General features: G+C 69.1%; 44 protein-coding genes and 1 pseudogene (1 of these 45 running past the window's edge). 29 read left to right on the top strand and 16 right to left on the bottom strand.

Annotated features, from left to right (window positions below; all coding sequences use genetic code 11):
• From AC3WRN_RS14945 to AC3WRN_RS14935, 3 genes are all read left to right on the top strand, one after another.
• On the top strand, nucleotides 1-366 hold the 3' portion of the coding sequence (locus tag AC3WRN_RS14945) for a nucleotide-binding protein (protein WP_068096337.1). 270 nt of this gene lie to the left of the window's left edge; the window shows 366 of its 636 coding nt (coding positions 271-636); the start codon falls outside the window, past its left edge; its stop codon occupies nucleotides 364-366.
• 53 nt (nucleotides 367-419) lie between these two features.
• A complete protein-coding gene (locus AC3WRN_RS14940; protein WP_492623560.1) occupies nucleotides 420-893 on the top strand; it encodes a SixA phosphatase family protein in 474 nt (157 codons plus the stop codon).
• A 68-nt stretch (nucleotides 894-961) separates the two neighbouring features.
• A complete protein-coding gene (locus tag AC3WRN_RS14935) occupies nucleotides 962-2,836 on the top strand; it encodes a phospholipase D-like domain-containing protein (RefSeq protein WP_492623559.1) in 1,875 nt (624 codons plus the stop codon).
• Nucleotides 2,837-2,980: 144 nt separating this feature from the next.
• On the opposite strand, the gene AC3WRN_RS14930 is transcribed toward AC3WRN_RS14935, so the two are convergent.
• Nucleotides 2,981-3,535, bottom strand: a complete 555-nt coding sequence (locus AC3WRN_RS14930; protein ID WP_492623558.1) for an energy transducer TonB family protein — start codon at nucleotides 3,533-3,535, stop codon at nucleotides 2,981-2,983.
• Nucleotides 3,536-3,551: 16 nt separating this feature from the next.
• Entirely contained in the window at nucleotides 3,552-4,838 is a 1,287-nt protein-coding gene (locus tag AC3WRN_RS14925) for an acetyl-CoA C-acetyltransferase (RefSeq protein WP_492623557.1), read from the bottom strand.
• Nucleotides 4,839-4,954: 116 nt separating this feature from the next.
• Between AC3WRN_RS14925 and AC3WRN_RS14920 the strand changes: the two genes are divergently transcribed.
• Nucleotides 4,955-6,112, top strand: coding sequence for a hypothetical protein (locus AC3WRN_RS14920; RefSeq protein ID WP_492623556.1), 1,158 nt, complete (start codon nucleotides 4,955-4,957; stop codon nucleotides 6,110-6,112).
• A 152-nt stretch (nucleotides 6,113-6,264) separates the two neighbouring features.
• Nucleotides 6,265-8,682, top strand: coding sequence for a sensor domain-containing protein (locus AC3WRN_RS14915; RefSeq protein ID WP_235604457.1), 2,418 nt, complete (start codon nucleotides 6,265-6,267; stop codon nucleotides 8,680-8,682).
• A 75-nt stretch (nucleotides 8,683-8,757) separates the two neighbouring features.
• On the opposite strand, the gene AC3WRN_RS14910 is transcribed toward AC3WRN_RS14915, so the two are convergent.
• Nucleotides 8,758-9,222 (bottom strand): GNAT family N-acetyltransferase, encoded by a 465-nt coding sequence (locus AC3WRN_RS14910; protein ID WP_068096346.1) that lies wholly within the window; start codon nucleotides 9,220-9,222, stop codon nucleotides 8,758-8,760.
• Between the two features lie 170 nt (nucleotides 9,223-9,392).
• Between AC3WRN_RS14910 and AC3WRN_RS14905 the strand changes: the two genes are divergently transcribed.
• The gene (locus tag AC3WRN_RS14905; RefSeq protein WP_492623555.1) at nucleotides 9,393-18,029 is read left to right on the top strand and encodes a glycoside hydrolase family 94 protein; all 8,637 of its coding nucleotides are present in this window, start codon (nucleotides 9,393-9,395) and stop codon (nucleotides 18,027-18,029) included.
• 27 nt (nucleotides 18,030-18,056) lie between these two features.
• Here the strand turns inward: AC3WRN_RS14905 and AC3WRN_RS14900 are convergent, their stop codons facing one another.
• Nucleotides 18,057-19,064 (bottom strand): integron integrase, encoded by a 1,008-nt coding sequence (locus AC3WRN_RS14900; protein ID WP_082823598.1) that lies wholly within the window; start codon nucleotides 19,062-19,064, stop codon nucleotides 18,057-18,059.
• Between the two features lie 142 nt (nucleotides 19,065-19,206).
• Here AC3WRN_RS14900 and AC3WRN_RS14895 point away from each other — a divergent pair, with 142 nt between their 5' ends.
• Nucleotides 19,207-19,560: a zinc-ribbon domain-containing protein gene (locus AC3WRN_RS14895; RefSeq protein ID WP_492623554.1), complete on the top strand. Its 354-nt coding sequence runs from the start codon at nucleotides 19,207-19,209 to the stop codon at nucleotides 19,558-19,560.
• A 946-nt stretch (nucleotides 19,561-20,506) separates the two neighbouring features.
• Here AC3WRN_RS14895 and AC3WRN_RS14890 read toward each other — a convergent pair.
• Nucleotides 20,507-22,021, bottom strand: a complete 1,515-nt coding sequence (locus tag AC3WRN_RS14890; protein WP_068094664.1) for an IS1182 family transposase — start codon at nucleotides 22,019-22,021, stop codon at nucleotides 20,507-20,509.
• An 86-nt stretch (nucleotides 22,022-22,107) separates the two neighbouring features.
• Between AC3WRN_RS14890 and AC3WRN_RS14885 the strand changes: the two genes are divergently transcribed.
• The 11 genes and pseudogenes from AC3WRN_RS14885 (at nucleotide 22,108) to tkt (ending at nucleotide 33,447) form a co-directional block, all read left to right on the top strand.
• Nucleotides 22,108-22,422, top strand: coding sequence for a Rap1a/Tai family immunity protein (locus AC3WRN_RS14885; RefSeq protein WP_492623553.1), 315 nt, complete (start codon nucleotides 22,108-22,110; stop codon nucleotides 22,420-22,422).
• Nucleotides 22,423-22,494: 72 nt separating this feature from the next.
• Entirely contained in the window at nucleotides 22,495-22,881 is a 387-nt protein-coding gene (locus AC3WRN_RS14880; RefSeq protein ID WP_492623552.1) for a hypothetical protein, read from the top strand.
• A 439-nt stretch (nucleotides 22,882-23,320) separates the two neighbouring features.
• Nucleotides 23,321-23,442 (top strand): annotated as a pseudogene (locus AC3WRN_RS14875) (transposase); the annotation flags it as partial.
• 15 nt (nucleotides 23,443-23,457) lie between these two features.
• Nucleotides 23,458-23,949, top strand: a complete 492-nt coding sequence (locus tag AC3WRN_RS14870) for an iron chaperone (protein WP_082823659.1) — start codon at nucleotides 23,458-23,460, stop codon at nucleotides 23,947-23,949.
• Nucleotides 23,950-24,051: 102 nt separating this feature from the next.
• Nucleotides 24,052-24,465, top strand: a complete 414-nt coding sequence (locus AC3WRN_RS14865) for an MAPEG family protein (RefSeq protein WP_068094967.1) — start codon at nucleotides 24,052-24,054, stop codon at nucleotides 24,463-24,465.
• 259 nt (nucleotides 24,466-24,724) lie between these two features.
• A complete protein-coding gene (zwf, locus tag AC3WRN_RS14860) occupies nucleotides 24,725-26,131 on the top strand; it encodes a glucose-6-phosphate dehydrogenase (protein ID WP_068094971.1) in 1,407 nt (468 codons plus the stop codon).
• Complete coding sequence (locus AC3WRN_RS14855; protein ID WP_068094965.1) at nucleotides 26,125-26,841, top strand: HAD family hydrolase; 717 nt, start codon at nucleotides 26,125-26,127, stop codon at nucleotides 26,839-26,841. The genes zwf and AC3WRN_RS14855 overlap by 7 nt, the downstream gene beginning before the upstream one ends.
• A 37-nt stretch (nucleotides 26,842-26,878) precedes the next feature.
• Nucleotides 26,879-27,973 carry a transaldolase gene (tal, locus tag AC3WRN_RS14850; protein ID WP_068094961.1) on the top strand — a complete coding sequence of 365 codons (1,095 nt, stop codon included), beginning with the start codon at nucleotides 26,879-26,881 and terminating at the stop codon, nucleotides 27,971-27,973.
• On the top strand, nucleotides 27,970-29,619 hold the full coding sequence (gene pgi / locus AC3WRN_RS14845; protein ID WP_068094958.1) for a glucose-6-phosphate isomerase: 1,650 nt from the start codon (nucleotides 27,970-27,972) through the stop codon (nucleotides 29,617-29,619). Before tal ends, pgi begins: the two co-directional genes overlap by 4 nt.
• Entirely contained in the window at nucleotides 29,616-31,262 is a 1,647-nt protein-coding gene (gene pgm, locus AC3WRN_RS14840) for a phosphoglucomutase (alpha-D-glucose-1,6-bisphosphate-dependent) (RefSeq protein ID WP_068094955.1), read from the top strand. Before pgi ends, pgm begins: the two co-directional genes overlap by 4 nt.
• Before the next feature lie 136 nt (nucleotides 31,263-31,398).
• Nucleotides 31,399-33,447 carry a transketolase gene (gene tkt, locus AC3WRN_RS14835; protein WP_492623551.1) on the top strand — a complete coding sequence of 683 codons (2,049 nt, stop codon included), beginning with the start codon at nucleotides 31,399-31,401 and terminating at the stop codon, nucleotides 33,445-33,447.
• A 5-nt stretch (nucleotides 33,448-33,452) separates the two neighbouring features.
• Here tkt and AC3WRN_RS14830 read toward each other — a convergent pair whose 3' ends face one another.
• Complete coding sequence (locus AC3WRN_RS14830) at nucleotides 33,453-34,208, bottom strand: Bax inhibitor-1/YccA family protein (protein WP_068094944.1); 756 nt, start codon at nucleotides 34,206-34,208, stop codon at nucleotides 33,453-33,455.
• A 123-nt stretch (nucleotides 34,209-34,331) separates the two neighbouring features.
• Here AC3WRN_RS14830 and hemC point away from each other — a divergent pair, with 123 nt between their 5' ends.
• Nucleotides 34,332-35,249, top strand: a complete 918-nt coding sequence (hemC, locus tag AC3WRN_RS14825) for a hydroxymethylbilane synthase (RefSeq protein WP_492623550.1) — start codon at nucleotides 34,332-34,334, stop codon at nucleotides 35,247-35,249.
• A 165-nt stretch (nucleotides 35,250-35,414) separates the two neighbouring features.
• Here the strand turns inward: hemC and AC3WRN_RS14820 are convergent, their stop codons facing one another.
• Nucleotides 35,415-36,230 (bottom strand): DUF481 domain-containing protein, encoded by an 816-nt coding sequence (locus AC3WRN_RS14820; RefSeq protein WP_068093530.1) that lies wholly within the window; start codon nucleotides 36,228-36,230, stop codon nucleotides 35,415-35,417.
• 280 nt (nucleotides 36,231-36,510) lie between these two features.
• Here AC3WRN_RS14820 and AC3WRN_RS14815 point away from each other — a divergent pair, with 280 nt between their 5' ends.
• Both AC3WRN_RS14815 and AC3WRN_RS14810 read left to right on the top strand, forming a co-directional pair.
• Entirely contained in the window at nucleotides 36,511-37,494 is a 984-nt protein-coding gene (locus tag AC3WRN_RS14815; protein ID WP_068093534.1) for a helix-turn-helix transcriptional regulator, read from the top strand.
• 11 nt (nucleotides 37,495-37,505) lie between these two features.
• The gene (locus tag AC3WRN_RS14810; RefSeq protein ID WP_492623549.1) at nucleotides 37,506-38,444 is read left to right on the top strand and encodes a patatin-like phospholipase family protein; all 939 of its coding nucleotides are present in this window, start codon (nucleotides 37,506-37,508) and stop codon (nucleotides 38,442-38,444) included.
• Nucleotides 38,445-38,460: 16 nt separating this feature from the next.
• Here the strand turns inward: AC3WRN_RS14810 and AC3WRN_RS14805 are convergent, their stop codons facing one another.
• From AC3WRN_RS14805 to AC3WRN_RS14775, 7 genes are all read right to left on the bottom strand, one after another.
• The gene (locus AC3WRN_RS14805; protein WP_068093539.1) at nucleotides 38,461-38,829 is read right to left on the bottom strand and encodes a DUF488 domain-containing protein; all 369 of its coding nucleotides are present in this window, start codon (nucleotides 38,827-38,829) and stop codon (nucleotides 38,461-38,463) included.
• Between the two features lie 66 nt (nucleotides 38,830-38,895).
• Nucleotides 38,896-39,612, bottom strand: coding sequence for a glycosyltransferase (locus AC3WRN_RS14800; protein WP_492623548.1), 717 nt, complete (start codon nucleotides 39,610-39,612; stop codon nucleotides 38,896-38,898).
• Nucleotides 39,613-39,764: 152 nt separating this feature from the next.
• Nucleotides 39,765-40,514, bottom strand: a complete 750-nt coding sequence (locus AC3WRN_RS14795) for a glucose 1-dehydrogenase (RefSeq protein WP_492623547.1) — start codon at nucleotides 40,512-40,514, stop codon at nucleotides 39,765-39,767.
• A 93-nt stretch (nucleotides 40,515-40,607) separates the two neighbouring features.
• Nucleotides 40,608-40,901: an ArsR/SmtB family transcription factor gene (locus AC3WRN_RS14790; RefSeq protein ID WP_492623546.1), complete on the bottom strand. Its 294-nt coding sequence runs from the start codon at nucleotides 40,899-40,901 to the stop codon at nucleotides 40,608-40,610.
• A gap of 10 nt (nucleotides 40,902-40,911) precedes the next feature.
• Nucleotides 40,912-41,781: a ParB/RepB/Spo0J family partition protein gene (locus tag AC3WRN_RS14785; protein WP_492623545.1), complete on the bottom strand. Its 870-nt coding sequence runs from the start codon at nucleotides 41,779-41,781 to the stop codon at nucleotides 40,912-40,914.
• Nucleotides 41,782-42,048: 267 nt separating this feature from the next.
• The gene (locus tag AC3WRN_RS14780; RefSeq protein WP_492623544.1) at nucleotides 42,049-42,918 is read right to left on the bottom strand and encodes a ParA family protein; all 870 of its coding nucleotides are present in this window, start codon (nucleotides 42,916-42,918) and stop codon (nucleotides 42,049-42,051) included.
• A 68-nt stretch (nucleotides 42,919-42,986) separates the two neighbouring features.
• Nucleotides 42,987-44,078, bottom strand: coding sequence for an ABC transporter ATP-binding protein (locus AC3WRN_RS14775; protein WP_492623543.1), 1,092 nt, complete (start codon nucleotides 44,076-44,078; stop codon nucleotides 42,987-42,989).
• A 128-nt stretch (nucleotides 44,079-44,206) separates the two neighbouring features.
• On the opposite strand from AC3WRN_RS14775, the gene AC3WRN_RS14770 reads away from it, so the two are divergent.
• On the top strand, nucleotides 44,207-45,562 hold the full coding sequence (locus AC3WRN_RS14770; RefSeq protein ID WP_492623542.1) for a GH1 family beta-glucosidase: 1,356 nt from the start codon (nucleotides 44,207-44,209) through the stop codon (nucleotides 45,560-45,562).
• 67 nt (nucleotides 45,563-45,629) lie between these two features.
• On the opposite strand, the gene rsmG is transcribed toward AC3WRN_RS14770, so the two are convergent.
• On the bottom strand, nucleotides 45,630-46,265 hold the full coding sequence (rsmG, locus tag AC3WRN_RS14765; protein WP_492623541.1) for a 16S rRNA (guanine(527)-N(7))-methyltransferase RsmG: 636 nt from the start codon (nucleotides 46,263-46,265) through the stop codon (nucleotides 45,630-45,632).
• A gap of 149 nt (nucleotides 46,266-46,414) precedes the next feature.
• The gene (locus AC3WRN_RS14760) at nucleotides 46,415-46,870 is read right to left on the bottom strand and encodes an SPFH domain-containing protein (RefSeq protein ID WP_068093565.1); all 456 of its coding nucleotides are present in this window, start codon (nucleotides 46,868-46,870) and stop codon (nucleotides 46,415-46,417) included.
• A gap of 400 nt (nucleotides 46,871-47,270) precedes the next feature.
• Here AC3WRN_RS14760 and AC3WRN_RS14755 point away from each other — a divergent pair, with 400 nt between their 5' ends.
• The 7 genes from AC3WRN_RS14755 to AC3WRN_RS14725 all read left to right on the top strand — a co-directional run bounded on the left by AC3WRN_RS14755 (nucleotide 47,271) and on the right by AC3WRN_RS14725 (nucleotide 57,567).
• On the top strand, nucleotides 47,271-48,356 hold the full coding sequence (locus AC3WRN_RS14755; RefSeq protein ID WP_492623540.1) for a LacI family DNA-binding transcriptional regulator: 1,086 nt from the start codon (nucleotides 47,271-47,273) through the stop codon (nucleotides 48,354-48,356).
• Nucleotides 48,353-51,364 carry a TonB-dependent receptor gene (locus AC3WRN_RS14750; RefSeq protein WP_492623539.1) on the top strand — a complete coding sequence of 1,004 codons (3,012 nt, stop codon included), beginning with the start codon at nucleotides 48,353-48,355 and terminating at the stop codon, nucleotides 51,362-51,364. The genes AC3WRN_RS14755 and AC3WRN_RS14750 overlap by 4 nt, the downstream gene beginning before the upstream one ends.
• A gap of 101 nt (nucleotides 51,365-51,465) precedes the next feature.
• Nucleotides 51,466-52,986 carry a tryptophan halogenase family protein gene (locus tag AC3WRN_RS14745; protein ID WP_492623538.1) on the top strand — a complete coding sequence of 507 codons (1,521 nt, stop codon included), beginning with the start codon at nucleotides 51,466-51,468 and terminating at the stop codon, nucleotides 52,984-52,986.
• A 75-nt stretch (nucleotides 52,987-53,061) separates the two neighbouring features.
• Nucleotides 53,062-54,525, top strand: coding sequence for a glucoamylase family protein (locus AC3WRN_RS14740; RefSeq protein WP_492623537.1), 1,464 nt, complete (start codon nucleotides 53,062-53,064; stop codon nucleotides 54,523-54,525).
• A complete protein-coding gene (locus tag AC3WRN_RS14735) occupies nucleotides 54,522-55,859 on the top strand; it encodes a sugar ABC transporter substrate-binding protein (protein WP_492623536.1) in 1,338 nt (445 codons plus the stop codon). The genes AC3WRN_RS14740 and AC3WRN_RS14735 overlap by 4 nt, the downstream gene beginning before the upstream one ends.
• The gene (locus AC3WRN_RS14730) at nucleotides 55,856-56,749 is read left to right on the top strand and encodes a carbohydrate ABC transporter permease (RefSeq protein ID WP_492623535.1); all 894 of its coding nucleotides are present in this window, start codon (nucleotides 55,856-55,858) and stop codon (nucleotides 56,747-56,749) included. The genes AC3WRN_RS14735 and AC3WRN_RS14730 overlap by 4 nt, the downstream gene beginning before the upstream one ends.
• Nucleotides 56,746-57,567: a carbohydrate ABC transporter permease gene (locus AC3WRN_RS14725; protein WP_492623534.1), complete on the top strand. Its 822-nt coding sequence runs from the start codon at nucleotides 56,746-56,748 to the stop codon at nucleotides 57,565-57,567. The genes AC3WRN_RS14730 and AC3WRN_RS14725 overlap by 4 nt, the downstream gene beginning before the upstream one ends.
• The last annotated feature ends 104 nt before the right edge of the window (nucleotides 57,568-57,671 follow it).

Raw genomic sequence — 57,671 nt, 5'->3', positions numbered from 1 at the left:
CTGGAGCCGTACCTCGACGCGGCGGACGTGCTGCTGGTGCCGGTGCTGCCCTCCTCGTTCGACCTCGATGCCACGCTGCGCTTCCTCGGCGAGCTGCAGTCGATCCGCCGCATCCACCGCGGCAAGCTGCCGGTGGCGCTGGTCGCCAACCGGCTCAAGCTGTGGACCCACGCCAGCCAGGACGCGCTGGCCCGGCTCGCCGAGCAGTCGCCGTTCCCGATCGCCGCGCAGCTGCGCGACAGCCAGGCCTACGTGCTGCTCGCCAGCCTCGGCAAAGGCATCTTCGACTACCAGTCCGAACAGGTCCGCAGCCACCAGCAGGATTGGAAGGCCCTGCTGCGCTGGATCAAGCGCCAGCAATCGTGAGGCGCGCCATGCCGCCGGCCGCGCGCCCCGCCAACCCATCCCCGGAGTCCTCCATGCACGAACTGATCCTGTTGCGACACGCCGAAGCCGTGCCGATGGAAACCGCCGGTGACGACCGCCAGCGACCGCTCAGCGCACGCGGCGAGCAGGAGGCGCAGGCCGCCGGGCTGTGGCTGGCCAACCACGGCTTGCGGCCGGACCGCGTGCTTTGCTCGCCGGCCCGGCGTGCCGGCGAGACCACCCGGCTGGCGCTGGCCGCGATCGACGGCGCGCCGGTGCCGCAGATGGCCGACGAAATCTACGACGCCTCGCCCGGCGAACTGCTGGCGCTGCTCGACCAGCAGGCCGGTGCCGGCACGGTGCTGCTGGTCGGCCACAATCCCGGCATCGAGCGGCTGGTTGCCCTGCTGGTGGAAGGTCGCTCCGACGAATTCCGCGGCATGCCGCCCGGCGCGCTGGCGGTGCTGCACCTCGGCGGCACGCTGGAACCGGGCAACGCCCGGCTGGACGCGTTCTGGTCGCCCTGACCGGCGCGCACCCACGGTCAACGCACCAGGGACACGGACGCAACACGCGCGCCCCGTATCATCCCCGCATGCCCGTCCTGCGCCCATTCGCCCTGCCGCTCCTGTTCGCGCTGCTGCTGTTGCAGGGCTGCACGGTGTCGCGCGCACAGATCCGCCGCGCCGATGCCGTGGTCGCCGCCACCGCCGACCTCCGCAGCGACTGCGACCGGGCCGACCATTGCGCGACCCCCTCGCCGCTGCTCGAGGCGGCCACCGAGGCGATGGCCGCCTCCACGCCGCAGCAGCCGGTGCATGTGGTCACCCTGCTCGACGACAGCGCACCGGCGATGGCCGCGCGGATCAACCTGGTGCGCGCGGCACGCCGAACGATCGACGTGCAGACCTATATCTGGGACCAGGACGACGCCGGCCAGCTGATGCTGGACGAGCTGGTGCAGGCGGCGCGGCGCGGCGTGCGCGTGCGCATCCTGGCCGACCAGCTGTTCTCCTTCAACGACCCGGGCCTGCTCGACCGGCTGGCGCGGATCAGCCCGAACCTGCAGGTGCGGCTGTACAACCCCACCTTCCACAAGGCGCACATCCAGCCGCTGGAATTCGCCGCCGGCATCGTGTGCTGCTTCATGCAGTTCAACCAGCGCATGCACAACAAGCTGCTGCTGGTGGACGACACCATCGGCATCACCGGCGGGCGCAACTACCAGGACCGCTACTTCAACTGGGACGACGCGTTCGACTACATCGACCGCGACGTGATGGTCGGCGGCCCCGCCGCGGCACAGATGGCGAGCAGCTTCGCACTGTTCTGGAACCACCGGCGTGCGCTACCGCTCACCCACCTGCGCGACGTCAACCGCCGCATCCTGTCCGACCCCGCGCCGCCCGCGTGGCCGGCGCCGCACTACCGCCGGCCGCTGCGGGTGGCCCAGGTGCAGCAGGCGGCCGAGGATCCGGCCTGGCTGCAGGCCTGGCTGGTCGACCCTTCGCTGCGTGTGGGCAAGGTCGACTACTTCAGCGACCTGCCGTCGAAGACCGACAAGCCCAACAAGCAGCGCGCGCAGGAATTTACCCGCCACATCATGCGCATGATCAGCGAGGCGAAGGAGCAGGTGGTGCTGCAGACGCCGTACCTGGTGATGAGCCGCCGCGCCCAGGGCATCTTCCGGCGCCTGCACCGGCGCGACGAGCCCCCGCAGGTGCTCGTCTCCACCAACTCGCTGGCATCGACCGATGCGTTCGCCGTGTACGCGATGTCGTACAAGCACCGCAAGCGCTACCTGAAAAAGTTCGGCTTCGAGATCCACGAGATGAAGCCACACGCGCCCAGCGCGATGGAGGACTACGAGCTGGCCAACCTCGACACCGACATGACCAGCCTGCCGCCGGAAACCGCGAGCCCGGCCGGGGCCCGGCGCACCCGCTTCCACCTGCTCGGCAGCCGCGGCAGCGGCAACCGGCCGGCGCCGCTGCACAGCGAAGGCCTCCGCTTCGGCCTGCACGCGAAATCGATCGTGATCGACGGGGCGTTCGCGATGGTGGGCTCGCACAACTTCGACCCGCGCTCGGACCATTACAACACCGAGGCCGGCGTAATCGTCTATGACCACGCGTTCGCCGACCAGCTGCGCCTCAGCATCACCCAGCTCACCCAGCCGGAAAACGCCTGGGTGATCGCGCCGCGGCAGTCGAAGATACCGCTGCTGACCGACATCAACCAGGCCATCGGCAGCATCTCCGAGCAATTGCCGCTGTTCGACCTGTGGCCGTTCCGCTACGCCACCAGCTACGACCTCAAGCCCGGCTGCCAGCCGCTGCGCGCCACCGACCCGAACTTCTACGCCTGCTACGAGCCGGTCGGCGATTTCCCCGACGTGGCGCTGTCGTCGAAGCTGATCATCACGCGGCTGGTCACCGCGTTCGGAGTGGGCGCCAAGGGCGTGCTGTGATCACTGCTGGCCGTGCCTTACGCTCCGAGAAAATCGCTTTCGCAACTGTGTTTTTTGAAGCAAGAGCAAAGAGCTTTCGCCCTCCGCAGGAGGACGAAAGCTCTTTGCTCCCGAACCACCAGGGCCGTATGGCTGGACAAAACCCTACGGCAGCTTCGCGATGCCGTCGCCGCGCGAGGAAAAGCGCATCGGCAGTTCGCCGCTGAGGCCGTCGGGGCGATCCGGCGGCACGGCGAAGCGCCAGCCGCGCACGCTGCGCAAGGCGTGCGTGTCGAGGACCGGGTCGCCGCTGGATTCGGTGAGGCTGGCGGCGCTGACCCGGCCGCTGGCGTCGATGTCCACGTGCAGCAGCACGCGGCCGTCCAGATGGCCGCGCAGCTCGTCCCACGATTGCGAGGTGTCGCTGGGCGTGGCCAGCGGCACCAGTTCCGGCGGTGGCGCGGGCACGCTGGCCTGCGCCTCGCTGCCGTCGATCACCGCAGGCATGCGGCGCACCGGCGGCGCCGCGCGCGGCGGACCGTGCGCCCGCCGCGGCGAGGGCAGGGTGCGCGGCGCCGGCGCGGCGCGTCCGCCGGCGGCGGCGAACCGCGCCGGCGGTCCCGGCCAGGCGGCGGTCAGCGTACTCAGCCAGCCGGTGCCGGCGACGCCGATCGCCAGCGCCAGCAGACTCAGTCCGGTGGTGGTGCGCAGGCGCAGCATGTTCAGTCGGCCGCGTTCATGGCCGTTCGAGGATCGCGGTGACGCCCATGCCGCCGGCGGTGCAGATCGAGATCAGGCCGCGGCCCGAACCCTTCTGTTCCAGCAGCCTGGCCAGCGTGGCGACGATGCGCGCGCCGGTGGCGGCGAACGGATGGCCGACGGCGAGGCTGGAACCGTGCACGTTGAGCTTCGCCGGATCGATCGTACCCAGCGGCGCGTCCAGGCCGAGCCGGTTCCGGCAGTAATCCGCCGACTCCCACGCGCGCAGCGTGCACAGCACCTGCGCCGCGAACGCCTCGTGGATCTCGTAGTAGTCGAAGTCCTGCAGGCTCAGCCCGTGGCGCGCCAGCATGCGCGGCACCGCGACGGTCGGCGCCATCAGCAGGCCTTCGCCGTGCACGAAGTCCACCGCGGCGACCTCGGCGTCGCGCAGGTAGGCCTGCACCTTCAGGCCGCGCTGCGCGGCCCACGCGTCGCTGCCCAGCAGCACCGCGGCGGCGCCGTCGGACAGGCCGGTGGAGTTGCCCGCGGTGAGCGTGCCCTGGCCGGAGGCCTTGTCGAACGCCGGCTTCAGCGCGGCCAGCTTCTCCAGGCTCGAATCCGGGCGCAGGAAGCCGTCGCGCTTGAGGCCGCGGAACGGCACCAGCAGGTCCTCGAAGAAGCCGGCGTCGTAGGCGGCGGCCAGCTTGCGGTGGCTGTCCAGCGCCAGCCGGTCCTGCGCCTCGCGGGCGATGTGCCATTCCTTCGCCATCTGCTCGCAGTGGTCGCCCATCGACTTGCCGGTACGCGGCTCGGCCACGCCGGGGAACGACGGCTTCAGCTCGCCGAGGGAGAACCCGCGCAGCGCCACGCGCAGCTTGTCCAGTGGCGTCCTGGCGCGGTTCATCGCCAGCAGGCGCTTGCGCAGGCGGGTGCCGTAGACGATCGGCACGTCGGACGTGGTGTCCGAACCGCCGGCGATGCCGGCCTCGATCTGCCCGGCGGCGATCTTGTTGGCGATGATGATGGTGTTGTCCAGCGAGGTGCCGCAGGCGCGTGCGGTGGTGATGCCCGGCGTGGTCGGCGCCAACCCGGAGCTGAGCAGCGCCTCGCGCGCGAGGTTCCAGTCGGACGAGTGCTTGATCACCGCGCCCATCGCCACTTCACCCAGTTCCGCGCCGTGCAGGCCGAAGCGCTCGACCAGCGCGCCGAGCACCTTCACCGACATGCCGAAGTTGCCGACGTCGGCGTAGGCGGTGTTGTTGCGACAGAACGGAATGCGCACGCCGCCGATCACCCCGACGCGCTTTTGCGTGTTTTCCATGCTCAGGACAGTCCACCACTCAAGTTTGTCAAGGCTAACCCGCCATGCCGCGCGGCGAAAGCCCAAATCGCTGAATGGTAGAATCCGGTCTCTTGATGTCTTCCGGACCCCCGCTCGTGGATACGAAAACGCTGCTCGCCCTGCCAGTCGTGCTGGCACTGGAACCGGTCGCGGGCGAGCCGGCGGCGAGGATGACCTTCACCCGCGACGAGGCCGCCGAGCTGGCCGCCCTGGTCGCCGCCGACCTGCATGGACTCGTGCCGCAGGTCGACGCCGCGCGGCTGGCGCTGGCCGGCGCGCTGTTCGACCAGGTCGAGCTGCTGCGGCCGGGCTTCCCGGTGTGGACCACGCTGGAGGAACTGGCCCGGCGCGTGCCGCGCGACCACCTGGAGAACGTGGTCGCGTTCGGCACCCACGAGGGGCACATGCCGGCGCCGGCGCTGGAACCGTCGGCGGTCTATGCCGACGGCCCGATGCGGCTGCTGCCGATGAGCCTGCTGGTGCCGGCGGAACAGGCCGAGGAGTTGTCCGAGCAGTTGGAGGTCCATCTGGTCGGCCGCGGCGAGATGGGGCCGCGCACCGCCGACTGGCTGATGCGCATGCTCGGCATCCGGCTGGAACATGCGCGCTATTTCAGCCGCAACGACCTGCTCGCGTTGACCTGCGTGCAGTACGAGCACGTCAACCTGGCGCCGCTGTGGGTGCTGCTGGAGGCGGCGCTGCTCACGCCGTACCACGACGAGTCGACGATGAGTGCGCGCGGACTGGCCCTGCGCTACGCCGGCGGCAAGGTGCTGGCGCAGTCGCCCTCGCAGTGGCTGGCCGAACAGGGCGGCGCGCGCGACCCCGACGGGATCCGACAGCGTGCGCACGACTTCGCCGGCATCGTGTTCGAGCTGCGCCAGTACGCCGCGCTGCTCGACGCGCATCAGCTGCCGCTGCAATTGCAGCCGCTCGACGCAGGTGCGAGCGAAGCCGCCAGCGGCTGCCTGGTGGAGACCCTGGCCGCTGCGGAACCCGGCTGCGGCCCGCCGGCTCTGTTCGCCCATGAGGCGCCCGGCCTGGGCGTGGTGGCGGTGACCGTGGCGCAGCGTGGTGGCGACGGCCATGCCCGCGCGCTGGCGCACGGCTATCCGCTGCAGCCGCAGGCGCTGGGGCCGCTGCTGGCGCGGCTGGCCGACCGCTACGGGATCGCCGCCGAGCTGCAGGCGCTGGGCCGCGTGGTGCTGGACGACGGCGGCCGGCTCGGCGCACCGGCGACCGCCCCGCACTGACGCCCGCCGGCGACGGCTGGGCAAGCGCACCAACTCGGCGCATGATGGCGGCGCGCCGAGGGGGGCGCCATGCTGACGGAATGACCATGCGGCCGCCTACGCCTGCCGAGGTATTGCCATCGCTTCCGGATGATATCGGCTGGCCCGTGCACATGCTGCGCGGCACGCCCGCGCTGCTGGCCTACCTCGACCTCGATCAGCGCTTCCGCTTCGCCAACGACACGCATCGCCGCTGGCTCGGCATCGACCCGCAGCGGCTGATCGGCCGGCGCCTGGTCGACGTGGTCGGCCGGCGCAACCACGAACTGGCCGGCGCGGCGCTGGAGCGCGCCTACGCAGGCCACATGGCCAGCTACGAGGGCGAGCTGTACAACGGTCGCGAGCGGCGCTACGCGCACGGCAACTTCCAGCCGGATTTCGACGCCGACGGCCGCGTCCGCGGCATCTTCACCGCGCTGGTCGACATCACCGAGCGCCGCGACCTGGAGCTGCAGCTGCACGAGAGCGAGCAGCGCTTCTACAGCGCGTTCCAGCACGCCGCGATCGGCATGGCGCTGACCCGTCCGGACGGCCGCTTCCTGCGCGTCAACGCGGCGGTATGCCAGATGCTCGGTTACCGCGAGGAGGAACTGCTGGCGCTGGACATCGCCGGCGTCACCCACCCGGACGACCAGGCGGCCGATGCGGCATTGATGGCGCAGCTGCTGGCCGGCGAGCGCGAGTCGTACCAGCTGGAGAAGCGCAACTTCCACCGAGACGGGCACGTGGTGCACATCCTGCTCAGCGTGTCGCTGGTGCGCGACGGGCAGGGCGCGCCGCTGTACTTCGTGTCGCAGGTGCAGGACATCAGCCAGCGCAAGGCGTTCGAGGACGCGCTGCACCGCGAGCGCGAGCTGGCCGAGGTGACCCTGCGCTCGATCGGCGACGCGGTGATCACCACCGACCCGCAACTGCGCGTCACCTCGCTCAACCCGATCGCCGAGGCGATGACCGGCTGGACCGGCACCGAGGCGCAGGGCCGGCCGATCGAGGAGATCTTCCAGCTGATCGACGCCCGGCACGGCCAAGCCGTGGCCAACCCGCTGCGCGGGGCGATCGAGCGGAACACCATCGTCGACCTGGCCGGCAAGACCCTGCTGCGCCACCGCCACGGCTTCGACACGCCGGTGGAGGATTCCTCCGCGCCGATCCACGACCATGCCGGCAACGTGATCGGCGGCGTGCTGGTGTTCCACGACGTCAGCGAAACGCGCGCGCTGGCGCTGAAGATGATCCACCTGACCCAGCACGACACGCTCACCGGGCTGCCCAACCGCAACCAGCTGCACGCGCAGGTCGGCCAGGCGATCGCCACCGCGAACCGGCGCCGGCAGCGCGCCGCGCTGCTGTACATCGACATCGACAACTTCAAGCAGGTCAACCAGCAGCACGGACATGCGGTGGGCGACCGCGTACTGCGCGCGTTCGCCGCCCGGCTGCACCGCTGCCTGCCCGGCGACGAGCTGCTCAGCCGCTACGGCGGCGACGAGTTCGTGGTGGTGCTGCCGCACCTGGACAGCGTCGGCGAGGCGGCCAGCTTGTGCCAGACCCTGATCAACCACGGCGAGCAGACCCGCGTCGAGGGCGTGGCCGAGCTGGGCCTGCACCTGAGCATCGGCATCAGCGTGTACCCCGACGACGCCGTCGAGCCGGACGCGCTGCTGCAGCACGCGGAGACCGCGCTGATGGCGGTGAAGGCGCAGGGCCTGCACGGCTACCGCTTCTTCACCGCGTCGATGAACGAGCGCGCGCGGGCGCGGCGGCGGATCGAGACGGCGCTGCGCCAGGCGCTCTCGCGGCACGAACTGGACCTGCACTACCAGCCCAAGGTGGACGCGCACGGCGGCCGCATCGTCGGCGCCGAGGCGCTGCTGCGCTGGCACGCGAACGGGCGCGAGCTGTACACGCCGGACCAGTTCGTGCCGGTCGCCGAGGATTCCGGGCTGATCCTGCCGATCGGCGCGTGGGCGCTGCGCCAGGCCTGCCTGCAGGCGCAGCGGTGGCAGGGCCTGCAGGCAGGCGCGAGCCGGCCGATCCCGGTATCGGTCAACGTGTCGCCGCTGCAGTTCCAGCATCCCGAGTTCTACAACTGGCTCGACGAAGTGCTGGACCGGAGCGGGCTGGAGGCCGGGCTGCTCGAGCTGGAGCTGACCGAGCGCATGGTGATGTCCGGCGGCGACGCCACCACCGGCCTGCTGCAGCGGATCAAGCGGCGCGGCGTGCGGCTGTCGCTGGACGACTTCGGCACCGGCTACTGCAGCCTGTCGTATCTGAAGCACTTTCCGATCGACGCGCTGAAGATCGACCGCGTGTTCGTGCGCGACCTCGCCAGCGACCGCGACACCGCCACCATCACCAGCGCGATCATCGCGATGGCGCGCGGCCTCGGCAAGCAGGTGGTCGCCGAAGGCGTGGAAACGCGCGAACAGGCCGCGTTCCTACGCCATGCCGGCTGTTCGCAATTGCAGGGTTTCCTGTTCGGCGCGCCGGTGCCGGCAACGGCGTTCCAGCAGCTGCTCGTCGCCGCCTGAGCCGCCAGCCCCCACGCCATGCCCGCAGGAGCGCACCCTGTCCACAAGGGACTCCCTTGTGGACAGGGTGCGCTCCTACAAAACCGGCTCCGCCAGCAGCGCCTCATACATGAAGTAGTGGCAGCGCTGCATGCCGAGCCCCTCGTAGGTGGCCTGCGCGCGGTCGTTCTCCGTCTCCACGTACAGGCGCAGGCCGACCGCGCCGGCCGTGGCGGCGCGTTGCGCAACCTCGGCGTACAGCGCGCGGAACGCGCCGACGCGGCGCGACGCGGGCACCACGTACACGCTCTGGATCCACCAGAAGTCGCCGCCGCGCCAGTCGCTCCATTCGAAGGTCACCAGCAGGCAGCCGACCGCCGCGCCCTCGTGCTCGGCCACCAGGTAGAAGCCGCGCCGCGGCTGCTCGAACACGCCGCGCACGCCGCGCTCCAGCGTCGCCGGATCGAGCCGCTTGTGCTCGGTTTCCCACGCCATCGCCGCGTTCCAGGCGGCCAGTGCGGGCAGATCGGTGAGGGTGGCGGCGCGAATCTGCAGCGGCACGGCATGGCTCCGGTAAAGGTCGGGCGCCCATCCTAGCGTGCGCGGCCTTCACATGCCGGCGCGTAAGGTCGGGCGCAGCGGCGATGGCCATTCCCCCACGGGCCACGCCGACGCTCCGCCCGCATGGATGCCTCGCGGCCGGTCAGTCGCGAGGCCCGAGGAAAACCGTTGTGAACATCGGCAACCTGCTCGACCTGCTCAAGCTGCGTCGCCTGCACGCGTTCCGCCGCCGCCGCGCCGCCGCACGTACGCGCCCGGAGCAGGAGCCGGCGCTGCGCGCGGAACTGTTCAGCACCGAGCAGATGGAACGGCACGGCCGCACGCTGGCCGGCCAGCACCGGCTCAGCGCGCGCTCGAGCATGGACCTGCTGCTGGAACGGCTGGCCGACAACGAGGCGGTGCTCGCGCACACCTGCGAACGACTGACCAGCGCGACCCGCAAGCGGCGCCGGGTCACCCCCGCCGGCGAGTGGCTGCTGGACAACTTCTACCTGATCGAGGAACAGATCCGCATCGCGCGGCGGCACCTGCCGAAGGGCTACAGCCGCGAGCTGCCGCGGCTGGCGAACGGGCCCTCGGCCGGCCTGCCGCGGGTGTACGACATCGCGCTGGAGATCATTTCGCACGGCGACGGCCGGGTCGACACGCACAGCCTGCGCCGCTTCGTCGACGCCTACCAGGACGTGGCCCCACTCAGCCTGGGCGAGCTGTGGGCGATACCGATCATGCTGCGGCTGGCGCTGATCGAGAACCTGCGCCGCGTCGCCGCGCGGGTGATGGCGGACTGGCGCAGCCGCGGCAAGGCTGCGCGCTGGGCCGAGAACATGACCGCCACCGCCGAACGCGACCCGAACTCGGTGGTGCTGGTGGTAGCCGACATGGCGCGCTCGGACCCGCCGATGAACGGCCCTTTCGTGGCCGAGATGGCGCGCCGGCTGCAGGGCCAGAGCCCGGCGCTGGCGCTGCCGCTGAGCTGGATCGAGCAGCGCCTGGCCGCGTCGGGGCAGAGCGTCGAGCACCTGGTGCAGCAGGAGGCGCAGCAGCAGGCCGCCAACCAGGTCTCGATCGGCAACAGCATCGGCAGCCTGCGCACGCTGTCGGCGATCGACTGGCGCGACTTCGTCGAACGCTGCAGCCTGGTCGAACACTGCCTGCGCGAGGATCCGGCCGGCGTCTACGCGGCGATGGATTTCGCCACCCGCGACCGCTACCGCCACATGGTGGAGGCGATCGCGCGAAAGCACCGGCTGACCGAGCTGGCGGTGGCCGAGGCGACCGTGGCGCTGTGCCGGGACGAGGTCCGCGCCGACGACACCGCGCCGCTGCCCGCGCACGTGGGCTACTACCTGATCGACCGCGGGCGGTACCGGCTGGAGCAGCGGCTCGGCGTCCGCCCGCGCCTGCGCGAACGGCTGCGGCGCGGCTTCGACCGCGCGCCGCTGCCGATCTACCTGGGCCTGCTGGCGCTGCTGACGTTCGCGTTCGCGCAGCCGCTGGTCGCCGCCGCCGCGCACGCGCGGCTGCCGGCCTGGGCGCTGGTCGCGATCGCGCTGCCGGCGGTCGTGCTGGCCAGCCAGCTGGGCCTGAGCCTGCTCAACTGGATGGCCACGCTGGCGATCGCGCCGCGGCGGCTGCCGCGGATGAACTACACGCACGGCATCCCGGCCAGCGCGCGCACGCTGGTGGCGGTGCCCAGCCTGATCGCCGCCGCGCAGGACGTCGAGGACCTGGTCGAGGCGCTGGAGGTGCGCTTCCTCGGCAACCGCGACGATCACCTGCACTTCGCCCTGCTCACCGACTTCGCCGACGCGGAGCGCGAGGCGCTGCCCGGCGACGAGGCGCTGCTGCGGCTGGCGCGGCGCCGCATCGAGGCGCTCAACGAGCGCTACGCCGACGCCGGCGCCGATCGCTTCTTCCTGTTCCACCGGCCGCGCCGCTGGAACGCCGGCGAGCAACGCTGGATGGGCCACGAGCGCAAGCGCGGCAAGCTGGCCGACCTCAACGCGCTGCTGCGCGGCAACGCGCACGACCGCTTCATGCTGATCGTGGGCGACATCGCGACGCTCCCGCCGGTGCAGTACGTGATCACCCTGGACACCGACACCGAGCTGCCGCGCGACACCGCGCAGGCGCTCGTGGGCACCATCGACCACCCGCTCAACCGCGCCGTGTACGACCCCGAGCGGCGCCGCGTGGTCAGCGGCTACGCGATTTTGCAGCCGCGCGTGGGGATCAGCCTGCCCAGCACCGCGCGCTCGCGCTACGCGCAGCTGTACGGCAGCGACGCCGGCATCGACCCGTACACGCAGATGGTCTCGGACGTGTACCAGGACGTGTTCGGCGAGGGCTCGTTCATCGGCAAGGGCATCTACGCGATCGACCCGTTCGAGCGCACCCTGGACGGCCGCTTCCCCGAGAACCGCATTCTCAGCCACGACCTGGTCGAAGGTTGCCACGCACGCTCGGGCCTGCTCAGCGACGTGCAGCTGTTCGAGAGCTGCCCGGTCCGCTACGGCGACGACGTGAAGCGCCGCCACCGCTGGATCCGCGGCGACTGGCAGCTGCTGCCGTGGCTGCTGCCGTGGGCGCCGACCGCGCGCGACGGCTGGCGCCGCAATGCGCTGACCGCACTGTCGCGCTGGAAGATCCTCGACAACCTGCGCCGCAGCCTGGTGCCGGTGGCGGTGCTGGCGCTGCTGGTGGCCGGCTGGCTGGCGATCGTGCCGGCGCTCTCGTGGACGCTGGCGGTGCTCTCGATGGTGCTGCTGCCGCCGCTGCTGTCGGCGCTGCTGGAACTGGTGCAGAAGCCGCGCGAGGTGCAGCTCGACCAGCACCTGCGCGCCGGCTTCCGCACCGGCATGCAGCACCTCGCGCGGATGGCGCTGGGGCTGGCGTGGCTGCCGCACGAGGCGCTGTACCACCTCGACGCCATCGTGCGCACGTTGTGGCGGATGGCGGTCAGCCGGCGCCACCTGCTGCAGTGGCAGACCTCCGGCGAGGTCGAGCGGCGCAGCGGCAACACGGCCGCCGCGCTGTGGCGGCTGATGGGGATCGGCCCGGCGCTGGCGCTGCTGCTGGGCGTGGCGCTGGCGCTGCAGCGTCCGGCCGCGCTGTGGCTGGCGGCGCCGTTGCTGCTGCTGTGGCTGGGCTCGCCCGCGATCGCCTGGTGGATCAGCCAGCCGCGCGCGCCGGACACGTTCGCACCCAGCGCGGCACAGCGGCGTTTCCTGCGCACGCTGGCGCGGCAGACCTGGGCGTTCTTCGAGGTCCACGTCGGCGCCGACGAGCACTGGCTACCGCCGGACAACCTGCAGGAGCAGCCGGGCCCGGCGATCGCCCACCGCACCTCGCCCACCAACATCGGCATGGCGCTGCTGGCGAACCTGGCCGCGCACGACTTCGGCTTCATCGACGGCGGCCGCCTGCTCGAGCGCACCCGGCTGACCCTGGCCACCATGCAGCAGCTGCCGCGCCACCGCGGCCACTTCTACAACTGGTACGACACGCAGAGCCTGCAGCCGCTGCCGCCGCTGTACGTCTCGGCAGTGGACAGCGGCAACCTCGCCGGCCACCTGCTGACCCTGCGCCGGGGCCTGCTGGCGCTGGCCGACGAGCCGGTGTTCCAGCCGCGCGCGCTGCATGGCATGGGCGACACGCTGGCGCTGCTGCACGACACGCTCGACGCCGACGTCGCCCGCGCGCTGCGGCCCCTGCAGCAGGAACTGCAGGCCGCGCTGGACGCCCCGCCGCAACGCAGCAGCGCCGCACTGGCGCTGCTGCAGCGGCTGGACGGGCACGCCCGCGCGCTGGCGCAGACCCTTGCGCCCGAACCCGCCGGCGACGCGGCGTTCTGGCTCGACGCGCTGATCGACCAGGCCAGCCGGCTGATCGACGAGACGCTCGCCTTCGAACTCGACCCGCCGGACGACGACGCCGCCGGCTTCGGCGGCATCCCCGCCCTGCGCCAGCTGGCGCGGATCGAGCCGCTGTGCTGGCCGGCCGAGGCCGGCGCCGACGCCGTGCGCGAACGCGCGGCCGAACGCATCGCCGCGATCGAACGGCTGGCGCAGCAGGCCGGCGAGCTGGCCGAGATGGATTTCCGCTTCCTGTACGACAGCGCGCGCGACCTGCTGGCGATCGGCTACAACGCGGACCAGCGCCGGCTCGACGCCGGCTACTACGACCTGCTGGCGTCGGAGGCGCGGCTGGCCAGTTTCGTCGGCATCGCGCAGGGCCAGCTGCCACAGGACAACTGGTTCGCGCTGGGCCGCCTGCTCACCACCGTGGGCGGCGAGCCGGTGCTGCTGTCGTGGACCGGCTCGATGTTCGAGTACCTGATGCCGAACCTGGTGATGCCCAGCTACGAGGGCACCCTGCTCGACCAGACCTGCCGCGCCGCGGTGGCGCGGCAGATCGAGTACGGCAACCAGATCGGCCGGCCGTGGGGCATTTCCGAATCCGGCTACAACATGCTGGACTCGCACTTCACCTACCAGTACCGCGCGTTCGGCGTGCCCGGGCTGGGCCTGAAACGCGGGCTCGGCGACGACGTGGTGATCGCGCCATACGCCAGCGCGCTGGCGCTGATGGTGGCACCGGCGGCGGCGACGCGGAACCTGCAGCGGCTGGCCGAAGCCGGCGCGCGCGGGCGCTACGGCCTGTACGAAGCGATCGACTGCACGCCGGCGCGGCTGCCGCTGGGGCAGGACTGGGCGCTGGTGCGGCAGTTCATGGCGCACCACCAGGGCATGAGCCTGCTGGCGCTGGGCCACGCGCTGCTGGACCGGCCGATGCAGCGGCGCTTCGAATCCGACCCGCAGTTCCAGGCCACCAGCCTGCTGCTGCAGGAGCGCGTGCCGAAGACCGCCGCCGAATACCTGCACGCCTCCGGCTTCCCCGAATCGGACGGCACGCCGCGGCCGGCCGAGGCGCGGCTGCGCGTGTTCACCGACCCGGACCGCCCGCGACCGGCGGTGCAACTGCTCTCCAACGGCCGCTACCACGTGATGCTGAGCAGCGCCGGCGGCGGCTACGTGCGCCGCGGCGAGCTGGCGCTGACCCGCTGGCACGAGGACATCACACGCGACCACCGCGGCATGTTCTGCTACCTGCGCGACGTCGCCAGCGGCGACTGCTGGTCCACCACCTACCAGCCCACGCGGCGCAAGACCGAGCTGTACGAGGCGATCTTCTCCGACGCGCGCGCCGAGTTCCGCGTGCGCGAACGCGAGTTCGACGCGCATACCGAGATCGTGGTGTCGCCGGAGGACGACATCGGCCTGCGCCGCACCCACCTCACCAACCGCGGCCGCACCCGGCGCACCATCGAGCTGACCAGCTACGCCGAAGTGGTGCTGGCGCCGGCGCTGGCCGACGCGATGCACCCGGCCTTCAGCAAGCTGTTCGTGCAGACCGAACTGGTGCCGGCGCTGCAGGCGATCGTGTGCACGCGGCGGCCGCGCGCCGCCGACGAGCGGCCGCCGTGGCTGTTCCACCTGCTGGCGGTGCACGACGCCGACATCGACCAGATCTCCTACGAAACCGATCGCGCCCGCTTCATCGGCCGCGGCCGCGACACCGCCGAGCCGCAGATGCTCGACCGCGAGCAGGCGCAGCTGTCCAACAGCGCCGGCCCGGTGCTCGACCCGATCGTGGCGATCCGCTGCCGCATCACGCTGGAGCCGGAGCAGACCGCCACCATCGACTTCGTCACCGGCTTCGCCGAACAGCGCGACGACTGCCTGCGGCTGATCGGCAAGTACCGCGACCGCCACCTCGCCGACCGCGTGTTCGACCTGGCCTGGACGCACAGCCAGGTGCTGCTGCGCCAGCTCAACGCCAGCCTCGCCGACGCCCAGCTGTACGAGCACATGGCCACCGGCGTCCTGTACCCGAACGCCACCCTGCGCGCCGACCCGGCGGTGCTGCGCGGCAACCGGCGCGGCCAGTCCGGGCTGTGGGGGCAGTCGGTCTCCGGCGACCTGCCGATCGTGCTGCTGCAGATCGCCAGCCCGTCGCGGATCGAGCTGGTGCGCCAGCTGGTGCAGGCGCACGCGTACTGGCGGCTGAAGGGGCTGGCGGTGGACCTGGTGATCTGGAACGAGGACCGCGCCGGCTACCGGCAGGAACTGCACGACCTGATCATGGGCCTGATCGCCTCCGGCAGCGAGGCCAGCCTGCTCGACCGCCCCGGCGGCATCTTCGTGCGCCCGGCGCAGCAGCTCTCCGGCGAGGACCGGCTGGTGATGCTGGCCAGCGCGCGGATGGTGCTCAGCGACAGTCGCGGCAGCCTGGCCGAGCAGATCAACCGCCGCCACGTGGAAACCCACGCGCCGCGCTTCGAGCCGAGCCGGCCGCGGCGCATCGGCAGCGCCGTGCTCGGCGCCGATGCCTCGAGCGGCTTGCAGCTGGCCAACCCGCACGGCGGCTTCAGCGCCGACGGCCGCGAGTACGTGATCACCCAGACGGCCGGCAGCGCCACCCCGGCGCCGTGGTGCAACGTGCTGGCCAACCCGCAGTTCGGCACGGTGATCTCCGACAGCGGCAGCGCCTACAGCTGGGGCGAGAACGCGCACGAGTTCCGGCTCACCCCGTGGCACAACGACCCGGTCGGCGATGGCAGCGGCGAGGCGCTGTACCTGCGCGACGAGGAAACCGGCCAGCTGTGGTCGCCCACGCCGCTGCCCTGCGGCGGCAGCGGCAACTACATCACCCGCCACGGCTTCGGCTACAGCGTGTTCGAGCACCACGAGGACGGCATCCACTCCGAGCTGTGGGTCTACGTGGCGCTGGATGCGTCGGTGAAGTTCTCGGTGCTGAAGCTGCGCAACGACTCCGGCGCGCCGCGCCGGCTCAGCATCACCGCCTATGTCGAATGGCTGCTCGGCGACCTGCGCGAGAAGACCGCGATGCACGTGGTCACCGAGTCGGACCCGGCCAGCGGCGCGCTGTTGGCGCGCAACGCGTACAACAGCGAGTTCCCGAACCGGGTCGCCTTCCTCGACGTGGACGACCCCGCGCGCGGCATCGACGGCGACCGCAGCGAATTCCTCGGCCGCAACGGCAGCATGCGTGCGCCGGCCGGGCTGGGCCGCGCGCACCTGTCCGGCCGGCTCGGCGCCGGGCTCGACCCGTGCGCGGCGCTGCAGTCGGTGGTGAGCCTGGACGACGGCGAGCAGCGCCAGCTGATCTTCCGCCTCGGCCTGGGCCGCGACGCCGCCGACGCCAGCGCGCTGGTGCAGCGCTTCCGCGGCAACGGCAGCGCCGCCGACGCGCTGGACAAGGTGCGCGCGCACTGGGCGCGCGTGCTCGGCACGGTGCAGGTGCGCACGCCGGAGCCGGCGCTCGACGTGCTCGCCAACGGCTGGCTGCTGTACCAGACCATCGCCTGCCGGCTGTGGGCGCGCAGCGGCTACTACCAGTCCGGCGGCGCGTTCGGTTTCCGCGACCAGCTGCAGGATTCGATGGCGACGATCCACGCCGCGCCCGAACTGTCGCGCGCGCAATTGCTGCTGAGCGCGGCGCACCAGTTCCCCGAGGGCGACGTGCAGCACTGGTGGCACCCGCCGCTGGACCGCGGCGTGCGCACCACCTGCTCCGACGACTACCTGTGGCTGCCGCTGGCCACCGCGCGCTACGTGCTGGCCAGCGGCGATTCCGGCGTGCTGGACGAGCGCGTCGGCTACATCGAGGGCCGCGCGCTGCACCCCGGCGAGGAGTCGTACTACGACCTGCCGCAGCCCTCCGGCCTGCACGAGACCCTGTACTGGCACAACGTGCGCGCGATCGAACGCAGCTTCGCGCAGCGCGGCGCGCACGGCCTGCCGCTGATCGGCGGCGGCGACTGGAACGACGGCATGAACCGGGTCGGCGAACAGGGCCGCGGCGAAAGCGTGTGGCTGGGCTTCTTCAGCGGCGAGGTGCTGACCCGCTTCGCCGAAGTGGCCCGGCTGCGCGGCGACGAGGCGTTCGCGCAACGCTGCGTAGGCGAGGTGGACCGCCTGCGCGCCGCGCTGGAGCAGCACGGCTGGGACGGCGCCTGGTACCGCCGCGCCTACTTCGACGACGGCACCCCGCTGGGCTCGGCCGGCAACGAGGAGTGCCGGATCGACTCGATCGCGCAGAGCTGGTCGGTGCTGTCCGGCCTCGCCGCGCCCGAGCGCCAGCGCCAGGCGATGGAATCGCTGGACACCCACCTGGTGCGCCGCGATGCCGGCCTGGTGCAGCTGCTGCGGCCGCCGTTCGACAAATCACCGCTCGACCCCGGCTACATCAAGGGCTACCTGCCCGGCGTGCGCGAGAACGGCGGCCAGTACACGCATGCCGCGATCTGGGCCACGATGGCCTTCGCCGAGCTCGGCGACCGCGAGCGCGCGTGGGAACTGCTGCGGATGATCAATCCGGTCGACCACGGCACCGGCGCCGCGCGAACGGACGTCTACAAGGTCGAGCCCTACGTGGTCAGCGCCGACGTGTACGCGGTCGAGCCGCACGTCGGCCGCGGCGGCTGGAGCTGGTACACCGGCTCCGCCGGCTGGATGTACCGCCTCATCGTGGAATCCCTGCTCGGCCTGCGCCGGGAGGCCGGCAGGCTGCGCTTCGCGCCGGTGCTGCCGGCGGCGTGGGAAGGCTTCGAGCTGGACTACCGCCACCACGGCACGCTGTACCGCATCGACATGCGGCAGAGCGAACCCGGCACGCTCGGCGAGGTATGGCTGGACGGCGTCGAACAGCCCGACGGCTCGATCCCGCTGCTCGACGACGGCGCCGAGCACAGCGTGGTGCTCAACCATCCACGTTCGCCGTGAGCCGATGACGAAGCACCGCCCCCGGCCTCAGCGGTCCAGCGGGCTCTGCACGCCGTGGCCGCCACGGTTGAGCACGTGGGTATAAATCTGGGTAGTCGCTACGTCTTTGTGGCCGAGCAGTTCCTGGACGGTACGGATGTCATACCCGGATTCCAGCAGATGCGTGGCGAAAGAGTGACGCAACGTATGCGCACTCACTGGCTTGACAATGCCTGCGCGGCGACAGGCACTTTTCAGTGAGCGCGACAGCAGCCCCTCATCAAAGTGATGACGACGCTCCACACCATCCAGTGGATCGACCGAGCGTTGCGCCGACGGAAATACGAATTGCCAGCCAAATTCCCGCCCGGCATGGGGATACTTGCGCGCCAGAGCGTGAGGCAGGCGAGCCACGCCAAAACCCGCAAGCAGGTCGCTCTCATGCAGCACGCTGGCGCGGTCGATCTCGCGCTGCAAAGGCTCGACCAACCGCTTCGGCAATACCGTGCGGCGATCCTTGCCACCCTTGCCGTCACGCACGGTAATTTCATTGCGCGCAAAATCCACATCCTTCACGCGCAGCCGCATGCACTCCATCAACCGCATGCCGGTGCCATACAACAGACTGGCCAACAGCCACGGACGACCTTCCATCTGCGCCAACAACGCCTGTACCTCCTCACGTGACAACACCGTGGGAACACGCTGCGAACGCTTCGCGCGCACCATCGTCTCCATCCAGGGCAAGTCGATCCGCAACACCTCGCGATAGAGAAAAAGCAGCGCCGACAGCGCCTGATTCTGCGTGCTGGCAGCCACGCCACCACGCACGGCCAGACCGGACAGGAAGCCTTCCACTTCCACCGCGCCCATATCACGCGGATGGCGCTTTCCATTCGCCAGAATGAACCGGCGTATCCATCCCACGTAGATGGTTTCGGTACGCAAACTGTAGTGTTTGAGCCGCAAACGTCGCCGAACCTCGTCAAGCAGGCGGGGCGCAGGCGCACCCGAACGAGCGGCAGATATCACCGGCGATTGTGAGGGATAAGACATAGGACCTCGATCCGTGAGATATGCAGTGGCAGCATCGCCGCCGCACACCGTAGCCGCCATCCGGCAACCCCTTGCCCGCTCGTAGGATTTGTCCGCTTGACCAAGGACAGCCGAAAGCTGAACATCGGTTGCATATGCCCCGATGTGGGGTCTACTAAGCGTTAGACGAAACAAGGGGAAGATCATGGCACTCATTCAATGTCCAGACTGCGGCTCTCAGGTATCCAGCAGCGCCGACACATGTATAAAGTGCGGTTACCCAATCGCTGGCGGAGGCACCACTCAAGCGCATGGTGGCAAAGTGCAAACGATTGAGCAGACGTCAAAGCGGTACAAGCTGCACCAGCTACTTTCCGTGCTGCTAATCATCGTTGGGGTCGTCGTAATTTTTACTGGTGGGTCTGGCGGCGAGGCCACATTCGGCGTACTTGCAATCGTGGTTGGGCTAATTTGGTACATCACTAATAGGTTCGCAACATGGTGGCATCACGGCTAGTGGCACGCATTGTTGTCTAACATCTCGTTCAAGGCGGACGGCTACGCCGCCGCTTAACTCCAGCGTTCGGCATCGAGAGCGGCGGACACGTTTCAGGGGAAAGTCCCTGCGTAAGACAGCGGAGCATCCGGATTGACGAAGCCGCGCGATCATCAATACTCAGCAAAGCGCCTGCGGCGGTCGGATAACGATGTTGATCCGACCGCCGCAGGCGCTTTGCTGTTTTCAGACACACGACCTCGTCGTCGCTGCGGTCCGCCATCGGAAGCGACGAGGCCCGAACAACCCGTCGGGAATCCGCCACTCTCGCTCCCGAACAGCGCGTTCGACCGGACTGCGGGTATAGGATGTCGCGGCAATCAAGCGCTGCGCGCCGCAGCCAGTCAACTTTAGCGTTAGGCAGGTCAAGGAAGGTCTATGGATGAGAGGGTAAAGCGGCGATATTCGTACCTGGTGGCGTCAGTGCCGCTGGTAATCTCTGGCTTGCAAGTGCTGCTGGGCTCGGCTCCGGTCATCATGCTTGCTTTCGGGGCGGCAATGGCCGTGGTTGCGATCGTACTGTTTCGCTTCCTTTCCGGCATTCGCTTGTTCAAGCCAGGTCAGTTGCACTTTGGCAAGACACGGGCTCTGCCTGCGTGGCAAGCACCAGCGCTTTGGGTGCCCGTCATCGTAACCGTTGGCACAGTAATTTTTTTCTGGCTCGTAAGGTAGGGTGCGTTGGCGCCTAACATCTCGTCCAAGCGGACGCGCGTACCGCGCGCCGCTTAACTCCAGCGTTGAGGCTGTAGAAAAACCCCTTTCCACGGATGGATAGACGGCCAAAATGACAGCCGTTGCATCACGTCACTCAACGGCGTGGTTTCTTGGGGTTTCGCGTGCGGGTTGCCCGGCTTGATCTGACGCGATGGGTGGGCGTCCCAGGCGCCCATGGCGCGCCTTGTGCCGCTCAGGCCGCCTTGCGGTAGTTCGCCCACTTCTCGATGTTGTGGACCAGCGCAAACAACTTCCATTGGCCATCCACCTTCGCCTGACCGCGAAGGGTGAAGCGGTTGAGTCGCTTGTTGGCGCGCACGTTGCCGAAGACGGGTTCGACGGTGGCGAAGCGTCGCCCGTACTGTTCGCGTCCCCACGCGCTGTCGATGCGCTCGCGCATGCGCTGGCTGTGGGTTGGCTCGGCTTTGCGGGTGAGCACGGCAACTTGCCGTGAGCGTGTGGTTTCGGGTTTTCGCAAGCACTTCGCACGCAGTGGGCAGCCTTGGCAGGCAGCCTGTGGTGCGCGGAACTTGATCGCGGCATAGCCGCCAATGGTGCAGTCCTTGCCGTTGCGATGCAGGCGCTTGCCGGCCGGACAGATCGCGTAGGACTGGTCCGGCGCGATGATGAAGTCCTCGCTGCCAAACAGGCGTGGCTTTGTCGGTTTGCGTGTCTTGTCGTGCAACGGATCGGGCTTGGCCAGGTGCTTGTCCTGCCCGGCGAAGCGTTCGTCACGCCGGCGCATCGCGTTGTCGGCGATCAGGGCGTCAATGCCCTGGTCGGCCAACGCGGCGAGGTTGGCTTCGCTGTGATAGCCGGCATCGGCGGTGATCAGCGTCGATGCGGTGCGCTGCTCGGCGCAGGCGTCCAGTACGGGCAACAACAATTCCTGTTCGGCGCCGGTGCCGTGAGCCGAAGCCTCGACGATAACCTGGTGCCTGGCATCGACCACGGCCACGCCGCAATAGCCCTGGATCACGCCCTTGTCGGTGGCCAGCTTGGCCGATTCGTTATCAGTGCGATTGGACTTGCGGACCTTGCCGCGCGAACCGGGCCGATCTTGCGGATGATCGGCCAGCCATTGGCGGATCTTCGTTGCCTCGCGAGTAAGGCGCTCGATGCGTTCGGCGGCCTTGGCATCCCGCACGTCTTCGGCCGCGCCGGCATCGTTGGCCTGGTGACGTTCCAACATCGTGGTGGCCGCGCGCTCCATCTTCTGTGCCTGCGCAAGGAACTCCGCGCGCGTACCGGAGCGGTGTTTGGACGCGTTGGAAGGCAGCTTCACGCCATCGATGGCGAACATCTGGCGCCCGATCAGACCCTCGCCGTCGAGCAACGTCAGCACCTGGGCAAAGACGGTCGCGATCGCCCCGCGCGAGCGGCTGACGAAGTCCGCGATGGTGGTGAAGTGTGGCTTGGCGTCGCCGGTCAGGGCGATGAACAGCACGTTGTCGCGGCAGGCGCGCTCGATCGAGCGGGAGCTCACCATGCCTTGGGAATACGCCAGCAGCACCGCCTTGAGCAACATCGTCGGCGCATGGGCCGGCGCGCCGCTGTCGTCATTGCGGTAATGCGCATCGAAGGCGGACAGATCCAGCTGATCGACCAGATGGTGCACGGCATGGGCAAATGATCCCGGCACCAGCTGCGCCTGCAGATCCACCGGCAACAGCCGCGGACTCATATCGATATGCCGGTAGCGTGCCATGCCGCCCCCTTGTTCACGTGGGGGTATTGAAGCAAGATCGGCGGAGGTTTTTCTACAACCTCGTTAGGCCCGCAACCGGGGATCGCATGAAAACCATCATCGCGCTAGTTTTGCTTTTTGTATCCGGCTCTGCGTCCGCGAATTATTTCACGGGTAACGATCTCAACCAGCACCTTCTTAGCAGCGGCAGTACAGTCGACATTGCCATGTTTCGCGGCTACGTTGGCGGCGTCCAAGATAGCTTTAACGGTATAGCGTTCTGCGTTCCATCAGATGTTCCCTTGAGCCAAGCGTCGGCTGTGGTGCGAAAATATCTGTCAGACAATCCGAAGTTCTGGAACGAGCAAGCAAATGTGTTGGTAGTTAAAGCTCTTAAGCAAGCGTACCCATGCAAGCAATAGGCTTGGCCTAACCACTCATTCGAGGTGGACGGCTTCGCCGCCGCTCAATTCCAGCGTTAGGGCTATTCAGGGATGTTAGACGATCAACAAAAATTCGAATCTCCAGAAGAACTACACTCGACTGCGGTCGACGTAGCTTTTGAACGATTTCACAACTTCTGGCTCATCGCAACGCCGAAGATCTTCGAATGGTTCGAGTGGGTAGCTGTCTTAGGCGCCCTCACATTTCTCTACAACAAGCATCCTGCGGCTACATTGGTTCCACTGCTAGTTCTTGGCTATCTCAGTCTAGTTTTTTACTTCGGCGCGTTCTTCCTCAAGCACCGAATCACGATACCTGGTGTACACAGCAAGGCTCTGCAAGACCTCCTTTCTGGCTTCCTCGCGATTGCTCTGGGGTTTGGTGCAAATCGGCTTGTCCAGCTTGCTGTCTCCGCTTTTTCTATCGGTACGCCCTAACCATTCCGTAAGAGACTTCCCGTCAACGCCACGCGCTTGATGCTCTTGCCCTGAGCTTTCGAGCCAATGCTGGTCATCGTATTGTCCTCTCTGATGCGTCATGCGTGTCAGTGCTGCGCGGGTTGCAACGATAGTCAGACTGCATTTCCGTAAACGGTCTTGTTGCATCGGTGTGGCTGATGCGGACCAGGGTATAAACCGCGCCCGGGGACCTCGTTCATTCATCGGTGTCGTCGGTGTTCGGGGATCAGCCGAAACACGTTTAGCAGCGGTATTCATTTCAGGGGGAGTTCGTCGCAACATGAAGCAGATCGCACGCACCAGCATCAGAGCAGCCTCGGCCAGCGTCGTCGCAATCGTTTCGCGTGCGACCGACGTCCCCCGGTTTTGAGTAGCACCGTGGTTTGGAGTCCAATCCCCCACCCGGAAAATATTGAACGTGAAGACGCGTTTTTCGGAAGAACCGATCTTCGGCTTCTGGAGGAAGCCGGGTCAGGGTTGGCGATGAAAGAGCTGTGCCGTCGGCATGGCTTCTCGGAGACCATCTTCTACCTGTGGCGCAGGTGAGCAGACACCATGGCTGAAAAGAAACCGGCAGGAAACGCCACGCGAAAACCCACCCGCAGCGCCACCGCGCCCGGCGAGGCTCCCACGGGATTCACGGCGGAGGAGCGCGCCGCGATGCGGGAGCGCGCCCGGGAGCTGAAGGCCGCAGCGCGCCCGCACGCGGGAGGCGCGAATGAAGAGGGCGCCGTGCTCGCAAGGATCGCCGCGATGCCCGCTGCAGATCGCGCCATGGGCGAGCGGCTGCATGCGCTCGTCCGGGCCACCGCGCCGGACCTCGCGCCGAAGCTCTGGTATGGGATGCCCGCCTACGCGAAGGACGGCAAGGTCGTCTGCTTCTTTCAGGGCGCGCAGAAGTTCAAGACGCGGTATGCGACCTTCGGCTTCAGCGACAAGGCCGCCCTCGACGAGGGCCACATGTGGCCCACGGCCTTCGCACTGAAGGAGCTGACCGCCGCCGCCGAGGCAAGGATCCGCGAGCGCCTGCGGCGGGCGGTGCGCTGAAGGTTCCGCCCGGAAGACGCGCGACAGGCGCGATAATGGCCGCCCCGACCGGCGACGTACCCGTCCGCGCCGGCCGCCGGTCCGACCAACGAGGACAGCGTCATGAGCAATCCGAGCACCTTGGCATTGACCGGTTTCATCGCGTGGACGCTGCTGCTCCTGGTGCTGATGGAGGTGCTCCGGACCCGGCTTGTGCTGCACCGGAAGATCCCCGCCAACGGGTTCGTTCCCGACAATGCGAACCTTTCGCCATTCATGCAGCGGCTGGCCAGGGCCCATGCCAACTGCATCGAAGGCCTCCCGGTTTTCGGCGGATTGCTGCTGGTCGCCATCGGCACCGGGCACACCGCGGTCACGGACGGCGCGGCCTGCCTGTTCCTTGCCTGCCGCGTGCTGCAGTCGCTCATCCACCTCGCCTCGGTGAGCGCGGCCGCCGTCACGCTGCGTTTCACGGCCTTTGCGGTGCAGACGGCCATCGGCGTGTACTGGGCCGTCGAGCTGCTTGCATCGGCGTGAAGCGCGCCGGGCAACGGCGAGGCCGCCGACCGTACCGGGACGGGTGCGGATGCGCGTCGCCGCCGGCAGTGCCCGTGCGTTGGCCGCTGAACCGGAGGCCGACGGCTCCGCCGGTTTATGCATCGACTTAACCTGCCGGCGTGCAGGCTGGAAAGCGGACCCGAAGTGCGGCATGTTGGCGAAGCCCGCCATGCCCGTCGCCTGCCGCACGCCACCCCGGGCAGCGATGCCTGCCAGCCCCACGGAGAACCTCACCGCCATGCCGATCCCCCGCTCGGACGCCCTGGTCTTTTTCGGCGCCACCGGCGACCTGGCCTACAAGAAGATCTTTCCGGCGCTGCAGGCGATGATGCTGCACGACGGGCTGGACCTGCCGATCATCGGCGTGGCACATGCGGGCTGGGACGTGGAGCGGCTGCGCCAGCGCGCGCACGACAGCCTGACGCACGCGGCGCTGGAGCAGGGCGGCCGGGTCGACGAGGCCGCGTTCGCGAAGCTGGCGGCGCGCCTGCAGTATGTCGACGGCGACTACAACGACCCGGCCACCTTCCGGCAGCTGAAGCAAACGCTGGGCGGGGCGCAGCGGCCGCTGCACTACCTGGCGATCCCGCCCGGTCTGTTCGGGGTGGTGGCGAAGGGTCTCGAGCAGGCCGGCTGCGCCGGGGAGGCGCGGATCGTGGTGGAGAAGCCGTTCGGCCGCGACCTGGCCTCGGCGCAGGAACTCAACCGCACGCTGCACGCGGTGTTCCCGGAGTCGGCGATCTTCCGCATCGACCACTACCTGGGCAAGGAGCCGGTGCAGAACCTGCTGTACTTCCGCTTCGCCAACACCGTGCTGGAGCCGGTGTGGAACAACCGCTACGTGGACCGCGTGCAGATCACCATGGCCGAGCAGTTCGGCGTGGACGGCCGCGGCGCGTTCTACGAGGGCGTCGGCGCGATCCGCGACGTGCTGCAGAACCACCTGCTGCAGGTGACCTCGCTGCTGGCGATGGATGCGCCGATCGGCGGCGGGCCGGAAGCGCTGCGCGCCGAGAAGCTGCGGCTGTTCCGCGCGATGCGCCCGCTCGACCCGGCCGAGGTGGTGCGCGGCCAGTTCCGCGGCTACCGCGAGGTCGCGGGCGTGGCCGCCGATTCCAACGTGGAGACCTTCGTGGCGCTGTGCCTGCACGTCGACACCTGGCGCTGGGCCGGCGTGCCGTTCCATATCCGCGCCGGCAAGCGGCTGCCGCTGACCACCACCGAGGTGATGGTGGACATGAAGGCGCCGCCGCTGTCGGTGTTCGACCCGGTCGGCGCGGCGCAGTCGAACTACTTCCGCTTCCGGCTCAGCCCGGAGGTGATCCTCGCCGAGGGCATGCGGGTGAAGCAGCCGGGCGAGGAGATGCGCGGCGAGCCGGTGGAGCTGGTGGTGCGGCATGACCTGGCACCGGAGAAATCGCCGTACGAGCGCCTGCTCGGCGACGCGATCCGCGGCGACAACGCGCTGTTCACCAGCGATGAATGCGTGGAGGCGGCGTGGGCGGTGGTCGACCGCGTGCTGGCCCACGAGGGCGCGGTGGAGTTCTACGAGCCGGGCAGCTGGGGGCCGCCCGGGGCGGCGCGCATCGTCGGCGGCGACGAGGGCTGGCATGACCCGCGGGCGGAGGAGGGCAAGCCATGTTGAGCAATCACGCGGCCGGGGCCGCCGCGGTGGTGTTCCTGCTCGACGTGGACAACACCCTGCTCGACAACGACCGCTTCGGCGCCGACCTCGGCGCCACGCTGGAGGCGGCGTTCGGCGTGGCCGGACGCGAACGCTACTGGGCGATCTACGAGGAGCTGCGCCAGCAATTCGGCTTTGCCGATTACCTGGGCGCGCTGCAGCGCTTCCGCGCCGGCCTGGACAACGACCCGTCGCTGCTGCAGATGTCCGGCTACCTGCTGGACTACCCGTTCGCCGACCGGCTGTACCCGCACGCGCTGGAGACCGTGGCGCACCTGCGCACGCTGGGTCCCACCGCGATCCTGTCCGATGGCGACGTGGTGTTCCAGCCGCGCAAGATCCAGCGCGCCGGGCTGTGGGCCGCGCTGCGCGGCGAGGTGCTGGTCTACGTGCACAAGCAGCAGATGCTGGTGGCGATGCAGCAGCGTTACCCGGCCGCGCACTACGTGATGGTGGACGACAAGCCGCCGATCCTGGCCGCGATGAAGCAGCGCCTGGGCCGCAGGCTGACCACGGTGTTCGTGCGCCAGGGCCACTACGCGGCCGCCAGCGCCGGCGAAACCGTCGAGCCGGCACCGGACCTCACGATCGCGTGCATCGGCGATCTGCGCCGGCGTAAGCTTGAAGACTTCCTGCCGAGCGCACCCGCAATCAGCCTGCCGGCAGACTGAAATCATCTATCGATCGAACCGGAAACACGGAGCAAGCATGAAAGCGACCCGCCAATTGCACGACCTCGGCCAGAGCCTGTGGCTGGACAACATCACCCGCAGCCTGCTCGACGACGGCACGCTGGCGCGCTACATCGCCGAGGATTCGATCACCGGGCTGACCTCGAACCCGAGCATCTTCGACGCGGCGATCGGCGGCGGCGACGCCTACGACGCCGGCATCCACGCCAAGACGCTGGCCGGGCTCTCCGGCGAGGCGCTGTTCACCGAGCTGGCGCTGGAAGACCTGCGCCGCGCCGCCGACCTGTTCCGCCCGGTGTTCGACGCCACCCGCCAGGTGGACGGCTGGGTCTCGATGGAAGTCTCGCCGCTGCTCGCCGCCGACACCGCCGGCTCGATCGCGGCGGCGCGGCACATCCACCACCAGGGCCGGCGCGACAACCTGTTCGTGAAGATTCCCGGCACCCCGGAAGGCGTGCCGGCGATCGAGGAGGCGATCTTCCTCGGCATCCCGATCAACGTGACCCTGCTGTTTTCCTGCGCGCAGTACCAGGCCGTCGCCGAGGCGTACCTGCGCGGCATCGAGCGACGCCTGGAAGCCGGGCTGGACCCGCGCGTGGGCTCGGTCGCCTCGCTGTTCATCAGCCGCTGGGACGTGGCCGCCAACCCGCAGCTGCCGGCCGATCTGCACAACCGGCTGGGCATCGCGGTGGGCCAGCAGACCTACCGCGCCTACCGCGAGCTGCTGGCCTCGAAGCGCTGGCAGAAGCTCGCCGCCGCCGGCGCGCAGCCGCAGCGCCTGCTGTGGGCCAGCACCGGGGTGAAGGACCCGTCCGCGCCGGACACGCTGTACGTCAGCGCGCTGGCCGCGCCGGACACCATCGACACGATCCCGGAGAAGACCCTGCACGCGTTCGCCGACCACGGCCAGCTGCATGGCGTGCTGGCCGCCGACGGCGGCGATGCGGACGCGGTGCTGGCGCAGGTCGCCAAGGCCGGCGTGGACCTCGACGCGCTGGCGCTGAAGCTGCAGCAGGACGGCGCCGCGGCGTTCGTGAAATCGTGGCAGCAGCTGCTGCAGCGGATCGCCGACAAGGCCAGCGCGCTGGAAAAGGAATCCGAGCTGCCATGAGCGAGCCGCGACTGACCCGCCTGCCGCCATGGCAGGCGTTGCAACGGCATGCCGACGCGATCGGCCGGCGGCACCTGCGCGAGTGGTTCGCCGCCGATCCGCAACGTGGCGAGCGCTTCGTGCTGGAGGGTGTCGGCCTGTACCTGGATTACTCCAAGCAGCGGGTGGATGCCGACGCGCTGCGCCTGCTGCGCGAACTGGCGGTGGCCTGCGGGCTGCCGCAGCGGATCGAGGCGATGTTCCGCGGCGAGCGCATCAACACCACCGAGCAGCGCGCCGTGCTGCACGTGGCGCTGCGCGCGCCGGCGGGCGAGAAAATCCTGGTCGACGGCCACGACGTGGTGGCGGACGTGCACGACGTGCTCGACCGCATGGCCGCGTTTGCCGACCGCGTGCGCAGCGGCGCATGGCGGGGCCACGGCGGCCGGCGCATCCGCCACGTGGTCTCGATCGGCATCGGCGGCTCGGACCTCGGCCCGGTGATGGCGTACGAGGCGCTGCGCCACTACAGCCGGCGCGAGATGACGTTCCGCTTCGTCTCCAACGTGGACGGCACCGACTTCGCCGAGGCGGTGCGCGCGCTGGACGCGGCCGAGACGCTGTTCATCGTCTGCTCGAAGACCTTCACCACGCTGGAGACCTTGGCCAACGCGCACGCCGCGCGCGCCTGGTGCCTTGCTGCCCTGGGCGACGAGTCCGCGGTGGCAAAGCACTTCGTGGCGGTCTCCACCAACGCCGACGAGGTGGCGAAGTTCGGCATCGACACCGCCAACATGTTCGGCTTCTGGGACTGGGTGGGCGGGCGCTACTCGATGGATTCGGCGATCGGCCTGTCCACCATGCTGGCGATCGGCCCGGAGCATTTCCGCGCGATGCTGGCCGGCTTCCACGCGATGGACGAGCACTTCCGCCACGCGCCGCTGGAACGCAACCTGCCGGCGCTGATGGGCCTGCTCGGCATCTGGAACAACAACTTCCTCGACGCCGCCACGGTCGCGGTGCTGCCGTACGAGCAGTACCTGAAGCGCTTCCCGGCCTACCTGCAGCAGCTGACCATGGAGAGCAACGGCAAGCGCGTCACGCTGGACGGCGCGGCGGTCGACTACGCCACCGGGCCGGTCTACTGGGGCGAGCCGGGCACCAACGGCCAGCACTCGTTCTACCAGCTGATCCACCAGGGCACGCGCATCGTGCCGTGCGACTTCATCGGCTTCGGCCAGCCGCTCAACCCGCTCGGCCAGCAGCACGACCTGCTGATGGCGAACCTGATCGCCCAGGGCGAGGCGCTGGCGTTCGGCAAGACGGCGGACGAAGTGCGCGCCGAAGGCACGCCCGAGGCGCTGGTGCCGCATCGCACGTTCCCCGGCAACCGCCCCAGCAGCACCATCCTCGCCGCCAGGCTCACCCCGCACACGCTGGGCACGCTGATCGCGCTGTACGAGCACAGCGTGTTCGTGCAGGGCGTGATCTGGGACATCGACTCGTTCGACCAGTGGGGCGTGGAGCTGGGTAAGCAGCTGGCGAAGGCCACCATCGCCGAGCTGACCGCGCCGAGCGAGCCGCCGCTCGCCCACGACAGTTCCACCAACGCCCTGATACGCCGCTATCGCCGGCTGCGCGACAGCCAGACAACGGAAGGTCCATGAGCCAGAAGATCAGCCCCCTCGCCGGCAAGCCGGCACCGTCGTCGATCCTGGTCGACATCCCGCAACTGCTCGCCGCGTATGCCGACCTGAAGCCCGACCCCGCGGTACCGGCGCAGCGGGTGGCGTTCGGCACCTCCGGCCACCGCGGCAATGCGCTGGAGCGCAGCTTCAACGAAGCGCACATCCTGGCGATCAGCCAGGCGATCTGCGAGTACCGCCGCTCGAAAGGCATCGACGGCCCGCTGTTCATCGGCGCCGACACCCATGCGCTGTCGCAGCCGGCGTTCGAGAACGCACTGGAAGTGCTGGCCGCCAACGGCGTCGAGGCGATGATTTCCAGCGGCGGCGAATACACCCCGACGCCGGCGGTGTCGCACGCGATCCTGGTCCACAACAGGGGGCGCTCGAAGGGCCTCGCCGACGGCATCGTGATCACGCCATCGCACAACCCGCCGGACAACGGCGGCTTCAAGTACAACCCGACGAATGGCGGCCCGGCCGACAGCGACATCACCCGCTGGGTGGAGAACCGCGCCAACGCCCTGCTCGAAGGCGGCCTGAAGGAAGTGCGGCGGATGCCGTACGCGCAGGCGCGCAAGGCGGCCACCACGCACGAGCACGACTACCTCAACGCCTACGTCGCCGACCTGGCGAACATCGTCGACTTCGACGCCATCCGCGGCGCCGGCGTGCACATGGGCGTCGACCCGCTGGGCGGCGCCGGCGTGCACTACTGGGCGCCGATCGCCGAGCGCTACCGGCTCGATCTCACCGTGGTCAGCGCGGTGGTCGACCCGCAGTTCGCCTTCATGAGCGTGGACTGGGACGGCAAGATCCGCATGGATCCGTCGTCGAAGTATGCGATGCAGCGGCTGATCGGGTTGAAGGACCGCTATGACGTCGCGTTCGCCTGCGACACCGACCACGACCGCCACGGCATCGTCACCCGCAGCAGCGGACTGATGGAGCCGAACCACTACCTGTCGGTGCTGATCGACTACCTGTTCCGGCATCGGCCGCAGTGGAGCGCGCATGCCGCGGTGGGCAAAACCGTGGTCAGTACCGCGCTGATCGACCGCGTGGCGAAACGGCTGGGCCGAAAACTCTACGAGGTGCCGGTCGGCTTCAAGTGGTTCGCACCCGGCCTGTTCGACGGCTCGCTCGGCTTCGGCTGCGAGGAAAGCGCCGGCGCCTCGCTGCTGCGCCGCGACGGCTCGGCCTGGGTCACCGACAAGGACGGCCTGGTGCCGGCGCTGCTGTCGGCCGAGATCACCGCGCGCGAGGGCAAGGACCCGGGCGAGCTGTATGCGCAGTTGACCCGCGAACTCGGCAAGCCGTTCGCCAGCCGCGTCGACGCGGCCGCCACGCCGGCGCAGAAGGCGAAGCTGGCGAAACTGTCGCCCGATCAATTGAAAAGCGACCGGCTGGCCGGCGAGAAGATCGAGCAGGTGCTGGACAAGGCGCCCGGCAACGGCGCCGCGATCGGCGGAATCAAGGCGATCGCCGCCAGCGGCTGGTTCGCCGCACGGCCGTCCGGCACCGAGGCGATCTACAAGGTCTACGCCGAAAGCTTCCAGAGCGAAGAACACCTGCAAGCGTTGCTGAAGGAAGCCCAGAGCATCGTCGACAGCGCCCTGGCCTGATCGACGCGGCCGCTCGCGTAGGAGCCCGCTCGCGGGCGATGCTCCTGCTCTGACGTACGATGAAAGATGCGATCAAGAGCATCGCCCGCGAGCGGGCTCCTACGCGGACGATCAATCCACCACCGGAGATACCGCCATGTCCCACGCCCTCGACCAGCAATGCATCGACCTGCTGCGTTTCCTGTCGGTGGACATGGTGCAGCACGCGAACAGCGGCCACCCCGGCCTGCCGCTGGGCGCCGCGCCGATGGCCTACGCGCTGTGGACGCGGCAGCTGAAGCACAACCCGGCCAATCCGCACTGGCCCGATCGCGACCGCTTCGTGCTGTCCGCCGGCCACGGTTCGGCGCTGCTGTACAGCCTGCTGTTCGCCACCGGCTACGACCTCGCGCTGGACGACCTCAAGCAGTTCCGCCAGTGGGGCAGCAAGGCGCCGGGACACCCCGAGTACGGCCACACGCCGGGCGTCGAGATCACCACCGGCCCGCTCGGCCAGGGCCTGGCCAACGCGGTGGGCATGGCGATCGGCGAGGCACACCTGGCCGCGCGCTACAACCGCGACGGCCACACGGTGATCGACCACCGCACCTGGGCCATCGTCAGCGACGGCGACCTGATGGAAGGCGTGGCCAGCGAGGCCGCTTCGCTGGCCGGCCACCTGAAGCTGGGCAAGCTGGTCTGCCTGTACGACGACAACTACGTGACGCTGGCCGGCGGCACCGACATCACCTTCTCCGAGGATCGCGCGAAACGCTTCGAGGCCTACGGCTGGCAGACCATCCAGGTGACCGACGGCAATGACCTGGCGGCGATCGACGCCGCCTTGCTTGAGGCGCGCGCCGACAGCGCGCGGCCCACGCTGATCCTGGTGCGCACGCACATCGGCTACGGCTCGCCCGAGCAGGACACGTTCAAGGCGCACGGCTCGCCACTGGGCGTCGAGGACGTCCGGAAGACGAAGGAGAAGCTGGGCTGGCCGGTCGAACCGGACTTTCTGCTGCCGCCGCCGGCGCTCAAGCACCTGCGCGAAGCGCTGGACCGCGGCGTGGCGGCCGAGCGCGACTGGAATGGCCGCATGGACGTCTATACCAAAGCCTTCCCCGAGCTGGCCGCCGAGTTGCAAGGCCGCCTGGATGGCGAACTGCCGGCGGGCTGGGACGCTGACATCCCGGTGTTTCCCGCCGATGCCAAGTGCCTCGCCACCCGCGTCGCCGGCGGCAAGGTAATGAACGCGATCGCGCCGAAACTGCCCGCGCTGGGCGGCGGCTCGGCCGACCTCGACCCGTCCACCCACACCGCGCTGAAGGACCTGGGCGACTTCAATCCGCCGCTGGCGCCGGGCGAGGACAGCCAGGGTTCCGACGGCGGCGGCTGGAGCCACGCCGGCCGCAACCTGCACTTCGGCGTGCGCGAGCATGCGATGGGCGCGATCGCGAACGGGCTGGCCGTGCACGGCGGCTTCATCCCCTACGGCTCGACCTTCCTGATCTTCTCCGACTACATGCGCCCGGCGATCCGCCTCGCCGCGCTGATGGGCGTGCACGTGGTGCACGTGTTCACCCACGACAGCGTGGCGCTGGGCGAAGACGGCCCCACCCACCAGCCGGTGGAACAGCTGGCCAGCCTGCGTGCGATCCCCAACCTCAGCGTGATCCGCCCCGCCGACGCCAACGAGACCGCCGTGGCGTGGAAGGTGGCGCTGGAAACAAAGCGGCGGCCGGTGCTGCTGGCGCTGACCCGGCAGAACGTGCCCACGCTGGACCGCACCCGCTACGCCAGCGCCGACGGCCTGCGCCAGGGCGCGTACGTGCTCAGCGATGCGCCGAACGGCAAGCCCTCACTGATCCTGCTCGCCAGCGGCTCCGAGGTCGGCCTGATCGTCGAAGCCGCCGACCAGCTGCAGGCCGACGGCATCGCCGTGCGCTGCGTGTCGATGCCGAGCTGGGAATTGTTCGACGCGCAGCCGCAGAGCTATCGCGACCAGGTGCTGCCGCCCGACGTGCCGGCACGGCTGGCGGTGGAACTGGGCGTGTCGCAGGGCTGGGACCGCTACGTCGGCGCGAAGGGCGACATGCTCGGCATCGACCACTTCGGCGCCTCCGCGCCGGCCGAGGTGCTGCTGCGCGAATTCGGCTTCACGGTGGACAACGTGGTGAAGCGCGCCAGGGCGTTGCTGGCGCGCTGATCCGCTCAGTTGCGCGACTGCAGCTTCGACAGCAGGCGCAGCAGTTCCAGGTACAGCCAGACCAGGGTCACCACCAGCGCGAAGGCGCCGTACCACTCCATGTACTTCGGCGCGCCCTGCTGGGCGCCGGTTTCGATCAGGTCGAAGTCGAGGATCAGGTTGAGCGCCGCGATCACCACCACCACCGCGCTGAACGCGATGCCGATGCCGTTGCTGCCGTTGATGAAACCCATCGAGTGGCCGAAGAAGCCCATCGCGAAGTTCGCCAGGTACAGCAGCAGGATGCCGCCGGTGGCGGCGGCGACGCCGAGCTTGAACTTCTCGGTGGCGCGGATCAGCCCGCTGCGATAGGCCAGCAGCATCGCGGCCATGGTGCCGAAGGTCAGCCCCACCGCCTGCATCACGATGCCGGGGTAGCGCATCTCGAAGATCGCCGACAGTGCACCGATGAACAGCCCTTCCGCCACCGCGTACAGCGGCGCGGTGATCGGTGCCCAGGTCTTCTTGAACACGGTGACCAGGGCCAGCACAAGGCCGCCGATCGCGCCGCCGAGCACCAGCGGCATCATCGCCGGCAGGCTCCCGGGGCCGGCGAACCGGCTCCAGCTGACCATCGCGCCGACCAGCACCAGGATCAGCAGCAGGCCGGTCTTGTTGACCGTGCCGTTGATCGTCATCGCCTCGTCGCCGCGGGTGAGGACCGCGCCGCTGGCGGCATCGAGGAAGGTGTTCTTGTTGAGCGCCGGATTGCCGCTTTGCATGATCTGCTCCCGTGGTTTGCCATCATCGTAGCGGCTTTGCCGCCGCCCTGCGCCAATGTGCCGTTGCGCCGCCGTACGCAAACTACGCGACAATGTGCGCCTGTCGAACGTCGCGGAGCCCCGATGAACCCTTCCACCCTGCGTATCGCCACCCGCAAGAGCGCGCTCGCGCTGTGGCAGGCCGAGCACGTCGCCGCGCGGCTGCGCGCCACGCATCCGGGGCTGGCGGTGGAGCTGGTGCCGATGAGCACCCGCGGCGACGAGATCCTGGACCAGCCGCTGGCCACCATCGGCGGCAAGGGGCTGTTCCTGAAGGAGCTGGAGGTGGCGATGCTGGAAGGCCGCGCCGACCTCGCCGTGCATTCGCTGAAGGACGTGCCGGCGCAGTTGGAGCCGGGCTTCGCGCTGCCGGCGATCCTGCCGCGCGCGGACGCCGCCGATGCGTTCGTCAGCAATCACCACGACAACCCCGCCGCGCTGCCCCACGGCGCGCGCGTGGGCACCTCGTCGCTGCGGCGGCAGGCGCAGTTGCGCGCACTGCGGCCGGATCTTGAACTGCTCGACCTGCGCGGCAACGTGGGCACCCGCCTGGCCAAGCTCGACGCCGGCGCCTACGACGCGATCGTGCTGGCCTGCGCGGGACTGGAGCGGCTGGGCCTGGCCGCGCGGATCCGCTCGCGGCTGGCCGCGCCGGACTGGCTGCCGGCGCCGGGGCAGGCGGCGATCGCGATCGAGGCACGCGAGGGCCAGCCCGGCGTACTGGCGCTGCTGGCCGCACTGGACGACGCCGACACCCGGCTCACCGTCAGCGCCGAGCGTGCGATGAATCAGGCGCTGGGCGGCAGCTGCACGGTGCCGGTCGGCGCGTGGTGCACGCTGGGCGAACACGGCCTGCACCTGCGCGGCATGGTCGGCGACGCGGCCAGCGGCCAGCTGCTGCATGCCGAGGCCAGCGGCCCCGCCGACCAGGCGATCGCGCTGGGCCGGCAGGTGGCGGCGGCGTTGCTGGCGCAGGGCGCCGCCGAGCTGCTCGGGCTCTGAAAAACGGCGCCGATTTTCAACGCCGGTCGCAGCCTCGGCAGGGCGGGCACGGCCCGCCGCCTTTCGCGTTGCATGGCAAGAGCGGCGGGCGGTGCCCGCCCTGCAAAAACAAACGGCCCCGCCGCTCTCGCGACGGGGCCGTTTCCGTATCGGTGACACTCGAACTCAGAAGCTGTAGACCAAATTGGTGGTGGTCAGCGTGTCGGTCTTCTTGGTCTTGGTGGCGGCCACCACGTCGCTGTTGTGGCGCACCTGGAAACCGACCTTCAGCGCCAGCTTGCGGGTCATGCTGACCGCCAGGCCTGCGTCGTTCTGCAGGTAGGTGTTCTTCGAGCCCGCTTCCATCAGGAACGTGTCCTCGAACGCGGCGTTGTCGCTCAGCTTGTACTTGTAGTTGACCAGGCCGCGGGCAACCATCTCGCTCTGGCTCGGCTGCCGCTGCCTGGTCTCGACGCCGTTCACCACCAGGTCGATGTCGGCCGGACGGTAGCGCTTGTAGCCGGGGCCGATTTCGAACGACAGCTCGTTGCGCTCGTCCTTCAACGCGATGTAGCCGTAGCCGAGCGAGACGATGCCCTGCCACAGGTTCGCGCCGAAGTCGTCGTGCTCGTAGCGAGCCGCGCCCACGATGTAGCTGCGCGGGTCGAGCTTGAGGCCGACCGAAGCGCCGCCGTCGTAACGGTTCGCGGTGGTGTTGAATTTCTTGATGGTGTTGCCGCTGCTGTCGACCACGGTCTGCTGGCTCTTCGAGCGCAGGCCGTCGAGGAAGAAGGTGTTCTTCCACTGCTCGTTTTCCTGGCTCAGGCCGAGTTTCGCGTTGACGTTCTCCGAGCGCGAGTTGCCGGTGGACGAGGCGAAGCCGAATTCGCCCGAACCGCTCCAGCCGCCGTTGCTGGACGGGGTGGTGTCGGCATCCTGGGCCTGCACGGCGAAACTGGCGAAGGCGGCCAGCAGCAGGCCGGCGATCAAGGTCTTTTTCATCGGGAAAGAGGATCCATTTGTTAAGCAAAAGTAAGGCCGCTACCTTAACGCGGCGGCTTGAACTTGCAATGAACACCGCCGGCAAGCCATCGGAGGCGCTTCCATCGCACGCCCGGCGTACATTCGAGGCCGGTGTCGGGAGATGGCTCCAGCCAGCAGCCGTCCGCGGCACGGACGGCATGCACGCTGCACCCGCAGTGGCGGCGCGGTGACTTGCAGCCACCACGACCCGCCTCCATGCTACACAACGCCTCCCTCCCGACGATATGCCGACGCTTCCATGGATCGCTACGAACGCATACTGACCCTGCACCGGCTGCTGAAGTCGGCGCACTACCCGATCCCGCTGTCTCGCCTGCTCGGCGAGCTGGAATGCTCGCGCGCCACGCTGTACCGCGACGTGGCGTTCCTGCGCGATGCGCTGGGCGCGCCGATCGAGAGCGCCGGCACCGACCAGGCCGCGTTCCGCTACGAAGTGGGCGAGGGCGAGAAGTTCGAGCTGCCCGGGCTGTGGCTGACCTCCGACGAGCTGGCCGCGCTGCTGGCCTTGAACGAGCTGATCAGCCGTTCCGGCCCCGGCGTGCTGGCCGGCGCGCTGGCGCCGTTCAAGGCACGCATCGAGGGCCTGCTGTCGCACCAGGACAACGGCAGGGCGCTGCCGATCGAGCGCATCCGCGTGGTCGCCTGGGGCGAGCGCAAGCTCGACCAGCAGGTGTTCCGCATCGTCGCCGGCGCGGTGCTGGAGCGCAAACAGCTGCGCTTCCGCTACCGCGCGCGCACCACCAACGCGGACAGCCGCCGCACGGTGTCGCCGCAACGGCTGACCCACTACCGCGACAACTGGTACCTCGACGTGTGGGACCACGACCGCCAGGCGCTGCGCAGTTTCGCGGTCGACCGCATCGCCGACGCGCAGGCGCTGGACACGCCCGCCACCGACGTGGCCGACGCCGACCTCAACGAGCTGCTCGCCTCCAGCTACGGCATCTTCGCCGGCAAGCCGAAGGCGTGGGCGACGATCCGCTTCTCGCAGCACGCCGCGCGCTGGGTCGCCGACGAGCACTGGCACTCGCAGCAGCAGGGCGAATGGCTGCAAGACGGCCGCTACGAGCTGAAGCTGCCCTACTCCAATTCCAAGGAACTGCTGATGGACGTGCTCAAGTACGGCCCGGACGCAGAGGTGGTGGCGCCGCTGTCGCTGCGCGAGGAGATGAAGATCCTGCTGCAGCTGGCGCTGGGCGGCTACCAGCAGTCGCCGCGCTGAGCACGGATCCGATGGCCGCCACCGATACCGCCGGTGCCGCGCCCGCCGCGCGCAGGCCGACCGTGGCGCTGGCGCTCGGTTCCGGCGGCGCGAAGGGGCTGGCGCACATCGGCGTGATCGAGGAGATCGAGGCGCAGGGCTACGCGATCGTGGCGATCGCCGGCACCTCGATGGGCGCGCTGATCGGCGGCATCCATGCCACCGGCCGGCTCGACGTGTACCGCGACTGGGTCTGCGCGCTGGCCAAGCTCGATGTGCTCAGGCTGGTCGACTGGACCTTCAGCGGCGGCGGCCTGATCAAGGGCGACAAGATCATCGAGACCATGCGCGGGCTGGTCGGCGACGCGCAGATCGAGGAGCTGCCGCTGGCGTTCACCGCGGTGGCCACCGACATCGAGCGCGGCCGCGAGGTGTGGCTGAGCCGGGGCGGCCTGTTCGAGGCGATCCGCGCGTCGATCGCGATCCCCACCGTGTTCCGCCCGCACACCATCGACGGCCGCCGGCTGGTCGACGGCGCCCTGCTCAACCCGGTGCCGGTGACACCGCTGATCCGCGAGAGCGCCGACTACCTGATCGCGGTGAGCGTGGACGGCCCGGCGATGACCACCGTGCCGCCGGAACCGCCGGTGCACGATGCGGCCACGCCGGAAGGCGGCTACCGCCAGCGCCTCGGCGAATTCATCGGCCGGATGCTCCCGCGCGGCGAAAGCCGCCCGCGCGAGCCGGGCACGCTCGAACTGCTGGCCCAGTCGATGGACCTGATGCAGGCGAACCTGTCGCGGCTGCGCCTGGCTGCGTACGCGCCGGACCTGCTGATCCAGCTGCCGCACGACATGGCGCTCGCCTACGAGTTCTACCGCGCGCGCGAGCTGATCGAAATGGGCCGCGCGCAGGCGCGCGCGGCGCTGGCGAACTGGCCGCGGGCCGGCACGCCGCAGCGCGAGGCCTGAGCCGCGCCTGGGCACCCTAGCGTGGACCGTGCATGTGCAGCCAGTTGTCCAGGTACGCCTTCAGCGCCACCGCGTTGTTGTGCTCTTCGTCGCGCGCGCCGAAGAGCAGGGTGACGGTGTGCCGCGCGGCGCGCTCGGCCAGTGGCTGCCAGTGCTCGGCCAGCGCATCCAGCTCGCTGGCGTAGCGGTGGCGGAAACCGTCCCAGCGCGCCGGATCGTGGCCGAACCACTGGCGCAGGGCGGTCGACGGGGCCAGCTCCTTCGCCCACAGGTCCAGCGGCACCGCCTCCTTCTTCAGCCCGCGCGGCCACAGCCGGTCGATCAGCACGCGATAACCGTCGGCTTTCGCGGCCGGTTCGTAGACACGCTTGACGGCGATGCTCATCGGATGAGCCTCCCTGGGGGAAGATCCCCAGCATACGACCGGCGGCACCAGGCGGCGTGACGCGGATCAGAGTTCCTCGACTTTCGTCACCTTGCCCCGGCGCATCAGCCAGGCCACGCCGCGCAGGTCGGCCAGGCCCACCCACAGCCGGTCCAGCATGCCGTACTTGGACACGCCGGCGGTGCGCGGGCGGTGGCCCACCGGCACGCTGGTGCTCTGGAAACCGGCGCGCTTGACCAGCGCCGGCAGGTAGCGGTGCATGTGGTCGAAGTAGGGCAGGCGCAGGAACACCTCGCGCTCGAACAGCTTCAGGCCGCAACCGGTGTCCGGCGTGGCGTCCTTCAGCATGCGCGAGCGCACCGCGTTGGCGACCTTCGAGGAGATCCGCTTGTTGAAGCTGTCCCGGCGCGTCGTGCGCCAGCCGGCGAACAGGCGCACCTCGGCGGCGGCGGTATCGCGCGCGGCGAGCAGCTTCGGGATGTCGGCCGGGTCGTTCTGGCCGTCGCCGTCCAGCGTGGCGATCCACGGCGACGCCGCCGCGCGCACGCCGTTCCACACCGCGGTGCTCTGGCCGCTGCGGGTGACGTGGTACAGCACGCGCAGCTCCGGGTGCTGCGCCTTCTGCGCAGCGAGCACGGCGCGGCTGTCGTCGCTGGAATCGTCGTCGACGTAGACGACTTCGTAATCGACCTTGCCGCGCAGCGCGGTGGCGATCTCGGCGAGCAGCGGCGGGATATTGTCGCGCTCGTTGAAGACGGGGACGACCACAGAGAGCTGGGGCATGATGGTGGATCCACGGAAGCAGCTGGGCATTATCGCCCATGCGTCACGCCGCGACGAGTCCGCGGGCCACGCCAGCCCGCGGAAACCTCTGGATCCTGCGTGGTGCGGGCACGTCGCCAGCCCGTGCGAACGCGCCCGCGCCCACGCACGGATCAGCGCATGCCGCCCGAAGCCAGCAGGGTCTCGCCGGTCATCCAGCCCGCATCGGCAGAGGCCAGGAAGACCGCTATCGTCGCGATGTCCTCCGGCTGACCCAGACGTCCCAGCGGGGTCTGCGCAACCATCTGCTTCTCCATGTCGCTGCCGATCATGCCCATCGTGTGGGTGCCCTCGGTTTCCACGCCGCCCGGATTGATCGAGTTCACGCGGATCTTGCGCGGCCCCAGCTCCTTCGAATGCACATGCGTGATGACGTCCACGGCGCCCTTGGTGGCGGCGTAGACGGTCGAACCGGGCAGGCCCAGCCGGGTTACCACCGAACTGATGTTGATGACGCTGCCGCCGTGGTCACCGAAATGCTTCGCAGCTTCCTGGGTGGCCAGAATCAGGCCGAGCACGTTGGTGTTGAACTGGCGGTGGAATTCGCTCTCGGTGATGTCCTCGAGCGGAGCGAACTGGTACACGCCCGCGTTGTTCACCAGCACGTCGAGCGTGCCGAACGCCTTTTTCGTCTCGGTAAACAGGCGCCGCACGTCAGCCGCTTTCGAGACGTCGCCTTGTACCGCGATCGCCTTGCCACCGCTACCGATGATCTCGGCCACCACGCGATCTGCGCCCTCCCGGCTGGAGGCGTAATTCACCACCACCGCTGCGCCGGCCGCGGCCAGGCCCTTCGCGATTCCTGCGCCAATGCCTTTCGAAGCACCTGTCACTACTGCCACCTTGCCTGTCAGCTTGCTCATCTGCGTTCTCCGGTTCGACTGGGTTTAGTTAGATAGTTGTCTAACTGTCGAACCGATAAGGGGACACCATGGATCCATTTCAATGGCACCCGGTCAGATTTTTGCGAGTTGCTCCAGATAGGCGTGCAGCACGTCGCGCTGCAGCACGAGATTGGCAAACTTGCCGTCGCGCACGATCCGGATCAGGCCAGCCATTTCCAGCTCTTTCAGATGATGCGATATCGTGGCCGCGCTGACCCCATGCGTTTGCTGCAGGCAACTGCACGGCGTCGGCGCGCTGTTCTCGCCGATCTGTTTAAGCAGGCGGTAACGCCGCGGCTCCGCCAGCGCGCGGGCGATCAGGGAAAACTGCTTTTCGGTCAATCGCGCTGGTTTGGCGGCGGCCATGCTGGGCTGCTCAGCGGATCTTGCCGAGGATGCCGTCCAGCTCGTCGTTGCTGTGGTAGTGGATCACCAGCTTGCCATGGCCGCCGCGGCCCTGCGCCAGTTCGACCCGGGTGGCCAGGCGTTCGGCCAGTTCGCGCTCCAGCGCGGCGATGTTCGGGTCGCGCGCGGGCGGGTGCTTGGCCTTGCCCTTCGGCGCGGTCTGCGCGCGGCGGGCGGCTTCCTCCAGCTCGCGCACCGACCAGCCCAGGGTCGAGGCCTGGCGCGCCAGCGGCACGGCGATGGCTTCCTCCAGGGTCAGCAGGCAGCGGGCGTGGCCCATCTCCAGCTTGCCGTCGTCGAGCAGGCGCCGGATCGGCTCCGGCATCTCGGTGAGCCGCAGCATGTTCGACACCGCGGCGCGCGAACGGCCGACCGCGTCGGCAGCCTGCTGGTGGGTGAGGTCGAAGTCGTCGATCAGCCGTTTCAGCGCGTCGGCTTCTTCCAGCGGGGTGAGGTCCTGGCGCTGGATGTTCTCGATCAGCGCCATCGCCGGCACCGCCGCCTCCGGCACCGCCTTCACCAGCGCCGGCAGTTCGCTCAGCTGGGCGCGCTGCGCCGCCCGCCAGCGGCGCTCGCCGGCGATCAGCTCGTAGCTGTTCCTGCCGATCTCGCGCACCACCACCGGCTGGATCAGGCCCTGCGCCTTGATCGAGGCGGCCAGCTCGTCCAGCGCCTCGTCGTTCCAGTGCCGCCGCGGCTGGTACTTGCCGGGCTGGATCTGCTGGATCGGCAGGATGCGCAGCTCGCCTTCCTGCGCCAGCACCGACGGCGCGGCATCGCCGTCGCCACCGAGCAGGGCGTCCAGTCCACGTCCCAATCCCCGTTTTTTCGCAGCAGCCATGTCTAGAGCCTGTTCATGATCTCCAAGCACCCCGCGCCGGAAGCTGTTTGCGCGCAGGCCAAGGAAGAGTGAGGGAGTGGACGTCCGTCCACGACCGAATGATGACGCCGGCCTGCACGCAAACAGATCCGGCCCGACGGGCTGTCATCCCATGGCCGCCATACGCAGCGCGGCTTGGCCTGCCGGCCAGACAAGCCGGCACCACGCACTGCCACCTGACAGCCACGGGATGACAACGCGGAGTGCTTGGAGATCACGAACAGGCTCTCATTCCTGGTGATTGGCGGCCGGCGCCTTGAGCGTCGGGCCGCTGTCGCCGTATGCCGGCGGTTCGATGTCGTCGAGCGCCTCGGCGTGGCTGGGACGCGGCGGCAGCCCGCGCTCGCGCCGGATCACCTCGCCGGCCAGGCCGATGTAGGCGATCGCGCCGCGCGAGCTGCGGTCGTACAGATGGATCGGCTGGCCGTGGCTGGGCGCCTCGGCCAGACGCACGTTGCGCGGGATGATCGAGCGCAGCACCTTGTCGCCGAAGTGCTGGGTGAGCTGGGCGGAGACCTCGTTGCCGAGGTTGTTGCGCACGTCGTACATGGTGCGCAGCAGGCCCTCGATCTCCAGCGCGGGGTTCAGCCGGTGGCGCACCGCCTTGATCGTGTCGAGCAGGCTGGACAGGCCTTCCAGCGCGAAGTACTCGCACTGCACCGGAATCAGCACGCCGTCGGCCGCGGTCAGCGCGTTCAGCGTGAGCAGGTTCAGCGAGGGCGGGCAGTCGACCAGGATGGTGTGGTAGTCCGCCGCGATCTTCGCCAGCACCTCCTTCAGCCGGTGCTCGCGCGCCAGCGCGTCCATCAGCTTCAGCTCGGCCGCGGTGAGATCGCCGTTGCCCGGCAGCAGGTCGTAGTGCGCGTCGGTGGGCACGATCGCCGCGGCGATCTCCACTTCCTCCAGCAGCACCTCGCAGCCGCTCGCCTTGATGTCGCGCTTGTTGATGCCCGAGGCCATCGTGGCGTTGCCCTGCGGATCGAAGTCGACCAGCAATACCTTGCGCTTCGCCGCGGCCAGCGCAGCGGCGAGATTGACGGCAGTGGTGGTCTTGCCGACGCCGCCCTTCTGGTTGGCGACAGCGATGATGCGGGCCATGGATGGATAGCTACCGTACGCGGGAGAGGGTTAGTGTAATGCCTCGCCCTGCCCAGCGCTGCCCGTGCTCAGGCGCCGATCCGCGCCCCGCCGGCGGCGTCGAACAGGTGCAGCCGATCGGCCGCCAGGCCCAGCGCCAGCGTGCCGCCCGGCTCGGGCAGGGCCCGCGGCGGCACCCGCGAAACCAGCGCCTGGTCGCCGTAGCGCAAGTTCAGGAAGATCTCGTTGCCGACCGGTTCGAGCACCTCCAGCCGGGCGCTGAACGCGGCCTCGCCGGCATCCTGCGGCTGCAGGTGCTCCGGGCGGATGCCCAGCACCACCTCGCGGTCGCGCCACGGCTGCCACGCCGCCGCCTGCGGCGGCTCGCCCAACGCGATCCCGCCGTGCGCGGTGGCCAGCGTCCAGCCGCCATCGTGGCGCAAGGTGCCGCGCAGCTGGTTCATCGCCGGGCTGCCGACGAAGCCGGCCACGAACAGGTTGGCGGGCTTGTCGTACAGGGCCATCGGCGTGTCGATCTGCTGGATCACCCCGCCGTCCAGCACCACGATGCGCTGGCCCAGGGTCATCGCCTCGATCTGGTCGTGGGTGACGTAGACCATGGTGGCGCCGAGCTGGCGGTGCAGCCGCGCGATCTCCACCCGCATCGACAGGCGCAGCTTGGCGTCCAGGTTGGACAGCGGCTCGTCCAGCAGGAATACCTTGGGATCGCGCACCAGCGCCCGCCCCAGCGCCACACGCTGGCGCTGGCCGCCGGACAGCGCGGCCGGGCGCGCGGCCAGCCGCGACTCCAGCTCCAGCGTCTTCGCCGCCGCCGCCACGCGGCGGTCGATCTCGGCCTGCTTGTGGCCGCGCAGCTTCAGGCCGAAGCCGAGGTTCTCGGCCACCGTCATGTGCGGGTACAGCGCGTAGTTCTGGAACACCATCGCGATGTCGCGATCCTTCGGCGCCACGGCGTTGACCACGCGGCCGTCGATGGAAAGCGTGCCGCCGCTGATCGACTCCAGCCCGGCGATCATCCTGAGCAGGGTGGTCTTGCCGCAGCCGGACGGCCCCACCAACACCAGCAGCTCGCCGTCGGCGATCTCGAAGCTGGCGTCGGCCACGCCCACGTGGCCGTTGGGGTAGACCTTGCGCAGCTGATCCAGACGTACAGCAGCCATCGGCATCTCCGGTGCGGTTGGCCACGACGGCCGTCCCGCGCAGCATGCGCTGGTCTGCACTTCCGCGGGGCATTGGGCTATTCTGCCCATGTAATCGTTTACATCAAGCCTTGCCCGAAGGACCGCCCATGTCCCGCCCCCGTTTCCGCTTCCCCGACGGCTTCCACTGGGGCGCCGCCACTTCGGCCTACCAGATCGAGGGCTCGCCGCTGGCCGATGGTGCAGGCCCCAGCATCTGGCAGCGCTTCGCGCACACGCCGGGGATGATGGCGAACGGCGACACCGGCGACGTCGCCTGCGACCACTACCGCCGCTACAAGGGCGACGTCCAGCTGATGAAGGCGCTGGGCCTGAAGGGCTACCGCTTCAGCGTCAACTGGGCGCGCGTGCTGCCCGAGGGCACCGGCCGGGTCAATCCGAAGGGGCTGGATTTCTACTCGCGGCTGGTGGATCAATTGCTGGAAAACGGCATCGCGCCGAACGCCACGCTGTTCCACTGGGACCTGCCGGCGGCGCTGGACGACCGCGGCGGCTGGCTCAACCGCGACATCGCGCACTGGTTCGCCGAGTACGCCGAGGTGATGTTCAAGGCGCTGGACGATCGCGTGCCGCGCTGGTCCACACTCAACGAACCGTGGGTGGTCACCGACGGCGGCTACCTGCACGGCGCGCTGGCGCCCGGCCATCGCAGCAAGTACGAGGCGCCGCTCGCCGCGCACAACCTGATGCGCGCCAGCGGCGCCGGTATCCAGGCGTATCGGGCGCACGGCAAGCACGAGATCGGCGTGGTGTTCAACATCGAACCGAAGTACCCGCACTCGGACAGCGCCGAGGATCTCGCCGCCACCCGCCGCGCGCACGCCTACATGAACCAGCAGTTCGCCGACCCGGCCCTGCTCGGCAGCTACCCGCCCGAGCTGAAGGAAATCTTCGGCGACGCGTGGCCGGATTTCCCCGCGGACGACTTCGAGTTGACCAAGCAGCCGGTCGACTTCGTCGGCATCAACTACTACACCCGCGCCGTGGTGAGGCACGACCCGAACCAGTACCCGCTGAAAGCCTCGCCGGTGCGCCAGCCGAACAAGACCTACACCGAGACCGGCTGGGAAGTGTTCGAGCAGGGCCTCACCGACACGCTGACCTGGTTCAAGCAGCGCTACGGCGACATCCCGCTGTACATCACCGAAAATGGCTCCGCGTTCTACGACCCGCCGGTGGCCGAGGCCGAGGTGCTGGACGACCCGCTGCGCACGAACTACCTGCGCCGCCACCTCAAGGCGCTGCACCGGGCGATCGCGGCCGGGGTGAACCTGAAGGGCTACTACGCCTGGTCGCTGCTGGACAACCTGGAGTGGTCGCTGGGTTTCTCCAAGCGCTTCGGCCTGTACCACGTCGACTTCGCCACCCAGCAGCGCACGCCGAAGGCCACCGCAAAGCTGTACGCGCAGGTGATCGAGAGCAACGGCAGCGTGCTGGACGAGTAGAAGCGCACCCTGTGCGCGATGCTCTTGGCTCGTGTCGACATCAGAGCATCGCGCACAGGGTGCGCTCCTACAAAATCGAGCGCCCGAGCACCAGCAGATGGCGCTCGGCCGGCAACCCCGGCACCGCCAGTTCATGCGTGCCGCGCAGTTCGAACCCGGCCGGGATGCCCGGCAGCTCGTCGTCCGGCCGCTTGCCCTTCATCGCCAGCCAGATCCCGTCCGGTGCCAGCAGGTGGCCGCCCCAGTCCAGCATGTCGGCGAGGCTGGCGAACGCGCGCGCGGTGATGCAGTCGAACCGGCCTTCGACCTCTTCCACCCGCGACTGCAGCGCGCGCACGCCATCCAGCTTCAGCGCGCGGATCGCCTCGCGCAGGAAGCGCACCTTCTTGCCGTTGGAATCGACCAGCAAAATCTCCCGCCCTGGCGCGGCGATCGCCAGCACGATGCCGGGCAGGCCGGGGCCGGTGCCGAGGTCGGCCAGGGTCTGGCCCCGCACATACGGCAGGATCGCCAGCGAGTCGAGCAGGTGGCGCGTGACCATCTCCGCCGGATCGCGCACCGCGGTGAGGTTGTAGGCCGCGTTCCAGCGCTCCAGCAGGGCCTGGTAGTCGAGCAGCCGCGGCACCGCGTCGGCCGGCAGTGCCAGGCCCAGCGCGGTGATGCCTTGTTCGAGTCGGGTCTGCAAGGCGGCGCGGGTGGTCATGGGCTCACTCGGGGAATGGGGCGCAAAGTATCCGCGGCACCTGCCGGGCTTGCCAGCCCCGGCCAAAGAAAACCCGCCGGATGGCGGGCCGAAGACTTGCAAATCCCCTGTGGCGCGGGCGCTCTCGGGCGCCCTGGCGCGTGTCGTGCTCAGGCGACCTCGAGGTCGACCCGGGTCACCATCATGCCGCGCTCGCGCAGCGCGCTGTTCAATGACTGCTTCACCCGCGCGCCCAGGTCGCGACGGTCGGTGCGAACGGCCGCCGGCTCGCTGCGCAGGGCTTCCTGCGCGCCGCGGCGGATCAGCTGGTCGACCTGCTCGAACACCGCGTCGGCACGCTCCGGCTCCAGCACCTGCCAGTACACCGTGCCGCGCACGTCGTGCGCATCGGCCAGCAGCTCCTCGAAACGCAGGGTCTGCCCGGCCAGGTCGATCTTGTGTGCGACCCGATCAAGCAGCGGCAACACCAGATGCGTACCCGACTGCAGCACGCGTACCAGCTTGCCGTGGCGGTACAGGCTGTAGACCTGCCCGGCCGGCACGCGCCTGACCGCGCTGATGATCAGCACGGCGGACAGCAGCAGCAGGGTCGACAGCAGGGTCATGGTATGCAAATCAGCCACTTGATGAATATTTCTTCGCTACAGCGACAACTTGAGGATACAGTCGACTGAGCGTACATAGATTAACCCTGATTTAACGACAGGGAGAAATTTTTAACAACAGGCAAAAACGACCCGGATTGCGACGTCGTCCACAAATACCGTTCATCCGTTCCGATCCGGCACCCGCCTCATCCACGGCTTGCTGCATTGCCATAACGCGATCCACCCGATCGGACCGTACGTTTTCCGCTCGGCCAGCCACTTGCCCGGCTCGTCCATGAAAACGTTTGCATAAACCTTTTGCGGCGCAGCAGAAGCCTTGTTAGCGGACGCTTTACAACGCTTTATGAAAACGATTACGTTGTCGCCGCAGTGGAGTTCGGTGCTCGGGGCAACTCACATGGCGACAGTGACGATCAAAGACGTGGCGCGTGAGGCCGGTGTTTCCGTGGCCTCGGTGTCGCGCGCGTTGAACAGTGGCGGCGGCGTCACGGCCGAAACCGCCCAGCGCATCCGCGACGTGGCCACCCGCCTCAGTTACGTGCCACACGCGGCGGCCCGCAGCCTGATCACCCGGCGCACGCATACCATCGGCGCGCTGCTGCCGGATCTGCACGGCGAATTCTTCTCGGAGCTGATCCGCGGCATCGACCAGGCCGCCCGGGCGCGCGGCCTGCACCTGCTGGTCTCCAGTTCGCACGACGGGGCCGCGGATGCCGCCACCGCCTTGCGCGCGATGCAGGGTCGGGTCGACGGCATGCTGATCCTGTCCAACCATGTCGACGCCGCCTTCCTACGCAGCAACCTCCCGGCCAGCGTGCCGGCCGTGCTGCTCAACAGCGCGGTGAAAAGCAAATCGTACGCGGTGCTCAACGTCGACAACTACGGCGGCGCTTACGCGATGGTGCGGCACCTGCTGCAGGCCGGCCATTCCGGCGTGACCTTCATCGCCGGCCCGGCCGACAACTTCGATGCGCAGCAGCGCGAACTCGGCTACCGCGCCGCAATGGCGAAGTACGCGCCGCATGCACCGCTGGACGTGGTGGCGGGTGATTTCAACGAGGAGGCCGGCTACCGCGCCGGGCACCAGCTGCTGGCACGCAAGCCGCGGCCGCAGGCCGTGTTCGCGGCCAACGACATGATGGCGGTGGGCTGCCTGTATGCGTTCAAGGAGGCCGGCGTGGACGTGCCGGGCGACATCGCGCTGGCCGGCTTCGACGACATTCCGATCGCGCGCTACGTCACCCCGCCGCTCAGCACGGTGCGCGTGCGCATCGCCGACCTCGGCCGCAGCGCGCTCGAACAGCTGGCCGCGCTGCTGGAAGACCCCAAGCACGCCACGCCATCCAGCCACACGCTCGCCTGCGAGATCGTCGCCCGCGCCACCTGCGGCGGCGACCGGCAAGCCGCGCCGCACGAGCACGCTCCAAAAAACGCTGTTTCAACTTCGGGGAATCGGTCATCCGGTACGGGAGGGAAAGCATGAACACACCAATGCAACTCAGAAAGAAGCTGCTCGCAAGCCTGATCAACGCCACGGTGATCGCGGTGGCCGGCGCGCCGATGCTGTCGTGGGCACAGTCCTCCGACGCCAACCTGCGCGGCAAGGCCGCGGCCAGCGCCACGATCACCGCGCGCAACGTCGCCACCGGCTCCACCCGGCGCACCACCGCCGGGGCGGACGGCGGCTACACGCTGGTCGGCCTGCCGCCCGGCACCTACCAGGTCGACGCCGGTCCGGGCACCGCACGCACGGTCACCCTGACGGTCGCTTCGACCGCCACGCTGGACCTGACCGCCGCGGCACCGGCCGCGTCGACGGCGAACGCGACCACGCTCTCCGGCGTCACGGTCAGCGCGGCCACGCTGACGGAAGTGAAGACCTCCGAACTGGGTTCGACGATCTCGCTGCACCAGATCAACACGATCCCGCAGGTCTCGCGCAACTTCCTGGAGTTCGCCGACACCGTGCCGGGCATGGTGTTCAACGTCGACTCCTCGGGCCACACCTCGCTGCGCGGCGGCGCGCAGAACAACAGCTCGGTCAACGTCTACATCGACGGCGTCGGCCAGAAGAGCTACGTCAAGGAAGGCGGCGTCAGCGGCCAGTTCTCCAGCCAGGGCAACCCGTTCCCGCAGCTGGCGATCGGCGAGTACAAGGTGATCACCTCGAACTACAAGGCCGAGTACGACCAGATCTCCAGCGCCGCGGTCACCGCCGACACCAAGTCCGGCACCAACGAGTTCCACGGCGAGGTCTTCGGCACCTACACCAACGATTCGATGCGTGCGCGCACGCCTTCGGAGAACGACGCGGGCAAGAAGACCAAGTCGCACGAGAAGGAGTACGGCTTCGCGATCGGCGGCCCGATCATCAAGGATCAGATGCATTTCTTCTTCACCTACGAGGCGAAGAAGTTCGATACGCCGATCACGGTGACGCCGGGCGTCACCGGCACCGCCGCGTTCCTGCCGGCCGGCGCTTCCGCGCAGCTGGGCCCGGCCGACCTGCCGTTCAACGAAGACCTCTACTTCGGCAAGATCGACTGGGAGCCGACCGACCGCGACCGCTTCGAGCTGAGCGCGCAGCTGCGCAAGGAAGGCCAGTACGACAACATCGGCAACCAGACCGCCGCCTCCGCCGGCATCGACGTGATCAACCGCGACACGCGCATCGCGGCGCGCTGGCAGCACAGCGGCAACTCGTACTTCAACGAACTCCTGTTCACCCACGAGAACGCCTACAACAACCCGACCCCGCTGCACTTCGCCGACGGCGCGGCCTACACCTGGGCGCCGCAGCAGGACGCCACGATCCTGATCACCGGTTCGGCGAATGCGCTGGCAACGCAGAAGAAGGGCCAGAAGGGCCCGGCGATCCAGGACGACCTGACGTTCAACGACCTCACCTGGCACGGCGACCACGTCATCAAGATGGGCGTGAAGTACAAGAAGGTGGACCTGAACGCGCAGGACGCCGGCAACAGCAACCCGCAGTTCACCTACAACGTCGATCCGACCGGCACCGCGGCGACGCCGTACAAGGTGTTCTTCCCCAACCCGGTGCCCGGCCTGAACCCGGTGGCCCGGTCCAGCGACAAGCAGTTCGGCACCTATATCCAGGACGACTGGGCGGTCAACGACAAGCTCACGCTGAACCTCGGCGTGCGCTGGGACTACGAGAAGAACCCGTCCTACCTCAACTACGTCACGCCGGCCAACGTGATCGCCGCCTTCAACAGCCCGAACCCCGACCCGAGCGCACCAGCGGGGCAGACCTATGCCCAGGCCCTGGCCCTGGGCGGCGTGAACCTCAACGACTACATCAGCAACGGCCACAACCGCAAGGCGTACAAGGGCGAGATCCAGCCGCGGCTGGGCTTCTCCTACGACCTCGATGCCGACGAGCAGCACGTGATCTTCGGCGGTGCCGGCCGCGCCTACGACCGCGACCTGTACGACTACCTGCAGCTGGAGCAGACCAAGTCCTCGCTGCCGCAGCTCACCGTGTATTTCCAGGACCCCGTCACCGGACTGTGCCACAACAACAGCTCGCCCTGCTTCGCCTGGGATCCGAAGTACCAGAACAACCTCGCCGCGCTGCAGGCGCTGGTCGCCTCCAGCAACACCGGCCAGGAGGTGGATGCGATCAACAACCACCTGAAGGCGCCGTATTCCGACCAATTCAGCCTCGGCATGCGCAACAAGATCGGCGACTGGAACACCAGCGCGGCGATCTCGCGCATCCTCAGCCACGACGGTTTCGCGTTCACCCTGGGCAACCGCTATCCGGACGGCGCGTTCTTCAAGAACGGCAGCCAGCCGTGGGGCAACGGCGTACCGGGCTTCGGCGGGCTGATCATCGGCAACAACGGCATCGCCACGCGCACCACCCAGCTGCTGCTGTCGGCCGACAAGCCGTACACGAAGGAATCCGGCTGGGGCACCACGTTCGCCTACACCTATACGCGGGCGAAGCAGAACCGGGACGTCAACGAGCATTACTCGTTCGACGAGGCGACGATCCAGCAGTACCCGTTCATCGATTCCAACGCCGCCGCCCGGCACCGCTTCGTCGCCACCGGCACGATCGACGTGCCGTGGGGCATCACGCTGTCGGCCAAGCTGACCCTGGCCACGCCGCTCCCGTTCAACGGCATCGCCTGCTACGGCGTGACCTATCCGAACGGCAGCGGCTGTACCCCGATGGCGGCCACGCCGGGAGGCAACGGCAAGTTCCTGGTCGGCGGGAAGGTGTTCGGCTATCGCGACATCGACTTCCAGGCGACCAAGGATTTCGACCTCGGCCACGGCCTCAAGCTCTACGGCCGCTTCGACGTGCTCAATGTCTTCAACTTCAGGAACTACACGGACGTCCTGGTCAACTGGGGTTCCAACGGCGTGGCGAACCCGAACCCCGCAATGTACAACCCGACCGGCAACATCACCTTCGTGCCGCGCACGCTGAAACTCACGATCGGCATGAAGTTCTGACGCCATCCCCGGTGGCATCGAGGCGACGATAGAGGCAGCACCGCAAAGCCCGCTCCCCTCGCGGGCTTTGCTTTTTCACCCGACCCTGTCACAGGTTCCCCATGACCGATCCGCGCATCAGGAACATCGTCATCGTCGGCGGCGGCACCGCCGGCTGGATGGCCGCCGCCGCCTTCGCCAAGGTGCTCGATGCCGGCTGCTCGATCCGCCTGGTGGAGTCGGAGGAGATCGGCACGGTCGGCGTGGGCGAGGGCACCGTGCCGCACCTCAAGCTGTTCAACAACCTGCTCGGCATCGACGACGTCGAGTTCGTGCGCAACACCCAGGGCACGTTCAAGCTCGGCGTGCAGTTCAACGACTGGGGCCGGCTCGGCGACAGCTACGTGCACGGCTTCGGCTCGATCGGCCACGACGTCGGCCTGCTGCCGTTCCACCAGTACTGGATCAAGGCGCGCCAGGCTGGCAAGGCCGACGAGATCGGCGCGTACTCGCTGAACACGGTGGCCGCGCCGCGCGGCCGCTTCATGCCGTCGGCCAGCGACGCGCCGCCGGGATCGCCGCTGGCCAACGTCGCCTACGCCTACCATTTCGACGCCGGCCGCTACGCGCGCTTCCTGCGCGGCTACGCCGAACAGCGCGGCGTGCGGCGCACCGAGGGCAAGGTGGCGCAGACCGTGCTGCGGGGAGACGACGGCTTCGTCGAGGCGATCGTGCTGGAAAGCGGCGAGCGCATCGAGGGCGAGCTGTTCATCGACTGCTCCGGCTTCCGCGGCCTGCTGATCGAGCAGGCGCTGCACACCGGCTACCTCGATTTCAGCCACTGGCTGCCGTGCGACCGCGCGCTGGCGGTGGCCTGCGAGAAGGTCGGCCCGCCGACGCCGTACACCCGCGCGTCGGCGCGGCCGGCGGGCTGGCAGTGGCGCATCCCGCTGCAGCACCGCACCGGCAACGGCTACGTGTATTCGAGCGCCCACGTCAGCGACGACGAGGCGGCCGCCACCCTGCTCGGCCACCTCGACGGCGAGCCGATGGGCGAGCCGCGGCTGCTGCGCTTCACCACCGGCGTGCGCCGGCAGGCCTGGAACCGCAACGTGGTCGCGCTGGGCCTGGCCGGCGGCTTCATGGAGCCGCTGGAGTCGACCAGCATCTACATGATCCAGTCCGGCATCGCGCGGCTGCTCAACCTGTTCCCGCAACGCGATTTCAGCCCGGTGCTGATCGACCGCTACAACGCGCAGTCGCGCTTCGAGTACGAGCACATCCGCGATTTCCTGATCCTGCACTACCACGCCACCGAGCGCGACGACACGCCGTTCTGGAACCAGTGCCGCACGATGTCGATCCCGCCGCAGCTGGCGGACAACATCCGCTTGTTCCGAGACAGCGGGCGCTTCTTCCGCGATGGCGAGGAGATGTTCGCGACCCCGAGCTGGGTGCAGGTGATGCTGGGCCAGCGCATCGCGCCGCGGAGCTACCACCCGCTGGTCGACCAGATGCCCGACGCGGAGCTGGCCGGGTTCATGGCCAGCGTCGGCCACGTGGTCGCCAGCTGCGTGGAGGTGATGCCGGCACACCAGGCCTTCATCAACCGCTGCTGCACGGCGCCGGCGATGACCGCCTGACGAACTCCCCCGGCCGTGGCGGCTATCGCGCCACGGCCGCATTGGCCCCCTCCCCGCAAGAGAGAGCGCTTCAGCATGTCCAAGTCCTTCCGGATCCTGCGCACCGTCGCCTTCGCCGCCCTGCTGGCGTTCGGTGCCGGCTGGCAGCCGCCCGCCGCGGCGCGGCCACCGAGCCCGGGCTACGCCGACCTGCCGGCGCGGCAGCAGGCGCTGGTCGACGACCTCCAGCGGCGCAGCTTCGACTGGTTCTGGCAGAGTGCGGATCCGAAGACCGGGCTGATACCCGACTCCTGGCCGGGCCAGTCGTTCTCCTCGATCGCCGCGGTGGGCTTCGGCCTGACCGCCTACGGCATCGGCGTCGAGCGCGGCTACATCACGCGCGACCAGGCGGTGGCGCGCACCCTGACCCTGCTGCGCTTCTTCGCCGACGCGCCGCAGGACGCCAGCGAGGACGACGCCAGCGGCTACCACGGCTTCTTCTACCACTTCCTCGACATGCACAGCGGCAGGCGCTTCGCGCGCTGGACCGAGCTGTCCAGCGTGGACACCACCCTGCTGCTCGGCGGCGTGCTGTTCGCGCAGTCGTACTACGACCGCGACACGCCGCAGGAAGGCGAGATCCGCCAGCTCGCCGACACGATCTACCGCCGCGTCGACTGGCCCTGGATGCAGCCGCGCAAGCCGCTGATCAGCATGGGCTGGACCCCTGGCGGCCGGTTCATCCCGTCCGACTGGAAGGGCTACAACGAAGGCATGCTGGTCTACATCCTCGCGCTCGGCTCGCCGACCCACCCGGTCGGGCCGGAGGCATGGACGGCCTGGCTGTCCACCAACCACCTCACCTGGGGCACCTTCCAGGGCCAGACCTTCCTCAATTTCGCGCCGATGTTCGGCCACCAGTACAGCCAGAGCTGGATCGACTTCCGCGGCATCCGCGACGCCTGGAGCCGCGAGCACGACCTCGACTATTTCGAGAACAGCCGCCGCGCGACCTACGCGCAGCGCAGCTACGCGATCGCCAACCCCGGCCACTGGACCGGCTACGGCGCCAACGTGTGGGGCCTCACCGCCAGCAACGGCCCCGGCGGCCTGGTCGTGAAGGGTGTCGACGGCGAGCGCACGTTCCACGGCTATACCGCCCGCGGTGCCGGACTCGACTACATCTCGGACGACGGCACCATCGCGCCGACCGCCGCGGCCGGTTCGATCGCGTTCGCACCGGAGATCGTGATCCCCGCGCTTGCGACCATGAAGCAGCGCTACGGCAAATACATCTACGACGACCACGGCTTCGTCGACGCCTTCAACCCCAGCTTCCACACTCCCACCACGCTGCGCACCGGCAGACTGGTGCCCGGGCTGGGCTGGGTCGACAGCCTGCAGCTGGGCATCGACCAGGGCCCGATCGTGCTGATGACCGAAAACTGGCGCAACGGCTTCGTGTGGAACGTGATGAAGAAGAACCCGTACATCCGCAAGGGACTCGAGCGCGCCGGCTTCACCGGCGGCTGGCTGGACGCGCCGGCGCTGGCCCGATGAGGCGAGGCGGCCGCCCGCAGCGATCGCCGCGCGCATCCGCGATGCGCCGCGGCCTGCGGCTGGCCGCACTCGCCCTGGCCGGCGCGCTGCTCGGCGGCTGCGCGCGGCCGGCGGCCGGCGGGCACGAGCTGGTGTTGTGGACGATCGGCCGCGAGGGCGAGGCGATCGTCCAGCTGCTGCCGGCATTCGAGCAGGCGCACCCGGACATCCGGGTGCGGGTGCAGCAGCTGCCGCTGACCGCGGCGCACCAGAAGCTGCTCACCGCGATCGCCGGCGGCTCCACCCCAGACCTCAGCCAGCTCGGCAACACCTGGCTGCCCGAGCTGGCGGCGCTGCACGCGCTGGAACCGCTGCAGGCGCGCGTGGACCGCTCCGCAGTGGTGCAGCCGGACGACTACTTCGCCAGCATCTGGGCCACCAACGTGATCGACGGCACGCTGTACGGCGTGCCGTGGTACGTCGACACCCGGCTGCTGTTCTACCGCCGCGACCTGCTCAAGCTGGCCGGCTTCCACGCCCCGCCGCGCAACTGGGAAGAGTGGCGGCGCCAGCTCGCCGCGCTGAGCGACCCGCCGCGGCACCGCTACGGCATCCTGCTGCCGACCAACGAGTACGAACAGCTGATGTCGCTGGCGCTGCAGCAACCCGACCCGCTGCTGCGCGACGGCGACCGCTACGGCAACTTCGAGAGTGCCGGCTTCAAGCGTGCGCTGGCGTTCTACGTCGACACGTTCCGGCTGCACCAGGCGCCGCCGATCAGCAACGTCGAAGCCGGCAACCCGTGGACGGAATTCGGCCGCGGCACGTACGCGTTCTACCTGTCCGGCCCGTGGAACATCGGCGAGTTCCGTTCGCGCCTGCCGGCCGCGCAGCAGGACGACTGGGCCACCGCGCCGCTGCCCGGACCGCGCATCGCCGGCGTCGGCGCCGCCGGCGGTTCCAGCCTGGTGATCTTCCGCGCCTCGAAGCAGCAGGACGCCGCCTGGCAGCTGATCGAGTACCTGTCGCAGCCGGCGGTGCAGCAGCGCTTCTACGCCCTGCTCGGCGACCTGCCGCCGCGGCGCAGCTCGTGGCAGGGCGGCGCGCTGCGCGACGACCCGAAGTTGCGCGCGTTCCGCGAACAGCTCGAACACGTCAGGCCGACGCCAGCGGTGCCGGAATGGGAGCGCATCGCCAACGAGATGCAGCTGGTCGCCGCCGAGGCGATCGCCGGCCGGCTGACGATCGACCAGGCCGCCGCCGAGATCGACCGCCGCGCCGACGCGATCCTGGCCAAACGCCGCTGGGTGCTCGACCATGCCGCGCCCGAGCAGCCCCGGGAGCACCCGCCATGAACCCGCCGCGCGCCGCCTGGCTGTTTCTCGCTCCGGCGCTGCTGGTGCTGGGCGTGTTCTTCCTGCTGCCGGTGCTGGGCGCGCTCATCCTCAGCCTCACCGACTACGACCTCTACGCGCTGGCCGACCTGCACAACCTGCGCTTCGTGGCGCTGGGCAACTACTGGGAGCTGCTGCAACGGCCGCTGTTCTGGTCGGCGCTGGGCCACACGGTGTATTTCGTGGCGGCGGGCGTGCCGCTGTCGATGGGTGCTTCGCTCGGCGCGGCGCTGCTGCTGAACTCGCCGCTGGCGCGCTGCAAGCCGCTGTTCCGCACCGCGCTGTTCGCGCCGGTGGTGACCACGGTGGTGGCGGTGGCGGTGATCTGGCGCTACCTGTTCAACACCCGGTACGGCATGGCGAACTACGTGCTGGGCCTCGCCGGCATCCACCCGGTCGACTGGCTGGGCGATCCGCACTGGGCTATGCCCACCATCATCCTGTTCGCGGTGTGGAAGAACTTCGGCTACAACATGATCATCTTCCTGGCCGGGCTGCAGGCGATCCCGCCGGAGCTGTACGAGGCCGCGCGCATCGACGGCGCATCGAACTGGCGGCAGTTCCGCCACATCACCCTGCCGATGCTCGGGCCGACCCTGCTGATGGTGGGCATCCTCACCGTGTCGGGCTACTTCCAGCTGTTCGCCGAACCCTACGTGATGACCGAGGGCGGCCCGCTGCAGAGCACGGTGAGCGTGCTGTACCTGATGTACGACGAGGGCTTCAAGTGGTGGAACCTCGGCACCGCCTCGGCGGTGGCGTTCCTGCTGTTCGTGATCATGTTCGCGGTGACCGCGCTGATGCTGAGGCTGGCGCGGCGCGGGGAACATCCCGATGGAGGGCCGGCATGAGCCCGCGGCTGGCGAAGGCGCTGGTCAACGGCCTGCTGATCGGCCTGGCGGCGGTGGCGCTGTTCCCGCTGCTGTGGATGCTGTCGGTGTCGTTCATGGCGCCGGGCGAGGCCGGCGCGCTGCCGCCGCCGCTGCTGCCGGCGCATCCCGGCTGGGCGAACTACCGCGAGCTGTTCCTGCGCGCCGGCATGGGCCGCTACCTGCTCAACAGCCTGCTGGTGTCCGGCGCGATCACCGCGCTCTCGCTGGTCTTCAACCTGATGGCCGGCTACGCCTTCGCCAAGCTGCGCTTCGCCGGCCGCGAGCGGCTGTTCCGCGCGCTGCTGGGCGCGCTGGTGATCCCCGCCCAGGTGGCGATGCTGCCGCTGTTCCTGCTGCTGAAGTACGCGGGTCTGGTCAACAGCTACGCCGGCGTGGTGATGCCGGCGATGGCCACCGTGTTCAGCATCTTCCTGGTGCGCCAGTACGCGCGCAGCATCCCCGACGAGCTGCTGGAGGCGGCGCGCATCGACGGCGCCGGCGAATGGCGCATCTTCGCGCGGATCGTGCTGCCGCTGCTGAAGCCGATCATCGCGACGCTGGCGATCTTCAGCTTCCTCGCCGCGTGGAACGACTTCATGTGGCCGCTGATCGTGCTGACCGGGCAGGAGCACTACACGCTGCCGATCGGGCTGGCCTCGCTGGCGCGCGAGCACGCGCAGGACAGCGAACTGATGATGGCCGGCTCGGTGGTCACCGTACTGCCGGTGCTGCTGCTGTTCCTGTCGCTGCAACGCTACTACCTGCAGGGGCTGCTGCTGGGCAGCGTGAAGGGCTGAACCCATCCCTTGCTAACCGCCGCGCCGCGCATCGCTCGGTAGGAGCCCGGGGGGGGGGGGGGGGGGGGGGGGGGGGGGGGGGGGGGGGGGGGGGGGGGGAGGGG

Source organism: Rhodanobacter sp. FW101-FHT13A11, from assembly GCF_058790335.1.
Note: the sequence above shows the minus strand (reverse complement) of the source record. Positions and strands in the feature narration are given on the sequence as shown.

Coding starts and splice junctions, on each gene's coding strand:
- AC3WRN_RS14810 (WP_492623549.1), top strand. CDS start 37,506: ATGGCCGCCACCGATACCGCCGGTGCCGCGCCCGCCGCGCGCAGGCCG.
- AC3WRN_RS14930 (WP_492623558.1), bottom strand. CDS start 3,535: ATGCTGCGCCTGCGCACCACCACCGGACTGAGTCTGCTGGCGCTGGCG.
- AC3WRN_RS14855 (WP_068094965.1), top strand. CDS start 26,125: ATGTTGAGCAATCACGCGGCCGGGGCCGCCGCGGTGGTGTTCCTGCTC.
- AC3WRN_RS14770 (WP_492623542.1), top strand. CDS start 44,207: ATGTCCCGCCCCCGTTTCCGCTTCCCCGACGGCTTCCACTGGGGCGCC.
- hemC (WP_492623550.1), top strand. CDS start 34,332: ATGAACCCTTCCACCCTGCGTATCGCCACCCGCAAGAGCGCGCTCGCG.
- zwf (WP_068094971.1), top strand. CDS start 24,725: ATGCCGATCCCCCGCTCGGACGCCCTGGTCTTTTTCGGCGCCACCGGC.
- AC3WRN_RS14750 (WP_492623539.1), top strand. CDS start 48,353: ATGAACACACCAATGCAACTCAGAAAGAAGCTGCTCGCAAGCCTGATC.
- AC3WRN_RS14865 (WP_068094967.1), top strand. CDS start 24,052: ATGAGCAATCCGAGCACCTTGGCATTGACCGGTTTCATCGCGTGGACG.
- AC3WRN_RS14895 (WP_492623554.1), top strand. CDS start 19,207: ATGTGGGGTCTACTAAGCGTTAGACGAAACAAGGGGAAGATCATGGCA.
- AC3WRN_RS14780 (WP_492623544.1), bottom strand. CDS start 42,918: ATGGCCCGCATCATCGCTGTCGCCAACCAGAAGGGCGGCGTCGGCAAG.
- AC3WRN_RS14735 (WP_492623536.1), top strand. CDS start 54,522: ATGAGGCGAGGCGGCCGCCCGCAGCGATCGCCGCGCGCATCCGCGATG.
- AC3WRN_RS14815 (WP_068093534.1), top strand. CDS start 36,511: ATGGATCGCTACGAACGCATACTGACCCTGCACCGGCTGCTGAAGTCG.
- AC3WRN_RS14900 (WP_082823598.1), bottom strand. CDS start 19,064: ATGTCTTATCCCTCACAATCGCCGGTGATATCTGCCGCTCGTTCGGGT.
- AC3WRN_RS14940 (WP_492623560.1), top strand. CDS start 420: ATGCACGAACTGATCCTGTTGCGACACGCCGAAGCCGTGCCGATGGAA.
- rsmG (WP_492623541.1), bottom strand. CDS start 46,265: ATGACCACCCGCGCCGCCTTGCAGACCCGACTCGAACAAGGCATCACC.
- tal (WP_068094961.1), top strand. CDS start 26,879: ATGAAAGCGACCCGCCAATTGCACGACCTCGGCCAGAGCCTGTGGCTG.
- AC3WRN_RS14760 (WP_068093565.1), bottom strand. CDS start 46,870: ATGACCCTGCTGTCGACCCTGCTGCTGCTGTCCGCCGTGCTGATCATC.
- AC3WRN_RS14870 (WP_082823659.1), top strand. CDS start 23,458: ATGGCTGAAAAGAAACCGGCAGGAAACGCCACGCGAAAACCCACCCGC.
- AC3WRN_RS14795 (WP_492623547.1), bottom strand. CDS start 40,514: ATGAGCAAGCTGACAGGCAAGGTGGCAGTAGTGACAGGTGCTTCGAAA.
- AC3WRN_RS14740 (WP_492623537.1), top strand. CDS start 53,062: ATGTCCAAGTCCTTCCGGATCCTGCGCACCGTCGCCTTCGCCGCCCTG.
- AC3WRN_RS14915 (WP_235604457.1), top strand. CDS start 6,265: ATGCTGCGCGGCACGCCCGCGCTGCTGGCCTACCTCGACCTCGATCAG.
- AC3WRN_RS14885 (WP_492623553.1), top strand. CDS start 22,108: ATGAAAACCATCATCGCGCTAGTTTTGCTTTTTGTATCCGGCTCTGCG.
- AC3WRN_RS14775 (WP_492623543.1), bottom strand. CDS start 44,078: ATGGCTGCTGTACGTCTGGATCAGCTGCGCAAGGTCTACCCCAACGGC.
- AC3WRN_RS14745 (WP_492623538.1), top strand. CDS start 51,466: ATGACCGATCCGCGCATCAGGAACATCGTCATCGTCGGCGGCGGCACC.
- AC3WRN_RS14725 (WP_492623534.1), top strand. CDS start 56,746: ATGAGCCCGCGGCTGGCGAAGGCGCTGGTCAACGGCCTGCTGATCGGC.
- tkt (WP_492623551.1), top strand. CDS start 31,399: ATGTCCCACGCCCTCGACCAGCAATGCATCGACCTGCTGCGTTTCCTG.
- AC3WRN_RS14730 (WP_492623535.1), top strand. CDS start 55,856: ATGAACCCGCCGCGCGCCGCCTGGCTGTTTCTCGCTCCGGCGCTGCTG.
- AC3WRN_RS14820 (WP_068093530.1), bottom strand. CDS start 36,230: ATGAAAAAGACCTTGATCGCCGGCCTGCTGCTGGCCGCCTTCGCCAGT.
- AC3WRN_RS14925 (WP_492623557.1), bottom strand. CDS start 4,838: ATGGAAAACACGCAAAAGCGCGTCGGGGTGATCGGCGGCGTGCGCATT.
- AC3WRN_RS14880 (WP_492623552.1), top strand. CDS start 22,495: ATGTTAGACGATCAACAAAAATTCGAATCTCCAGAAGAACTACACTCG.
- pgi (WP_068094958.1), top strand. CDS start 27,970: ATGAGCGAGCCGCGACTGACCCGCCTGCCGCCATGGCAGGCGTTGCAA.
- AC3WRN_RS14890 (WP_068094664.1), bottom strand. CDS start 22,021: ATGGCACGCTACCGGCATATCGATATGAGTCCGCGGCTGTTGCCGGTG.
- AC3WRN_RS14830 (WP_068094944.1), bottom strand. CDS start 34,208: ATGCAAAGCGGCAATCCGGCGCTCAACAAGAACACCTTCCTCGATGCC.
- AC3WRN_RS14755 (WP_492623540.1), top strand. CDS start 47,271: ATGGCGACAGTGACGATCAAAGACGTGGCGCGTGAGGCCGGTGTTTCC.
- AC3WRN_RS14800 (WP_492623548.1), bottom strand. CDS start 39,612: ATGCCCCAGCTCTCTGTGGTCGTCCCCGTCTTCAACGAGCGCGACAAT.
- pgm (WP_068094955.1), top strand. CDS start 29,616: ATGAGCCAGAAGATCAGCCCCCTCGCCGGCAAGCCGGCACCGTCGTCG.
- AC3WRN_RS14805 (WP_068093539.1), bottom strand. CDS start 38,829: ATGAGCATCGCCGTCAAGCGTGTCTACGAACCGGCCGCGAAAGCCGAC.
- AC3WRN_RS14785 (WP_492623545.1), bottom strand. CDS start 41,781: ATGGCTGCTGCGAAAAAACGGGGATTGGGACGTGGACTGGACGCCCTG.
- AC3WRN_RS14790 (WP_492623546.1), bottom strand. CDS start 40,901: ATGGCCGCCGCCAAACCAGCGCGATTGACCGAAAAGCAGTTTTCCCTG.
- AC3WRN_RS14935 (WP_492623559.1), top strand. CDS start 962: ATGCCCGTCCTGCGCCCATTCGCCCTGCCGCTCCTGTTCGCGCTGCTG.